Here is a 57,671-nt window from a genome sequence, read left to right as displayed (position 1 = left end):
TTAATGCTTCCATTCGGGTACAGTACCAATGAAACCCAGTACAGGGGAATGGCTGTGGATTTCCTTACCGGTGCTAAACTAGCTATTGAGAGAAATGCAAGAGGAGGGCAGAAACTGGATATCAAAATTGTGGATTCCGGAAATGAAGCATCATTCAAAAACTCAATGACGCAGATCAACCCGGATAATACCGACCTGATTATTGGCCCGTTCTTTAAATCCAATGTGATTGATGTACTCAACTTTACCAAAAATCAGAAAATTCCTGTTGTGGCACCATTTGCCAATTCACCGGAATTATATAATTACAGCAACCTGATCATCGTGGAAACCAATGACCAGACTTATGCTGATAAGATCGTAGAAGAAGTAAAATCTGTTTATTCAGATCAGAAAATATACGTAGTGGCCGATAACAAAAAAGAAATGGCAGACTACATTAAAGGCGGTTTGGAGAAAGCCGTTAAAAATCCGAATATCATCATTGTAAATTCACCGGCAGACATCCAGTTGGATCAGAATATGATGACAGGGCAGTCTGCTCCGGTTATTGCTATTCTGGCAAGTAACAGTGATACGGCAGGAGATGCGTTTGCAGCTAAAATGATCGGTCTTTCCAAAGAAGTTCAGGGCGTAAAAGCATTCAGTATGTATTACTCTCCGGTTTTCGAAAAGAAAGTTGATGAACTGAGCCAGGCAAGCCTTGTATATCTGATGGACAGAAAGATCAATACCGATGGGAATTTTGAGAAGGAAATTCTTGCCGCCTACAAAACAAAATACTGCAAAACCCCTCCTAAATATGCTGTCATAGGTTTTGATGTAGTGAATGATATGCTGACAAGAGAAAACAGAAAAGGAGAGATCTTTAAGCAGATGAATAAAGTACAGACCCAGCTGGCTACCAAATTTGAGTTTGTAAAATCTAAAGCCAACGGAGCTTATGTAAATACAGGTTATCGTGTAATAAGATTGGTACCATAAATGATTTATGTTTCTTTAACAGAATTATTTTAACATTATATTTATATTTGCATAATATTTAATTCAATACATGAAAGCACTTGTATTTCCTGGGCAGGGTTCTCAGTTTGTCGGAATGGGAAAAGAATTGTATGATTCCAGAAAAGATATCAAAGACCTGATGGAATCAGCCAATGAAATCTTAGGTTTCGATATTCTTTCCATTATGTTTAACGGAACAGATGGAGATCTTAAAAAAACAGAGGTTACCCAGCCTTCTATATTTATACATTCAGTAGCTGCCTTGAAAGCAGTAAACGGTCTTGGAGCTGAAATGGTTGCAGGACATTCCTTAGGAGAATTTTCAGCATTGGTTGCCAACGGAGTTCTCTCTTTTGACGACGGTCTTAAACTGGTTTCCGAAAGGGCTAAGGCAATGCAGGAAGCCTGTGATGCCAATCCAAGCTCTATGGCTGCTATTTTAGGCCTTGAAGATGCTAAAGTTGAAGAAATCTGTGCACAGATCAGTGGTATTGTGGTGCCTGCTAATTACAACTGTCCGGGACAGCTGGTTATTTCAGGAGAAACTCCGGCAGTAGAAGAAGCCTGTGCAAAACTGAAAGAAGCAGGAGCAAAAAGAGCACTTCTTCTTCCTGTAAACGGAGCGTTCCACTCACCTTTGATGCAGCCGGCGCAGGAAAGACTGGCAGCAGCTATCGAAAAAACTAAATTCAGAAAAGCAACTATTCCGGTTTACCAGAATATTACCACTACGGCAATTACCAATCCTGATGAGATCAAGCAGAATCTTATTGCTCAGCTTACGGGACCTGTAAAATGGACTCAGTCCGTTCAGAATATGATCAAAGACGGGGCTTCCAATTTTGTAGAAGTTGGTCCCGGAAAAACCCTTCAGGGACTGATCAAGAAAATTGATGCGTCTGTGGAAGTGGCTTCAGCAATCTAAATAAAAACAATATGGGCGAAATATTTTCACCGGGAAAGCTTATGCTTACTTCAGAATATTTCGCAATAGACGGAGCTCTTGTCTTAGCAGTACCAACACGGCTCGGACAAGAGCTTTCTTTTAAAGAAAGGCATGATGGAAATTCCCTTATTATCTGGGAAGCCTACCATCAGAATAAATTATGGCTGAAAGCAGTTATCAGCTATAAAAACTGGCAGATTCTTGAAACTAACCTGCCATCCGCCGCTGAATTTATCCTCAAAACACTGAAAAATGTTCAGCAGCTTTCGGAGACCCGGTTCAAAAACAATTCTTCCTATGATCTGAAGACCAATCTTCAGTTTCCCGCAGATTACGGATTGGGAAGCAGTTCAACCTTAATGAATAACCTCGCCGAATGGTCCGGCATCGATCCTTTTCATCTAAACAGTATCAGTCTTGGCGGAAGCGGATATGATATTGCCGTAGCCAAAGAAAGATCAGCAGTACTTTTTAAAAATAAACCTGAAATCTGGTACGAAAAAGCAGATTTTAACCCTTCATTCAAAAATGAGCTTATTTTTATCCACTTAAATCAGAAGCAGGACAGCCGGGAAGGGATTAACCTTTACAAATCAAAAATAAAGTCTCCGGAACTTATTGAAGAATTTTCGGATTTAACAAAAAAAGTTTTATTATGCAGTGAATTGGAAATGTTTTCTGAAATCATGATGCTGCATGAGCAGAAAATTTCAGATTTCATTGAAATTCCCACAGTTAAGGATAAATTTTTCACCGATTGCCCGGTTTTTGTTAAAAGTCTGGGTGCATGGGGCGGAGATTTTGTAATGAGCACCAAATTTGAAGGCTTTAAGGACTATTTTTGGGGAAAAGGTTTTACCCGTGTTTTTGAATGGTCTGAAATAATAAATTAATAATCAGCAGGTTATAATCCTGTTTTTTTATTTGTCATTCTGACTTATATCATTATATTTAAACCACCTTTAACAAATAATTAATATTAATTTTGTTGAACCCAATAAAGAAATAGAAAATATAAGTAAAATGAAACACGCTAAAATCATCCAGGATTTAGAGAAATTAGGGATTAAAGGAAATTACGAGGTGGTATATAACCCTTCTTACGAGGAATTATACCAGGCTGAAGTGTCTCCTGAAAATCAGGGCTTTGAGAAAGCTGAGCTTACGGAATCTGGTGCAGTATCAGTAAAAACAGGAATTTTCACAGGTCGTTCACCTAAAGACAGATATATTGTTCAGGATGATGTTACGAGAGATACGATTTTCTGGGACGGAAAAGTAAACCTTCCTACAACAGCGGAAATTTTTGACTCTTGTAAAGGATTAGTGCTGAACCAGCTTGCCGAAGCTAAGAAAATCTATGTTGTTGATGCTTTCTGCGGAACCAATGCAGATACAAGACTGAAAGTAAGGTTCATCGTTGAAGTAGCGTGGCAGGCCCATTTCGTTACGAATATGTTCATCCGTCCTTCCCACTACGAGCTTGAGAACTTCGGAGAACCTGATTTCACTGTTATCAACGGTTCCAAAACAACCAACCCGAACTGGGAAGCTCAGGGATTACACTCAGAAAACTTCATCATGTTCAATCTTACAGAAAAACTTCAGATCATTGGAGGTACCTGGTACGGAGGTGAAATGAAGAAAGGTATGTTTGCTATGATGAACTATTATCTTCCTTTAAAAGGAATGGCTTCTATGCACTGTTCCGCGAACGTTGGTGAAGAAGGGGATGTAGCTCTTTTCTTCGGCCTTTCAGGAACAGGTAAAACCACTTTATCTGCTGACCCTAAAAGATATCTTATCGGTGACGACGAACACGGCTGGGATCACAACGGAGTATTCAACTACGAAGGTGGTTGCTATGCTAAAGTAATCGATCTTTCCGAAGAAAAAGAACCGGATATTTTCAGAGCAATCAAAAGAGATGCGCTATTGGAAAATGTAGTCATAAACAACGGTGTTGCTGACTATAAAGACGGATCTATCACTGAAAATACAAGAGTATCTTATCCAATTTATCATATCAATAAAATTGTTCTTCCTTCAAAAGCAGGACATGCTAAAAAGATCGTTTATCTTTCCGCAGATGCGTTCGGAGTACTTCCTCCGGTTTCCATCTTGGATGATAACCAGGCACAGTACCACTTCCTTTGCGGATATACTTCCAAGTTAGCCGGAACAGAAAGAGGAATTACTGAACCTCAGCCGTCTTTCTCTCCTGCATTCGGAGAAGCATTCCTTACCCTTCACCCGACCATGTATTCTAAAACACTGATCGGAAAAATGAAAGAACACGGAGCAAAAGCTTATCTGGTAAACACTGGATGGAACGGAACAGGAAACAGAATCTCTCTGAAGGATACAAGAGCAATTATTGATGCGATCATTGATGGATCTATTGATAATGCGCCTAAAACAAGAGTTCCGGTCATGAACCTTGAAATTCCTACACAGCTTCCAAATGTTTCCGAAGGTATCCTTGATCCTAGAGAAACATACAGCAATGCTTCCGAGTGGGAAACAAAAGCAAAAGACCTTGCTGCAAGATATATCAAAAACTTTGAGCAGTACTGTGATACTGAAGAAGGAAGAAAACTGATTGCTTCAGGACCTCAATTGCAAGAACAGACTATCTAACTAATCAGATATTGTACAAATACAGAGCCTCATCACAGATGGGGCTTTTTACATTATAAGTGGGTTGGAAAACGCAAGAGACGCAAAAGACTTTAAATTATTATATTGTTTTTAAGGCGCAGGAAAATCAAAAATTTTCAGCAAGTTTATATGAAATAGGCGGTATCAATTTTATCGGAGATAAAATCATTGCACCTTATTAATGCAGCATAAAAATGTTTTTGCGACTTTGCGTACACCAACATTATGCACTTAATCTAAAAAAATCTGCATTATCTGCAGAATCAGCGGGCGAAATATTACATCCGGAATTATTTTAAACTAAGGATAGCTAACCGATATCCATCCATTCCGAATCCGGATAAAACCGCATCACAATTGGCCGCAGTTACAGATTTCTGGCGGAATTCCTCACGTTTGTATATATTGCTGATATGCACTTCGGTTTTCGGCTTCCTGATATTCTTTAAACAGTCTGCAATAGCATAAGAATAGTGTGTGTAGGCACCCGGATTGATGATTAATGCTTCAAAATCATCTCTTTGCAGCCTGTTGATAATTTCTCCTTCAGTATTAGACTGATAATAGTCCAGTTCATGAGCAGGGAACTCATTTTTAAGTTCTGTAAAGCAGGTTTCCATAGAGATATTTCCATAAATCTCCGGTTCTCTTGTGCCCAGCAGGTTCAGATTGGGTCCGTTGACAATTAAAATTTTCATTCTATAAATTTAGAAAGATTAGTTCAGCTGATGAAGCGTTTTCTTTCTTAATCTCAGTTTTTTATTCATTGAGATATTCATAATGATATTTATCATGTTTGTATAATTGATAATGATGTAATGCTTTGGTGTAGCGTATTTTAATTAAAAATTAACTTAATTTTTGAAAAATTTTCATTAAAAATTTATAAGTCTACTTGTTTTGTAGACTAATTGTTTTTAGATTTGCACTCATATTTCGATCGGCTTATAAAGAAAGATGGAGGGAACTGACCCTGTGAAATCTTAACAACCTGCCCCGGTGCAAGGTGTTACATTCAGCCTTTAAAGGAAAAATAAGCATTTGGTTAATCGTATTTATCGATGCCCTTTGCTGACTTTTCTGCAAAGGGCAAATTTTTAATATATGATAAACAAAATTGATTATGATTGCTAAAAAATTAATTAATTCTAAAGCCTGGATTCCTCCTGTTGCTGTATTTTTCCTGGGAATTGCCAGTGTAAACGCGCAGGAAACCAAACTGAAAAAAGATACGATCCGCGAAAAAGAAATTGATGAAGTCGTGGTGGTGGCTTATGGGAAGGCAAAAAGAAACAGCTATACAGGATCCGTAGCTACCATTTCCAGTGATAAAATCAACAACAGACCTGTTACCAATATTACAAAGGCACTGGAAGGACAGGTCCCGGGAATTCAGGCGGCAAGTGCTTCAGGACAACCGGGTTCCACGGCTTCCATCAGAATACGGGGAATCGGTTCCGTAAGTGCTTCCAGTGATCCGCTTTTTGTGGTAGACGGAATTCCTTTTGACGGAAACATCAATTCTATCAGTCCGAATGATATTGAATCCATCAGTGTACTTAAAGATGCTACGGCAAGTGCTTTGTATGGTTCAAGGGGTGCAAATGGAATCATCATCATTACCACCAAATCCGGTAAAAAAGGAGAAGCAAAGATCAATTTCAATATCAGCCAGGGATTTTCCGGAAGAGCGGTTAAGGATTACGAACAGGTGCGTACAGATCAGTATTTCCAGTTGTACTGGGAGGCATTGAGAAACGGGTATAAATCTGATAAAATCTCTTTACAGCAGGCTGCACAGATGGCTTCGGACAATCTGGTTTCCTCTTTGGGGATCAATCCGTACGGGCCGGGATATCCGAATCCGGTAGGAACAGACGGTAAACTTATTCCGGGAGCAAAAGCTTTGTGGAATGACGACTGGAGAGACGTGCTTCAGAGAATGGCCTCCAGGAATCAGGTTGATTTCGATGTCAGCGGGGGAAGTGATAAAAGTAATTATTTCTTTTCACTGGGGTATCTGGATGATAAAGGAATTGCCATTGAATCCGGGTTTAAGAAATACAGCACACGTTTAAAACTCAATTCGGAAGTAAAAAAATGGCTGAATGTAGGGGTGAATTTAAGCTATACCAACAGTATTCAGCAGGCTCCTACCTCTTCGGATTCCAAAGCGAGCAATGTAATCCAGGCCGCAAGATCTGTCCCTTCTTTTTATCCGTACTATGAAAGAAATCCGGACGGAAGTTACAGACTGAATGCAGCCGGAGACAGGATTTTCGATTTTGGAAAATACAGGCCGAGTAATGCGCTTCAGAACCAGAACCTCGCAGCCACACTGCCTTTGGATAAAAATGAAAACAGGGAAGATAACTTTTCAGGAAAAGGGTTCCTTGATTTCACTTTCCTGCCTGAGCTGAAATTTAAATCAAGCTTCTCCGCAGACCTGGTGAACTATAACGGACATTATTACACCAATCCGATCCTGGGACAGGGGACCGAAACCGGAGGTTCGGTGAGCCGTTCCAATTCCAGAACATTCTCCTATACCACAAGTAATATTCTGACGTATGATAAAAAATTCGGACAGCATCATATCAATATCCTGGCAGGACAGGAGTTTTATAAATATGATTACCAGACGATTTCCGGGTCCAGAAGCCAGTTTTCTCTCCCATATTACTATGAGCCGGGTGCAGCAGCTTTGTTGGGAAGTTTTACAGGAAAGAGTGATAAGCTGACGCTGTTAAGTTTCCTGGGAAAGGCTGAATACGATTTTAAAAATACCTATTTTCTTTCAGCATCAGCAAGAACAGACGGTTCATCCCGTTTTTACGGAGATAACAGATGGGGGAAATTCTGGTCGGTAGGAGCTTCATGGAAAGCTTCCAACGAAGACTTTATTAAAGATCTGAACTTCTTTAACCAGCTGACTTTACGGGCAAGTTACGGAGGCCAGGGAAATGATAAACTGGGCACACTGTATGCCTATCAGGAATTATATAAATTTTACAATAACCTCGGCGAACCGGGAACCGTATTGAATAAAACAGCAACCAATGACGTAAAATGGGAAACCAATCTTAATTTCAATGCAGGACTTGAATTTGCCATCCTCAACAACAGGATCAAAGGAAATATAGAATATTTTAAACGGAAGAGCCAGGACCTTTTATTCAATATGCCGACAGCTCCTTCACTGGGGATCAGTGATTTTCCGGCTAATATCGGAACGATACAGAATACCGGGTTTGAATTTTCACTTTTCACAACCCCCATCAAAAATGATGATTTTGAATGGAATGTAGATGTAAATCTGAGTACCCTGAAGAATAAGATCCTTAAACTTCCTAAAGGAACCGTTATCAGCGGAACAAAACGCATGCAGGAGGGTGGGTCTATCTATGATTTCTTTATCCAGGAATGGAAAGGGGTAGATCCGGCTACCGGAAAACCTTTATGGAGATATATTTATCAGGATGAAAACGGAAATACAATAGACGGAACGACTTCGGAATACGGAAAAGCAACCAAAACCCCACAGGGATCTGCATTGCCAAAATTAACGGGGGGAATTACCACCAGTATTGCTTATAAGAACTTTGATTTTTCTGCCCTGCTTTCTTTCAGCTTAGGAGGAAAAATCCTGGATACGGATTATACATCCCTGATGAGCAACGGAAGTGCCGGCGGACGGGCCTGGAGCGCCGAAATGCTGAACAGGTGGACTCCGGATAACCCTTATACGGACGTACCTTCTCTAAGCACCACAACAAATAACTGGAATTCAAGCTCGTCCAGATTCCTGTACTCCGGATCATATGCAAGACTTAAAAACGTAAATCTGGGCTATACACTTCCTTCAGATTATTTTGAAAAACTGGGACTGAAGAAATTCAGGATTTATATTCAGGCAGAAAACCTGCTGACATTCTACAAGCATAAAGGACTGGATCCTGAACAGGCATTGGACGGAACCACTTATTTCAGGTATCCGGCCATGAGAACGGTAACTTTCGGACTTCAGGCAACGCTTTAACCCTTAAAATTGAAACAATGAAAAAATTAAAATATTTATCTTTTGCCCTTATCGCTATATGGTCTCTTACCAGCTGCGAAAATGAACTGGAAACAGCTCCTACGGATCAGGCCAGTGGTGAAGAAGTTTTTAAAACCGCCGAAAGTGCAGAAACCGTAATTAACGGAACCTGGGCTAAATTCAATGACGACGGAACAACTTATGCGAACATCGGGTACTCAACGGTACTCAGAACAAGTGATGCAATGGGAAGTGATGTAGCTGTACTGACCAATAAATACGGGTTTCCTACGGCCTATGCTTTTGCTGAAATGGTGAACAGCACGGCAGGCCGCCCGCAGTTTATCTGGACAATGCTGTATTCCACGATCAACAATATGAATAATGTGATCGCCCGTATTGACGGAACGGAAGGAAGCCAGGCCAAAAAAGATCAGGTGAAAGGTCAGGCTAAAGCACTTCGTGCCTTCTGTTATCTCAATCTGGCCAGCTTTTACCAGTTCAGTTATCTCAAAGATAAATCGGCTTTAACAGCTCCGGTCTATACGGAACCTTCAACAATTAATTCTGTTCCGAAGAAAAGAGCAAGTCTTGAAGAGATCTATACTTTAATCAAAAGTGACCTGACGGAGGCAGATAACCTGCTGAAAAATTATACCAGAAATAATAAAGATAAAATCGACCGGTCGGTAGTCAATGGTCTTCTGGCAAGAACTTACCTGAATACCGGGGAATGGAGCAAAGCAGCTGAAGCGGCAAGAACGGCAAGAAACGGCTTCCCTCTGATGACTCCTGAAAAGTACAAAGAAGGATTCAATGATATCAGCAATGGAGAATGGATCTGGGGGCACGGACAAAACCAGGAACAGTCGGATGCCAGTTATGCGTTCCATTATCTGGATGTATCTTCTTCAGGAAGCTATTATTACAGCTTTATGGCGGATCCTTATTTTAAAGATCTTTTTGATGCCAATGACATAAGAACCCAGTTGTTTTCCTGGGACGGCCTTCCGGGAAGAGAAGGGCTGCTGAGATATGCCAAATTTAAATTTAAAGCCAATCTCATTGCGGATATTGTACTGATGAGAGCCGCAGAAATGTATCTGATTGAGGCGGAAGGAGAAGCCAGAGCCGGAAATATCACCAATGCAGTAGCAGCCTTGAATCAGCTGAAATCGGCAAGACATGCCAATCCTTACAGCGGATCACCGGCCCAGAATGAAGTCGTGAAAGCCATTCTCACCGAAAGAAGAAAAGAATTATTCGGGGAAGGATTCTCCCTTTCAGATATAATCCGTACCCAGGGAACGGTAGAAAGAAAAGCATTTGTGGATAACGAAGGAAAACCGGTTAAAGTCCAGATCACCACTCCGGACGGAACAGTAAAAACAGTCAACGGAAGAGGACACTCAGTCCTGAATCTCCCGGACCAGAGTTCTTTTGTCCCCAACAGCAGATATTATCTGTTCAGTATTCCGCAGAAGGAAATAGAGAACAATCCGAACCTGTAATAATTAGATTTGATTTTTTTAGCCATCGCTTAGTGCGGTGGCTTTTTTTATTAAAATTGTAATTAATCAATTTGAAGATTCTCTTGCAATAATTTCCTTACTTCCCAAATGTCTCATTATTGCGGCCAGCTTACAAAGATCATAATCTATCATATCTCTTTCTCCACTCATTACTTTCTGTAAAAATTCCCAGTCATCTGTAAGGCTGCCCATAGTGAGATCAACAGGTTTTTTATAAGGATCGTATAATTCTTCATCAGTAATATTCCAGTATAAATCCTGATCCGAAAAGACAGGCCGGCTGTTATCCATGCTGCCCAGTTTCGAAAGAAGAACTTCAAGTAATATTTTCAGATCTCCGATTTTCATAAGGTTATTGTTTTGCATTGAGTTGAGATATTTCTGTCCGGTCAATTTAAAAAAAAGAGACTTTCTTTAGAAACAGACACAGACTGTACCGTTACAAAACTATTGCTTTTACTGATAAAATACGGAACAGTTCTTGATAGATTTTTAATAAAAGCAGTTGATTATTTTTATTGACAGCTATTTTGAATACATTCAAATTTAAAAACCTCATTCATAAAAAATGTTTACCTTTGTATGATATGAACCTGTTCAGATGGATATTAGCATTCTATTTCATGGCATTATCACTCATGCCATGTGAAGATGTGCACCTGCCTTCCGGTTCAGAGAATGTGAAACTTGCCTTTAATATGGAAGAGTCTCACTCCAAAGACAAAGGGGATATTTGTTCTCCGCTCTGTACATGCAGCTGCTGTCAGATTACGGTATCTGCTTTCAAAATGTATTCCCTGCTGAAAATTCCGGATCATATCCCGGCTTATTTCTCAAAGAAAATTCTTTTTCAGAAAAACAACTTCGCTTACCAGGTGTATGACCACATCTGGCAGCCTCCCAAGATTTAATTTTTACTGATAATCAGGAAGAGATCTTCTTGAGTACATGAACTTTGCAATTTCATTGCAGAGACCTTCATGATATATTTGTGCCGGAATACCATTCCTGTACAGTTATTTATCCATAAAAATTAAAATACATTGTGTTAGATAAAATCATAAAATTCAGCATCAAAAACAAGGTCGTTGTTGGCATCATGACCCTGCTGCTGATTATCTGGGGAGTATGGAGCGCTACCAGGCTTCCCATAGATGCCGTACCTGATATTACCAACAATCAGGTGCAGATTATCACAGTATGTCCTACACTGGCAGGACAGGAAGTGGAGCAGCTGGTTACCTTTCCGATTGAGCAGAGTATTGCCAATGTTCCGGATATAGAAGAAACAAGAAGTATCTCAAGGTTCGGACTTTCCGTAATTACTGTTGTTTTCAAGGAAAATGTAGACGTTTACTTTGCCAGACAGCTGGTGAACGAACGTCTGAAGCAGGCCGCCGAAGAAATTCCCAAAGGAGTAGGAACCCCGGAACTGGCCCCCGTAAGTACAGGACTGGGAGAGGTCTATCAGTATATCCTCCACCCGAAAAAAGGAAGCGAGAAAAAATACGATGCCAGAGAACTCCGTACCATGCAGGACTGGATCGTTCGCAGACAGCTGAACGGAACTCCGGGAGTGGCAGAAGTAAACAGCTTTGGAGGAGAATTAAAACAATATGAAGTAGCCGTAAATCCGGACCGCCTGAAAGCAATGGGAGTAAGTATTACCGATATCTTTACCGCACTGGAAAAAAATAACCAGAATACAGGTGGAGCTTATATTGATAAAAAACCTAATGCCTATTTCATCCGGGGAATCGGTTTTGTAACTTCACTGGACGATATTAAAAGCATTGCCGTAAAAAATGAAACAGGAAGCGTTCCGATCTTTATCAAAGACGTTGCAGACGTACGGCTTGGTAGTGCGGTTCGTTATGGAGCATTAACCTATGACGGAAAAGTAGATGCCGTGGGTGGTGTTGTAATGATGCTGAAAGGTGCCAACAGCAACGAAGTCGTAAGTAACATCAAAGCAAAAATTCCTACCATTCAGAAATCCCTTCCCGATGATGTGGTGATAGAACCGTTTCTGGACAGAACAGACCTGGTAGGAAGAGCCATCAGCACCGTAGAAAAAAACCTGATAGAAGGAGCCCTGATCGTTATCTTCGTCCTGGTTGTCTTTCTGGGGAATTTCAGAGCCGGACTGATTGTAGCTTCAGCCATTCCGCTGTCATTGCTTTTTGCATTGGGAATGATGAATGTATTTGGGGTAAGTGCCAATTTAATGAGCCTCGGAGCCATAGATTTCGGTCTCATTGTAGACGGGGCCGTCATTATTGTGGAAGCCACGCTTCATCATCTGGGTATCCGGAAATCCGTAGGAAGGCTTACCCAGAGTGAAATGGATGAAGAAGTTTTCCTTTCCGCATCCAAGATCCGGAACAGTGCCGCATTTGGAGAGATTATTATCCTCATCGTTTACATTCCGATTCTTACCTTAGTAGGAGTTGAAGGAAAAATGTTTACGCCGATGGCTAAAACAGTCGGATTTGCCATTTTAGGAGCACTGATCCTTTCACTGACCTATATTCCGATGATGAGCGCCCTGTTCTTATCTAAAAATATATCCCATAAAGAAACCTTTTCAGATAAAATGATGAATTATCTGCAGAAGATCTATCAGCCATTACTGCATAAGGCGGTCAAAATAAAATATATCGTCGTTTCAGCGACTGTTTTCATATTCGTCATTACCGTTTTTATTTTCAAAAATATGGGGGGAGAATTTATTCCCCAGCTGAAGGAAGGAGACTATGCTTTCCACTGTATTCTTCCGCAGGGAAGTTCACTGAGCCAGAGTATAGAGACTTCTATGCAGGCTTCACGGATCATTAAACAGTTTGATGAGGTGAAAATGGTAGTCGGGAAAACCGGCTCTGCCGAAGTTCCTACCGATCCCATGCCTCCCGAAGCTACCGATATGATTATCGTTTTAAAGCCAAAGAGCGAATGGAAATCAAAAAAATCTTACGAAGAACTGGGAGATGAGATCAGTGAAAAGCTGGAAAATATTCCGGGCGTTTTCTTTGAAAAGAACCAGCCGATCCAGATGCGTTTCAACGAGCTGATGACGGGGATCAGACAGGATGTTGCCGTTAAAATTTTCGGTGAAAACCTGGATTCCCTTGCAATTTATGCAGATAAAGTAGGAAAGATTATTCAGACCGTTGAAGGAGCTACGGCCCCACAGATCGAAAGAGTAAGCGGACTTCCGCAGATCAATGTGGTATACGACAGAACGCGGATGGCCAATTACGGACTGAATATTGAGGATGTAAACAATGCCGTAAGCACAGCATTTGCGGGAAAAGCAGCAGGACAGGTTTTTGAAAATGAAAGGCGCTTTGATCTCGTAGTCCGTCTCGACAGCCTTCACAGAACCAATATTGATGATGTAAACAACCTCATGATCTCTGCCGGTTCGGGAGCACAGATCCCATTATCTCAGGTCGCTAACATCAGTTACAAACTGGGACCTGCACAGATCAGCCGTGAAGAAGGAAAAAGAAGAATTGTAATCGGTTTTAATGTAAAAGACCGGGATGTGCAGAGTGTGGTAAAAGATATTCAGGCAAAACTGGATAAAGAAGTTAAACTGCCTTCAGGATATTACTTTACCTATGGCGGTCAGTTTGAAAACCTTCAGGAAGCCAGTAAACGTCTGATGATTGCCGTTCCGGTTTCCCTGTTCCTGATCTTTATGCTGCTGTACTTTACCTTCCATTCATTCAAACAGGCAGCCCTGATCTTTACAGCCATTCCAATGAGTGCTATTGGAGGAGTTTTCGCATTGTTGTTAAGAGATATGCCGTTCAGTATCAGCGCCGGGATCGGATTTATTGCCCTTTTCGGAGTAGCCGTGCTTAACGGAATTGTCCTGATCGGAACATTCAATCAGCTGGAGAAAGAAGGCGAAACCAATGTGATGAAAAGAGTATATAAAGGTACCAGAACCAGGCTCAGACCTGTTTTGATGACCGCAACCGTTGCTTCACTGGGATTCCTGCCGATGGCGATTTCCACAGGAGCCGGAGCAGAAGTACAGAAACCTCTGGCAACCGTAGTGATTGGAGGGCTGGTAACGGCAACCTTCCTTACTTTATTCGTTTTACCAATGCTTTATATTATTTTTAATACAAAAGTTTCAAAAAGAAATTTTAAAATAAAACCTTCCGTAACGGTGATCGTGTTTGGACTTCTGATGACCGGGCAGCTTTTTAATGCACAGACCCGCCGGATCTCGGTTGAGCAGGCCGTAGAAATAGCAACAGAGAATAACCTGACTTTAAAATCAAAAGCCCTCAGTGTGCAATCTGCGGAAGCCCTGAGAGGAACGGCAAAAGAACTTCCCAAGCTGAATTTTGAAGCACAGCTGGGACAATACAACAGTCCGAAATTCGACCAGTCGTTCTCCATTTCGCAGAGCATTCCTTTTCCAACGCTTTTTAAAGCAAGAAGAGAACTGATTAATGAAAACATCAAAAGCCGTCAGATCGACAGGGAAGTTTCAGCCAATGAACTGGTGAAACAGGTCCGTACCTATTATTACCAGATAGAATACCTTCAGTACAACCAGTCAAAACTGAAAAACCTGGACAGTCTTTACCAGGACTTCATCAGGATTGCTACTGTAAGGTTCAAAGCCGGAGATATCAAGAGGATTGAAATTAACACCGCAGAAACTCAAAAAGGCGAAATTAACCTGCTGCTGAAGCAGAACGAAGTCTACCTGAACAATGCCTATAAAAATTTAAAGACCCTGCTGAATACTCCGGATGACTTTGAAGTCCCTTTCACAAACCGTTACGAGCCTTTAAAAGCGGAAAATATTCTCGATAGTACTGCTGTGGCCAATAATCCGGCACTAAAAGCCTTTTACCATGAAATGGAAATAGCCGAGAAAAATAAGAATGTTGAAAAAGCACAGGGACTTCCGGAATTCAGTCTCGGATTGACCAGCCAGTCACTGATCGGGTTTCATACCAAAAACGGACAGGAAAAATTCTATAATGCAGGAGACCGTTTCAATTCATTTTCAGTAGGAGTGGCCATTCCCCTAACCTTTGGAGCAACAAAAGCAAGGATGAAATCTCTGGAATATGAAAAACAGGCGGCAGAAACCAATGCCCGTATGCTGAAACAGCAGCTTTCGGCACAGCTGGAGAATGCATTCAGCCAGTACCGGCAGGATATTCAGCAGTATGAATATTATACCCGGCAGGCCGTTCCGAATGCGGAGAAAATCGTAAAAGCAGCCCAGCTGGGCTATAAAACAGGAGAAATATCTTATGTGGAATATCTTTTTGCCCTGCAGACAGCCACCAATATCCAGCTTAAATATTTAGAATCCATCCAGCAGGTCAATCAATCTGTTGTTACCATTAATTCAATCATTAATAAATAACATGAAAATAAAACACAATATCATATATCTTACCATCATTGCTATTCTGGTAGCCGGTTGCGGAAAAAAAGAAACGCGGGCAGAAAAGTCTGAAGCTAAAACAGAACAGAAAGAAGAAAAGCATGAAGAAGGCTCTGAAACCATCGCTACTCTCACAGAAGAGCAGATAAGATCAGTCGGAATCACCTTAGGAACCGTTGAAATGAAGGAGTTAACAGCCACCATTAAAGCCAACGGTATTTTAAGAGTTCCCAACAACAACAAAGCAACGATAACCTCCCTGTACGGTGGAGTCATCAAAACCCTGAACGTCCAGGTAGGAAGCATTGTGGCAAAAGGCCAGGTAATCGCAACCATTGCCAATCCGGAATTTATCCGGTTGCAGGAAGATTATCTGACGACCAACAGCAGGATTACCTATGCGGAACAGGAATACAGAAGGCAGAGAGAACTTTTCGATAACGATGCCGGAGCAAAAAAGAATCTTCAGAGCGCTGATGCTGAACTCAGAACACTCAGAACCAGAAAAGCGTCCCTTTTGCGGCAGTTACAGATGATGGGAATAAGTCCCGGAAAAGTAAGCAACGGAAACATGAGATCCGGTCTGGTTATTACAGCGCCGATCAGCGGAACCGTCAGCAGTATCGCAGCCCAGATTGGAAGTTACGTAGATGTTTCATCCCCGGTAGCCGAGATCATTGATAATAATTCCATTCATCTCGATCTTCAGGTCTTTGAAAGAGATCTTCCTAAAATGAAAATCGGGCAGATCGTCCATTTCAAACTGACCAATAATCCGGAAACCGAGTACGATGCAAAAATTTACAGCGTAGGTTCCTCTTTTGAAAACGAAAGTAAAACCGTTTCCGTACATGCAACGGTGACAGGTAACAAATCTGGTCTTATTGACGGAATGAACATTACCGGAATTGTAAGTCTTGACAAAAATACAACCCCCGCTGTTCCGGATGAAGCCATTGTAGAAGCAGACGGAAAGTATTATATCTTTATAAAGACAGACAAAATAGCGAAAGAGCATGCAGAGGAAGGCGCACATGACGACCACGGACACGGACATGACGAAGGAGAAACGGATCATGCCCATAAAAATGAATCAGAAGCTGGACAGCACGCTGAACAGAAAGCTAAAAATACCAATTTTGAAAAAGTAGAAGTGGTAAAAGGAACTTCAGATATGGGATATACAGCAATCACTCCGGTTACCGATATTCCTGCTGATGTACAAATAGTGGTAAAAGGTGCCTTTTTCATCAATGCAAAACTTTCCAATTCCGGAGGTCACGAACATTAGGAAATGATGCCGTTTTAAAATGATAACCAGGAAAATCCTGTTTTTTATGCCTAAATTGGAGCTGATTAAGAAAACGGACAAAAGCAGGAGCAGTAAATTGTAAAAACACCACTCAGTTATGCTTTTAAACAAAAAAATATCCGTCTGGTATTTCATCCGTGAAATAAGATCCCAGATCGTATTCATGGCCATATTTGCTGTGTCAATAGGATTGCTGGATCTGCTGCCGGGGTTTCGGAAGATCTCACTTCCCCTGAATATTCCTGCTTTGCTGGGAACAGCGGTATCTCTGCTGCTGGCATTCCGTACGTCTCAGTCCTATGAAAGATGGTGGGAGGCCAGAACCGTATGGGGAGCAATCGTGAATGATTCCCGGACTTTTATCAGGCTGATAAAACAATTCTCCCCGGAAGATGGAAAGACCGTTAAAGCATTCGCAGAAAGACAGATGATCTGGACCTATGCACTCGGCGAGTCCCTGAGAAAACTTCCTTTTTCAGATAAAGTTGAAAACTATTTGTCGGAACATCAGATAAAAGCAATGAATATTCCCAATGCACTTTTAGACGAACACTCCAGGCAGATCAGAGAAATGGCTTTGTCCGGAGAACTGACAGATTTTCAGCAGATGCAGCTGAACGATATGGTTACAAGGCTTTGCGACAGCATGGGGAAATGCGAAAGACTTAAAAATACGGTCTTCCCTAGAGCATACAGCCTTTTACTCCATACCCTGATCTATGTTTTTGCCGCAGTGCTCCCGTTCGGGCTTGATGATTCCCAGCTTGCCGTAGAGATTGTCATTACTTTTCTGATCCCTTTGGTATTTATTGCCATTGAAAAAACGTCGATTATGATGCAGGACCCTTTTGAAAACAGACCTGTGGATACTCCCGTAACCTCCCTGGCACAGACCATAGAGATCAATATCAGACAGATGATAGGAGAGCAGAATGTTCCGGGAAAAAAAGAAAATCCCTTATATTACGAAATGTAACCCCGCAAAATTTCAGAGAATATGAATGAAACCAAAACACAGATCACTTCACCTGCGGGCAGGCACAAAAAAAACCTGCTGATTGTACTGTGCCTGAGCGGAACCTATATGATTGCTGAGGTTATCGGGGGATTCATCACCCAAAGCCTTGCGCTTCTTGCTGATGCAGCTCACATGCTGACGGATGTTGTAGGATTGCTTCTCGCTTTCATCGCTATAAAAATCGGGGAAAAGAGAGCAGATGCAGGTAAAACATTCGGATATTACCGTACGGAGATATTGGCCGCGGTAATCAATGCTGTGGTGCTTTTGGGAATCTCAGTCTATGTACTGTATGAGGCTTATCAGCGTTTTCAGAATCCACCGGAAGTGCAGAGCGGCTCCATGCTGTTCGTAGCGGGTATAGGACTGGTTGTAAATATCATCGGAATGATGATCCTGAGAAAAGATTCCGAAGGGAGCCTGAATATGAAAGGAGCTTATTTTGAAGTACTTTCAGATATGCTTACTTCCATTGGTGTAATGATTGCAGGTGTTATCATGCTTACAACAGGATGGTATTATGCCGATCCGCTGATTTCTGCGGCAATCGGGCTCCTGATATTTCCAAGAACATGGCGACTGCTGAAAGAAGCTGTCAATGTATTGCTGGAAGGCACACCAAATGACGTAAATATTCATGAATTACGGAAAACCCTTGAAGAAACGGAAGGGGTGAAAAATATTCATGACCTTCATGTATGGTCGCTTACCTCAGGAGTGAATGCCATGAGCGCCCATGTTGTAAGAGATAAAGTAACCGGGCATAATAGCTTACTGAAGAGATTAACAGAGGTGACAACAGAGAATTTTAAAATCAGCCATACCACATTTCAGATAGAAGAAGAAGGATATGAAGAACAGGAAATGCATCTTTAAAATTATTAAGAAATGAGAAAAGACATAGAAACAAAACTTACAGATAAAAATACCAAGCCCACCAGCATGAGGATTCTGGTTTATGATTTTTTAAGCAGCCAGGAAACCGCACTTTCCCTTTCCGAGATTGAATATCATTTTAAAAATGCTGACAGGACTACTATTTACAGAACCTTAAAAACTTTTGAAGAAAAAGGAATCGTTCACAGCATACAGGAAAATACAACTACAAAATACAAGCTCTGCCATGATGATTGTGACGAAAAAACACACAAAGACTGGCATCTGCATTTTTATTGCAAAATATGCAAACAGACCACGTGCAGAGAAGATATTTCATTTCCTGAAAACATACAGACAAATTTCAGGATTGATGAAATAAGGCTGTTTGCCAAAGGGATCTGTGAAAACTGTCTGGAAAGTTTGCAATAGCATTGCATTAGGTTTACCATTAATTTTACATCAAAATATCAGTTATGGAAGAATGTTGCAGTACCAAACCCAAAAAAGAACAGCATACACATGACCATTCGGAAGGAGACGGGCATGATCACTCTCATGATACGGGAGATAAAACCGTTTTTCAGATGTTCCTCCCTGCGGTCATATCGTTCGTACTGTTACTGGCGGGAATAGCGCTGGATAATTATATTAAAACAGAATGGTTTACCGGATGGGTACGCCTGGTATGGTACCTGGCGGCTTATGCACCGGTTGGACTTCCTGTATTGAAAGAAGCCTGGCAAAGTATTCTTCAGGGAGACGTGTTTTCTGAGTTTTTCCTGATGGGAATTGCGACGGTAGGTGCTTTTGTGATCGGGGAATATCCCGAAGGAGTTGCCGTTATGCTTTTTTATTCAGTAGGAGAGGTTTTTCAGGGAATGGCCGTATCCAGAGCAAAAGGAAATATAAAAGCATTGCTGGATCAGCGCCCTGATGAGGTAACGGTCATGGAAAATAATCAGCCGAAGACCATTAAAGCAAAAGAAACCAAAATCGGGGATATTATCCAGCTGAAGCCCGGTGAAAAACTGGCATTAGACGGAGAATTGTTATCCGGTTCAGCTTCATTCAATACCGCAGCCCTGACAGGGGAGAGTAAACCGGATACCAAAAACAAAGGAGAAGCCGTACTGGCCGGAATGATCAATATGAACAGTATTGCTCTGGTAAAAGTAAATACGGCCTATGAAGACAGTAAACTGAGTAAGATTCTCGAGCTGGTGCAGAATGCTACGGCACAGAAAGCTCCCACCGAGCTGTTCATCAGAAAATTTGCAAAAGTATACACGCCAATCGTGGTTTTTCTGGCGATAGGAATCTGTCTGCTGCCTTATTTCTTTGTGGATGATTATCAGTTCAGAGACTGGCTGTACAGGGCGCTGATCTTCCTTGTGATCTCCTGCCCGTGCGCGCTTGTGATCTCTATTCCGTTAGGGTATTTCGGAGGAATCGGTGCCGCCAGCCGGAACGGAATCCTGTTTAAAGGAAGTAATTTCTTAGACAGCATTGCAGAAATTCAGAATGTGGTAATGGATAAAACCGGGACGATGACTGAAGGGGTATTTAAAGTACAGGAAGTCAATATTATCCCTGAATTCAGCAAAGATCAGATTCTGAAAATGGTCAATACTCTGGAAAGTAAAAGTACACATCCGGTAGCTACGGCCATTCATAATTATGCAGGAGAAATTGATAATTCACTTCCATTGGAAAATGTTGAAGAAATAGCAGGTCATGGCCTAAAAGCAACCATAGAAGGAAAAGAACTGCTGGTAGGAAACTTTAAGCTGATGGATAAATTCAGCATCCGTTACGATGTGAATCATACCAATATTGTTTACACCGTTATTGCGATTGCTTACGACAAAAAATTTGCAGGTTATATGACCATTGCCGACACTATAAAAGCTGATGCTAAAGAAACGGTGGACAATCTGCATAAAATGAACGTAAAAGCAACCATGCTGAGCGGTGATAAAAGTACGGTGGTAAAATATGTTGCTGATCAGCTGGGTATAGACAGTGCATTCGGAGATCTGCTGCCGGAAGATAAAGTAAACAAAGTAAAAGAAATCAAAGCTAAAAATCAAACGGTAGCCTTTGTAGGAGATGGTGTGAATGATGCTCCCGTAGTGGCGCTGAGTGATGTGGGAATTGCAATGGGCGGACTGGGAAGTGATGCTACCATTGAAACCGCTGATGTGGTCATTCAGGATGACAAACCCGGCAAAATACCAATGGCCATCAACATCGGAAAGCAAACGAAAAGGATCGTATGGCAGAATATTATCCTGGCCTTTGCCGTAAAAGCGGTTGTTCTGGTTTTAGGAGCCGGAGGTCTGGCGACAATGTGGGAAGCTGTTTTTGCAGATGTGGGAGTAGCACTGCTGGCCATTTTAAATGCGGTGAGAATCCAGAGAATGAAATTTTGATCAGGCAGCGGCAGTTTAAAAGTTGAATGGATGATGATTTCCGTCGATGGACGGCCCCAAACCTGTAAGGTTTAGAAGAAAATTTTCCAACATATAAAAACAGTCTCCGTTATCCTGGTAATGGAGATTGTTTTCTGTTTAGGTCGTAGGGGAATTAATTTTTTAGGCGGGTTTTCCAACGGATTAAAAAGATTTTCTTCCCGCTGATCGGGCAGATTGAGCAGATTTTTTTTAACCGGACGTTAAGAGCAGCGAAGATTTTTAGCAAGATCTTAGAATTATAATCAATTAGGGTAAGAATTAAAGTTGCCGAAGGCCAATCCATCGCTTCATCGAATCAACGGAGTTGATTCTCATCTTTGCACGCTGAAATCAAGAGAATCAAAAATAATCTTTGCGTGAAACAACAAATATGCGCAATAATTTACCCGATTTTCTTCCAACCACAACCCCAAAAATTTATAATTTTTTAAACGGGTTTTCCAACGGATTAAAAAGATTTTCTTCCCGCTGATCGGACAGATTGAGCAGATTTTTTTTGACCGGAGGTTAAAGAGCAGCGAAGATTTTTAGCAAGATCTTAGAATTATAATCAATTAGGGTAAGAATTAAAGCTGCCGAAGGCTAATCCATCGCTTCGGGGAATCAACGGAGTTGATTCTCATCTTTGCACGCTGAAATCAGCAGAATCAAAAATAATCCTTTGCGTGGAACAACAAATATGCGCAATAATTTACCCGATTTTCTTCCAACCACAACCCCAAAAATTTATAATTTTTTAGACGGGTTTTCCAACGGATTAAAAAGATTTTCTTCCCGCTGATCGGGCAGATTGAGCAGATTTTTTTTGACCGGAGGTTAAAGAGCAGCGAAGATTTTTAGCAAGATCTTAGAATTATAATCAATTAGGGTAAGAATTAAAGCTGCCGGAGGCCAATCCATCGCTTCGGGAATCAACGGAGTTGATTCTATCCTTTGCTTCCTCAAGATGAGCAGTATCAAAAATAATCCTTTGCGTGAAACAACAAATATGCGCAATAGTTTACCCGATTTTCTTCCAACCACAACCCCAAAAATTTATAATTTTTTAGACGGGTTTTCCAACGGATTAAAAAGATTTTCTTCCCGCTGATCGGGCAGATTGAGCAGATTTTTGTTGACCGGAGGTTAAAGAGCAGCGAAGATTTTTAGCAAGATCTTAGAATTATAATCAATTAGGGTAAGAATTAAAGCTGCCGGAGGCCAATCCATCGCTTCGGGGAATCAACGGAGTTGATTCTATCCTTTGCTTCCTCAAGATGAGCAGTATCAAAAATAATCCTTTACGTGAAACAACAAATATGCGCAATAATTTACCCGATTTTCTTCCAACCACAACCCCTGAAGTTTATAATTTTTTAGACGGGTTTTCCAACGGATTAAAAAGATTTTCTTCCCGCTGATCGGGCAGATTGAGCAGATTTTTTTTAACCGGACGTTAAAGAGCAGCGAAGATTTTTAGCAAGATCTTAGAATTATAATCAATTAGGGTAAGAATTAAAGCTGCCGAAGGCTAATCCATCGCTTCGGGGAATCAACGGAGTTGATTCTCATCTTTGCACGCTGAAATCAGCAGTATCAAAAATAATCCTTTGCGTGAAACAACAAATATGCGCAATAATTTACCCGATTTTCTTTAGAGGTGGCTTTACCCGCCTAAATAATAAAAATAATCTATTGGCTTTAGCCAAAACCTATATACACAACCATTTTAATCAAAATTAATCAATGACATTCATCAGGAATAAGGCATAAACTAATTTTGAATAGTATATTTGTAGTACAGAACAGAATCGTTGAGGTTTTTTATTTCCATATTCATCATTTTTGCCATTGCAGTACGTCCTGTCCTGCCATTGGTTAACTATGCTGTCAACTATGATTATATTGTAAAGAATCTCTGCGAAAACAAAAGTCTTCCCCAGTCAACCTGTAAGGGGAAGTGCTATGTGGAAAAAGAGCTGGCCAAAACAGAAAAGCAGTCCAATACCTCACAGACGGTAAAAATCGCGGGGCTGGATGCTTTTATTTACAATGATATTGTCTCTTTCAATACCGTTCAGGAAGATTTCATTTCTTCAGGCAAAAGAATTTCAGGCTCTCATCATTTCCAAACATCAGAATATTTTTCCAGAATATTTCATCCTCCGCTGGTTTAAGATTTGTTTAAACTAATTGTTTCGTTGATTTTAATTATCCCGTCTTTATTTTTGAAATAAATGGCTTGTGCTATCGGTATCAGGCTGTTTTCAGTTCAAAAAGATGTTCGGAATTTGTATTTAAAATCAAACAACTTCATTCACTCTATCATTAATTTCAATTTAAGATTAAAATGAAATCAAGAATTATTTTGACGGCCTTGCTGTCAATATCCCTGTTTTCGTGTGCTCAGGAATCTCCTAAAGTAAAACATAAAAAATCGATGGCCACTTCCGGAGAAAACCTGAAAAATGTAAAAGTAGTCAACGCTGAAGACCCTATTTGTCATATGAAAACAGCAGAGTTTTTAAAAGATACTGCTGTGTATAAAAATAAAACGTACGGTTTTTGCAATACCTACTGCAAAGATGAGTTTAAGAAAAATCCTCAGAAATATGTCCAGAAATAAAAAGACAGAAACTAAAGCTAAAACAAAAGTGATTATTCCCGTCGCTGTAATGGCTTTACTTTTTATAGGAATAGGTGTTGGAATGGGGTATTTTAAAAAGAATCTTTATACGGTAATGAAGGTGCCGGATTTTGAACTGACAGATCAGAACAGTAAAAAGATCACCAATAAAGATATGTTGGGAAAAGTTTATCTGGTGGAATTTTTCTTCAGTAAATGTCCTACCATCTGTCCTGTAATGAACCGGAATACGAGAGCCATTGAAGACGAGATCAGCAGCCCGGATTTCGGGATCATATCCATAAGTATTGATCCGGAAAACGATACACCTGAAGCTTTAAAGGAACATGCCCGGAGTGTAGGCGCAAAATCTCCCAACTGGCATTTTCTGACTGGAGACCGGGGGTATATCGGAAAACTGGCAGATCAGTTCAATATTTATGTGGGGGATAAAGAAGATGAAAGCGAAAGCCTGAATCACAGTGGAATGATTGCTCTCGTAGATCAGGAAGGAAATATCAGATGCCGGTACAATAAAGACAATATGCCGATCCTGTATTATTCAGGATTAAACTATGAAGATCCGGAAGGAAAAACCCCTAAACTGAACGGGAAATACCATCCGGACCGTGAAAAACTCATTGAGGATATTAAGAAGCTGCTGAAGTAGTGAGAATAGAAAGAATAGCAGGAAACCTTTGATTAAAAAGACCAATCAAAACTTCCCTCCTCCGGCTTCCCCTCTTAAAAAAAGAAATATTTGTTCAACCATAAAAACAAAACGTTATGAAGATTTTGAAAATAGCGGCTTTAAGCGCAGTATTCGCTGCACAGTTCGCTTTCGCACAGTTTAAGCAGACTCCTTTGCCGTACGCATACAATGCGCTGGAAGGAAATATCGATGCACAGACTATGGAGATCCATTATTCAAAACACGCCGCAGCCTATGTTGCGAATTTGAATAAAGCCATTGCGGGAACTCCGCAGGAAAAACAGACCCTGTTTCAGATCATGTCAGGAGTTTCCAAACTTCCGCCTGCCGTAAGAAACAATGCCGGAGGACACTACAATCACGAACTTTTCTGGACAGTTCTTACCCCTGAGAAAAATACCCAGCCTTCCGCTAAATTACTGAAAGCAATCAATGAAACTTTCGGAAGTATGGACGCTTTTAAAGAAAAAATGAGCAAAGCGGGAGCAGACCGTTTCGGTTCTGGATGGGCATGGCTGTCTGTGGATAAAAACGGGAAATTATTCGTTTCTTCAACCCCTAATCAGGATAACCCTTTAATGGATGTTGTTGAAGAAAAAGGAACTCCGATCCTGGGAATTGATGTTTGGGAACACGCTTATTATCTGAAGTACCAGAATAAAAGAGCGGATTACCTTACCGCGATATGGAACGTGCTGAACTGGAAGGAAGTGAGCAGAAGATACGATGAAGCCGTAAGCAAAAAATAAAACATGAATTTAATTTGCAGCATATTCCTTACCCTTTATATGGCGTTCAGACCTCTGATCCCATTGGCGGAATATGCTGTAAATTATGATTATATCTCAGAAGTATTGTGTATCAATAAAAGCAGACCGGAAGTTCACTGTAACGGAAAGTGTTACCTCAGTAAAGAACTTGCCAAAACAAACGATACCGATCCTTCTCCTTTAAACAAAACCAGGACTTCCGGACAGAAAGTTCTGGACACCTATATTCCTTCTGAGATTACAGAAATTATCATCACTGAAAAAATACCTTTTTTCAATTTCAGCTTCGTCTATGAAGATGACTATTCATTTCTGTTTCTGAAACATATATTCAGGCCACCGGTTTTTTAAGTTTTTATTTATTTTATTCGAAAGACTAACTTCAAAAGTGGCAGGAGTTTTTTATTTGAAAAACTTACTTGCTCTTATTTCATCACTTAAAATAACATAAGTGTTAAAAATATCTTTTGTCTTCTGTCAATCAAAAAACTGAATATTTCCACATATTCAGCACTGTTCTTATTTCAAAAAATTCAACTTAAAAAATCAAAATGAAAATCTGTAAATTTTTATCATTATTCTTTGCGGCCTTTACGCTGGCTGCTTTTACATCATGCCAGAACTGTGATGACGATAATTCCCTGGACTCTTCTGCAGGAAATATCCAGATAAAATTCGAAAACGGCTTTAATAACCTGGGAAATATTGTACTGGATCAAACAGTACAGACTTCAGCTGCCGGGCAGAAGTACAAGTTTTCTACACTGAAATACATCGTCAGCAATATCACTCTGATTGATGAAAACGGAAATGAATTTAAATACAATGAAAACAATCCGGACAAAGGAGCGTTCATCATCGATCAGGCAGATGCCAAAGCGGGGGTTATTTATCTGGATCTGATGGGTATTCCTGAAAACAATTATAAGAAAATAAAATTCGGACTTGGGCTCAGCCAAAAGGCTTATCTCCTGGGACAGGACGGACAGGCAGAATTCTGGAACAGGGCAAAACAGAAAGGAATGTCCTGGTCATGGGCCGCCGGCTATGTTTTTGCTAAACTGGAAGGGAAATACGGTACAGGATCAGCAGATAAAGAATTTATGAACCACACCGGAAATATGGGAAATGTAACGGCTAACAATACCCCTGATCTTTACCGGGAAATTACGTTGAACCTTCCGGTTACCGCGAGAGTGACCGGCCAGATCAAACCCTCCGTTCATATCCTGGCCGATCTTAATCAGTTTCTGAGCGGGACCAAAAACCTTATACTGAATGCGGATAACGATATGGCAATGGGATCAAACCAGCATCTGGTGGATGTTACGGATAACCTGGCAAAAATGTTTAAAGTAGACCATGTTCACAATGATTAATATACTGACAAGACTATTGCTGCTCTTGATTGGCTTTTTAAGTTTTACAGCCTGTTCAGATGAGGTGATGCAGCCATTGGAGAAAGATGAAGCCTACCCTTTACAGTTTCCGTCTTATTTCCCGGAAATGACTTTTGATAAAACTTCCAATCCGGTCACCAAAAACGGAGTGGAGCTTGGCCGTAAATTATTCTACGAAGGAAAGCTCTCCGGGAACAATACCATTTCATGCGGATTCTGCCATATTCAGGAAAATGCTTTTACCCACCACGGACATAATGTAAGTCATGGCGTAGACGACAGAACAGGAATCCGGAATGCGCCGCCTATCCAGAATATGATATTTCTGAAAAGGTATATGTGGGATGGAGTAATTCATAATCTGAATGAACAGCCTATTATTCCCATCACAGATGTGAATGAAATGGACAGTTCGATGCCGGAAGCCATTGCCAAACTGAAAGCAGATCCGAAATATAAAAAGCTTTTTGCAGCGGCCTACGGAGATGAAAATATCACAGGAGAAAGAGTACTGAAAGCCTTGTCTCAGTTTATGGCAAGCCTGATCTCCGCAGATTCAAAATATGACAGATTCAGGCAGGGAAAAGAAAAACTGACTGTGGAAGAATCTCAGGGAATGACCCTTTTTCAGCAGAAATGCGCTTCCTGCCACAGCGGAGAATTATTTACCGATGAGAGTTTCAGGAATACAGGAATGTATTATAATTCGCAGTTTAAAGATCCCGGGCGTTACCGGGTAACCCTTGATCAGAACGACTGGATGAAGTTCCGGGTGCCGGGCCTTAGAAATATAGAATATACTGCACCTTATATGCACGACGGAAGATTCTATACGCTGGAAGCGGTTCTCAATTTCTATTCCGATGGAGTGGAAGACCATCCTAACCTGGATCCGAAACTGAAACAGAACGGGCATACCGGAATTGCGATGAACATTCAGGATAAGCAGTTGATTATCGCTTTTCTGAAAACGCTTTCCGATAAAAACTTTATTTCTAATCCCCAATTTGCAGAATAATGAACAGGAAAAAAATAATGGTAATAATAGGAATGGCTTTATCTGCAGGATTTCATGCTAAAACGGTTAAAGACAGCATGGAGGTATCCGGTGATTTTAGCAGAATATCGCTTGATGACTGTGATGCCTGCGGCTGTGCGGCCGGAAATGGTTCGTCAGGTTTCGAATCATTGCTGAATCCCCAGTTTATCGGCATTAAATATTTTGCCCAGCATTATAAGGCAAAAGAAAATTTGTTTGTGAAAGATCTTACACAGGACCAGTATTTCAATACCCTTCAGCTGTGGGGAAAAATTCCTCTGACGAAAAAACTGAGTGTGTACGCCAGTCTGCCCTTTCATTTTCACGAAAAGAAAACCTGGCAGGGAGACATCCGCATCAATGGAATCGGGGATCTGAATCTGATGGGAATTTATCAGATCATTAATTCGAAAGATAATGCCCATCAGCTGAATGGTGGCCTGGGGATAAAAATTCCTCTGGGAAAATTTGATGAAAAAGGAATTTCCGGGGTTAATCCGAGTTTTCAGCTCGGAACAGGCAGCTGGGACTATCAGGCAGCTTTAAATTATAAATTCCAGAAGAATAAACTGGCAGTGCTTATCAATACGGACTATACAGTGAAAACTGAAAACAAAAAACATTATCGTTTCGGGAATCAATGGAATTATGCAGCAACAGGATTTTACCGGATCACAGGAACTGATAAAACCATATTTTCTGCCAAAGCCGGGCTTCAGGGCGAGGTGTATGATACCAACAGGCAGTACGGAGAAACATTGCCCCGTACATCAGGAAGTGCTTTGTATGGCAAGCTGGGCTTTGAAGCATCTTATAAAAAGTTCAGTCTCGGAAGTGAGATCATGCTGCCTGCTTATACTGAGCTGGCAGGAGGAGATATTGAGGCAAAATCACGTTTCAGTATTTTTCTGAATATCGGAATCTGATGAATAAATGATCCCCGATCAGAAAATACTTTTTTTAATAAACCTTACAAATGCTTTTCTCGTTTGTAAGGTTTTTCTTTTGCAGGGAACATAGCTTGTGAAATGTTTTTATCCTGCTGAGAATCATTTTGTTATTTCAGATTTTGAATATGTCAGGAATTGTTTATCTTTGCCGGAATCTGGTGAGCCGTAAAAAGCGCTTAAAAGGGAATCCGGTGAAAATCCGGGACAGACCCGCTGCTGTAAGCTCCACACCAAAGTTTCTGAAGAATATATCCACTGTTTTTTTAATGGGAAGGATTTCAGAAACGGAGTAAGTCAGAAGACCTGCCAGAAGATGAACGTTTGACGCTTTCGTGGAATAAAGCTTAGGACAACAATGATTCTGTGCAGTGAATGCTGTGCTTTGTCGTTGCTTTCTTATATCCGTTAGCGTCATCATTATTCTGAATGAGCTAATGGTGACAAAACTTACTGCTTCTCTGTTTCAAAAGGGAGCTGTCGCAATTTTTGTGACGGCCTCTCATCTTGTATTCTCACAGTCTAAGGACAGCATCCGGGAGAAAACGATTCTTCCTGTCCGGATTTATAAAAAAGATTTTAAAGAAATTCTTCCCGCACAGATTCTTTCAGGCGAACAGCTGGAAAGGCTGAACAGCCAGTCGGTAGCGGATGCCCTGAGATATTTTTCCGGTGTTCAGATCAAGGATTACGGCGGAATGGGAGGTTTGAAAACTGTTAATATCCGGAGCATGGGAAGCCAGCATGTCGGTGTTTTCTATGACGGCATTCAGCTTGGAAATGCCCAGAACGGAGTGGTGGATCTGGGGAAATTTTCCCTAGATGATATAGAATCAATCTCTTTGTACAACGGTCAGAAAAGTGAGATCTTTCAGCCTGCAAAAGATTTCGGGTCTTCAGGATCTATTTATCTTCAGCCTAAAACTCCTGTATTTAAAGGAAATCAGAAAACCAATGTAACGGTCAGGCTTAAATTTGGGTCCATCAGCCTGTTTAATCCTTCGTTCCGCCTGGAGCAGAAGATTTCAGACCGGGTGGCAGCAAGCTTCAGTTCGGAGTTTGTGCAGAGCAGAGGATTGTACAAGTATAAATACCAAAAGAAAAATGCTGACGGCTCTGTTGCCAATGATACGATTGCCAGAAGATATGATTCCTATATTCAGGCTAAACGTCTTGAAACAGGTTTTAACGGAATTATTAATAACGGGAGCTGGAATGTACGCGGTTACGGATATATTTCAGACCGGGGAATTCCCACTGCTGTCGTGAATAATGATTTCGGGCCTAAAGGACAGCAGATGCTGGATGAAAACTATTTTATTCAGGCCAGTTTCAGAAAAAAGCTGTTTCCGAAGTTTGAAACCCAGGTGAAAGCCAAATTTGCCTACGATTATTCCAGGTTCCTGGATACGGTCAATGTATCAACAACAGCCCTGCGCATTGATAATACCTATATCCAGAGAGAACTTTACTTTTCTTCGTCCAATATCTATTCGATTACCAAAGACTGGGATGTAAGTGCAGGTTTGGACTTCCAGTATAATAACCTGAATGCCAGTCTCAGGGATTTTTCATTTCCTACACGATATACCTCACTGCTGGCTTTTGCCACGACCTATCAGTGGAGAAGGTTTAAATTCCTGGGAAGTGTACTTGGAACGTTTGTCCATGAAAATGTGGAGAAAAATGCAAAATCTCCCGATAAAACAGAATGGACCCCCTCTGCATTTCTGAGCTATCAGCCCTCTGATTCAAAAGATTTTACCATAAGAGCCTTTTATAAAAGGATTTTCAGGATGCCAACTTTCAATGATCTGTATTACACCATGATCGGAAATGTGATGCTGAAACCTGAATTTACCAATCAGTATGACGTGGGTTTTACCTACCATAAACTTTATGATCATGAATTTTTTAAAGGAATTTATGTGAAAGCGGACGGATATTATAATGAAGTGGAAAATAAAATCATCGCAGTTCCTACCACCAATCTGTTCCGGTGGATGATGACGAATCTCGGAGAAGTAAGGATTGTGGGAGCAGATGTCAATGTTCAGGCTGAATTTGATATCAATAAGGTGAAACTGAAACCTCTGGTAAGCTATACCTATCAGAGAGCAGGAGATTATACCGATAAAAAAGAAGATTATTACGGAGACCAGATCTCTTATGTGCCCTGGCATGCCCTGACTTTTACCATGATGGCGGATTATAAAGACTGGAGTTTCAATTACAGTTTCATGTATACCGGAGAACGTTATGATGCACAGCTGAATAACATCCGTGCCAATTATCTTCAGCCGTGGTATACCCATGATTTATCGGTTCAGAAAAAATTCAACTGGCATGCCCATCAGATCAAAGCCGGTTTTGAGGTCAATAACGTCCTCAATCAATATTATGACGTGGTAAGGAATTATCCGATGCCCGGAAGAAATTTTAAACTCATTGTAAGCTTTACATTATGAAAAAACTAAACTTTTACCTTCTGGCTCTTGCCTTTCTCTGTCTGTTCTCATGCCGGACGGACGATTACGTTGTTCCCTCGGAAAAAGAAGAGGTAAGCACCGGAGAAGATACAGCCATCAAAGGTTTTTACCTTCTGAATGAAGGAAATATGGGAAGTAACAAATGTACCCTTGATTACTTCGATTATGCTACGGGAACCTATCACCGGAATATCTACGGAGAGATCAATCCGAATGTGGTGAAAGAACTCGGGGATGTAGGAAATGACATCATGATCTACGGAAGTAAAATGTATGTAGTGGTGAATGTTTCCAATAAAATTGAAGTGCTGGATGCCAAATCAGCGAAACGTATCAAGACCATACAGCTTCAGAACTGCCGGTATATGAAGTTTAAGGGAGGAAAGGTGTATGCCAGCAGCTATGCAGGTCCTGTTGAATTAAATCCCAATTCGCCACCCGGAAAAGTAGTGGAAATTGATACAACTTCACTGGCTATTGAAAGACAGGTGGTGGTAGGTTATCAGCCCGAAGAAATGGAGATTATCGGAGATAAGCTTTATGTAGCCAATTCCGGAGGTTATATGTTCCCGAATTATGACAGAACAGTTTCTGTGATTGATCTTAACAGTTTTACAGAGACCAAAAAAATTGATGTGGCCATTAATCTTCACCGCATCAGAAAAGATAATTACGGAGATCTCTACGTAAGTTCCAGAGGAGATTATTACAATATCCCGTCCAGTCTGTTTCTTGTGGATGCAGCTACCGGAGCTGTAAAAAAAGACTTTCATGTCGCGGTAAGCGGAATGACAATCGTGAATGACAAACTCTATTACTATGGCAATGAGTTTAATTATAATACCCACAGCTATGTTAAAACTTTCGGAATTATCGATGTGAAAACAGAGCAGGTAATCGCCAATAAGATCATTGACCAGCAGTACGCCGACGAAATCAAAGCACCGTACGGAATTGCGGTAAATCCTTATACAGAAGATATCTACCTTACCGATGCCCGGAATTATGTAACCACCGGGTACGTCTACTGTTTCGACAAAACCGGAAAATTCAAATGGAAAACCGAAGGCGGAAATATCCCTGCCCATTTTGCTTTTCTGTACAGATAATTAAATGAAAAAAAATGGAAAGAAAATATTTAAATATTATAAAAACCGCACTTTTTTCTTCTGTTCTGTTAGGAACGGCAGCCTGTAAAAGTGACAGCGAAGAGATCGCGGAGGAAGTTACTTTCCCTTCAGAAGTACTGAAAGAATCCTATACGGTTGACAGGCTTAAACTGTTGAATATCGATCCGAAAATCGAAGGAAAGCTTACTTGGAGTATCAACGATTCTATTATTTCTGAAAATATACAGCTGGATTTTGTGAGTGCATATGTCAAAACATATCCCCTGACCCTGAAAGTGGAAGCAAAAGGCGCTGTAAAAACCTACAAATCTTCCATCATTGTGATGAAGGAAGCATCGCCTTACAGCAAATATATCACTAATGTTTTTGATTACCGGCCGGCCATAGGTCAGTTCATCAATGAGATGCCCGAATACCAGAACGGAAATACGGAAACGGACATGATCAGAAAGGCAAAAGAATCCCTTATCGGCGGAAATTCCACGATGATAAGTCTTGGCGGCTATGGCGGTTACGTTACTTTCGGTTTCGATCATACCATTCCGAATCTGGAAGGGAGAGATTTTAAAATTCTTGGAAATGCCTTCTGGGGAAATAGTGCCAATGCTACAAGATCCGGATCATGTGAGCCCGGAATTATTATGGTGGCCTATGATAAAAATAAAAACGGAAAACCGGACGAAGACGAATGGTACGAAATCGCCGGCAGTGAATATTTTAAAAATACCACTCTCAAAAATTACAGCATAACTTATTTCAAACCCAATGAAAATAAACCTCCCGTTCCCGGAAGTGAGTTTTGGCAGACTGATGTGGAGTACATCAGATGGCAGGATAATAATGGGACTTCTGGATTTAAAACTAAAAATACCTTCCATGCACAGAGCTATTATCCTTTATGGCTTTCCCAGGCTTCTTACAGCTTTACAGGAACCAGACTGAAAGATAATTTTTACGACCAGAGCGGAACGGGGGCTTATTGGGTAGGAACCTCCTATGATTACGGATATGCAGATAACGCGCCGAACAATGATGAGGCTTCCAATATCGATATTTCATGGGCAGTAGACAGGAACGGCAAGTACGTTAAGCTTCCGGGAATCGATTTTATTAAAGTATATACCGGAGTAAATCAGGAAGCCGGATGGCTGGGGGAAGTTTCTACTGAAGTAGCGGGAGCTTATGATTTACATCTCAATTAACAGATCAGAATATAAATCAGTTTAAAATAGTAAATACAATGAAAAAGTTTTATCTTTTTACAATGCTGATTCTGCTGACGTTCTTTACGAATGCACAGATTACAGTACAGGGCGTTCCCCGGAATGATATTCAGGGAACCAGCCAGCTTCATACTGCGTTAACCACCAATGTGAATTTCTCTGACATCCAGTTTTGGGTGGGAACAGGTTCTAATGAAGCTGCTTTTGTTGTACAGTGGAATGACAGCAAAAATCCGGATGCACTGGTGTGGGGATACCGGTGGAACGGAAATGCAACCGGAGAAGATATGCTGAAAGCTATTGCCCAGGCAGATCACCGTTTTTTCTCACTTCTTTATCAGGGAACCCCGTTTGGAACTGCAGTCGGAGGTTTGGGCTTTGACCTGAACGGACAGAATACCAATGCTCTCTATAAAGACGGAAATACAACCTATCCGCTTTACCCTGCGAATGGTATCATTAATACAACTGCATATGATTTTGACAGCTATACAGCAGCTGATATCAATGATCACTGGCAATCCGGATGGACTACCAACGGATACTGGTCATACTGGGTGAAAGATCCCACAGATGCTGATTTTGGTTATTCAGGAGTTGGGGCTTCTTCCCGTACGCTGCAGAATGGTTCCTGGGATGTGTGGAATTTTAACCCTTCTTTTGAAACGATCCCGATCTCTTCTACCATGACTCCGGTTTCACCTTATGTAACTTCAACAGATTTTGCCAATGGATTCTTTATGGTAAATGAAGACTGGTTCGGGCATACCAACGGCTCTGTGAATTTTGTACATAACAACGGCCAGATCAGTTACCGTGTTTACAGCAATGCCAACAATAATCAGGCTTTCGGAGCGACTACCCAGTACGGAACTATTTACGGAGACAAATTCTACTTTATCTCTAAACAGGCAGCAGACGGGAATGATACTCAGTATACCCCTGGTGGAAGACTGGTGGTCGCCAATGCACAGACGATGCAGAAAATTGCCGGATTCAATGATATTGGAGGCGGAGACGGAAGATCTTTTGTAGGAGTGAATGAACACAAAGGGTATATCGGTGCTTCTAACGGGATTTATACATTTAATATCGATAATCTTCAGGTTGGAGGTTTAATTGCCGGAACCGGTGGAGGAAGCCAGTATGCAGGACAGATCGGGAATATGATCCGTACCTCGAAATATGTATTTGCTGTAAAACAGTCTGCGGGAATATTGGTGATTAATCCTGATACTGATGCTGTCGTTTCTACGATTTCAGGAGCCTATCACTCCGTTGTTCAGGCTAAAGACGGAAGTGTTTGGGCTATTCAGGATCAGAAGCTGGTGAATATTGACCAGAATTCTTTGGCCGCAACAGTTTATAATATTCCTGCCACAAAATATCTGGGGTCATGGGGGGCATGGAATGCCGGAAGCTTTACTGCAAGTACCCGACAGAATGTACTGTACTGGATCAATTCGGTAAACAGCTTTGTTTCCGGAACACAGATTGTAAAATTTGACGTGGACAGCAAAACATTCAATGAGAATTTTGCCGTTATTCCGGGACAGACCGGGCAGTTCAAACAGATTCCTTATGGAGCTGCACTGCGTGTGAATCCGGTAACTGATGAATTAATTCTTAACACTACCGAAAGTGGTTTTGGAGCCCACTACCAGAAAAACTGGATCCATACTTTTGATGCCGCAGGTACTCTTACCAATACCAAAACACTTAATGATTATTACTGGTTCCCTGCTGTGACAGTATTTCCGGATAATAATGCTCCGGTTATAAGTACTGCATTCCCTTCACAGGTTTCTGCAGGAACCGTAACAGCAATTGACCTGAAAACAGCTGTTGCCGATGAGGATAATATAAGTGCTTCAGTAGTGAAGACCGTGAAATCAAATTCTAATCCGGCTGTTGTTTCTGCAACGATCAACTCAAATGAAGAACTTATTCTTACTCCGCTTTCCAATGGAAATTCAAATGTAGTGATCAGCTTCAACTCCAATGGAAAATTGGTTGAAAAAACACTGACCGTAAACGCCACGACTGCCAGCCTTGCTACTGCAGAAGTGAAAAAAACTGAATTCAGCATCTATCCGAATCCAGTTTCCGATTTCCTGAATATCAAAACCACAGATAAGGTTCTTAATGTTTCTGTTTACGATTTCTCAGGAAAACAGGTTAATGCAACGTTCCAGAACGGGCAGATCAATGTAAGCATGCTTCCGGACGGGATGTATATTCTGAAAGCAGTTACAGATAAAGCGGTTTATCAGCAGAAACTGATTAAAAAATAATCATAACCACTCATTTTTTTCAATAGGAAGAGACTGTTTAAAAAGCCTTCCAATAATAATCCCCGAACTGTAAAGTTTCGGGGATTTTTTTGATGTCTGTTCTTAAACGGTTATTTTTAAGGTGTACCCGGACAATCATCTCCGGATGATTAAATCTTATTCTATGCCTGTTTCAATACTATTTATTCCTGTCGGAAAATGGAGAAAGCTTCTGGAGAGAATATTTATTTCATGCGGCTTTCGGTCAATAGCACACCGGATTACCGAACGATTAATTTTTTCTATACAAAGCCGGAGAAGAATAAACTAAAATGCATAAAAAGAGGTTGACCTTTCTGGAAAGCCCACTTAAGGATTTATTTTACCATAACTTTACTTGTATAAGTTTTGTTTTCTTTTGTCTGAAGTTTCAGAATGTAGATCCCTTCGGGAAGTCTTGCTTCAAAAGTATTGGTATTGAGCCTGGAGCGGAAAACTTCTTTACCTGAAATGCCGGTTAATGTGACCTCTGAGCCGGAGGTTTCAATATCTTTATCTAAAGTAAATATTCCATCTTTGTTGTAAACCAATATATTGTCTGTCCGGTTCTGATAGTTTTGATATTGGTAAGCATAATAGACTCTAAGTTCATTAACTGGTTGATAGCCATGAATAAGAAGATCAGCTGTTGTTATGTTTGATCTTCGTTTTTCTATCACGACGCGGTCACAAGGATCGATACTTGTACATGGTATCTCAATCTCGCCTCTGGTAGGGTCAGGTCCTCCAAGTTTTAGTATTCTATCAAAAATGTATTTGTAGGCAAATGACGGAGCTGTTGTATATAGACGTATATCTTTAAGGGTGTTTTCAGACAAAGGGGTTCCGTTGTTAGTGCCAATGCCAATAATAATTCTATTAGTGTTGTTGTCGGTGTTTGTATTACTGAAAATCAAAGCTTGATTAATTTCTGCAAATTTTTCATACTTGTAATCAATTTTTAAAACAGAATAATCATTCTCATTATCTCCTATTGCGTTAAGCGGATTGATCACTTCTGCACATTTTTCAGGCTTTGGTCCTTCTCCTGGGAAGAATAATGAACGGCAGGCAGGGTCTGTGACGTGCACTTCACTGATTACATAATGTCTGATAACGGTCTGTGCGAAGAATGCAGTGTTCATCAGAAGCAGGAAAAAAGCAAATAGGGTTGCTTTTATTCTTAATAATAAATAGGTTTTCATAGGTTTGAATTTTTTGGTTTTTGTGTGGATCTATTATATTGTTTATTGTATAGATATTTTTATAATGTATTTTATGAACACCTGGCCTGTGGTTAATTCTTTATTATAAATTACGGGCAAAAAAACGGCAGCCTTTAAAGACTGCCGGTTTCGTTAATTATTTATTTAATCATGATTTTTTTAGAATATGTTTTTCCTTCTTTAGTTTGAAGGGTCATAAAGTAGACACCCTCCGGCTGTCTCGCTTCAAAGGTATTGGACTTTAAGAAAGCATTGAGTACCTCTCTTCCTGAAGTATTGGTCAGGGTAACTTTTGATCCTTCAAAAGAATCATCACCGGTCAGTGTAATCTGCCCGTTTTGGCTGTGGGCCATAAAATTGATGAACGGATCTTTGTACTGATAAGCGTAATAGATTCTCAGAGCACCGTTCACACTGAGTAAACCTCCGTTTAGATTTATTTTGATCCGGTCATAAGGCTTGTTCATTGTAAGCTCAATTTCCCCTTTACTCGGGTCTGTACCTCCAAGTTTGATCGCATTGTTGTTAAGGTTCTGATAATCATTGTTGGATACATCACCATTAAATGTTTCGATGGATATTCCGCTGATAAGCTGTGCAGACAGCATCGTCAGATCCGATCCTATACCAATGACAAGTTTATTGGTGTTGGATGCAATGTTGGTGGAAGGGAAGAGTAAAACCTGTTCTGTTCTGGCTAATAATCCTACGGAAACCTGAAGGGTAGAATAGTCATCCTCATTGCTTCCTACTGCGTTTTGTGGATTTAATACTCCGCAACCCAGGCAGACTCCGACAACCTGATTAGTCTGACCGCTTGCATAGATTTTAGTGATCTGGGCGAAAGATGTGCCCGTCAGAAAAAGAGTAGAAGCCAATATTACTGTTTTCTTCATCAACTGGCTTACAAATAAATTTGCTTTCATATGTTAAAATTTAGTTTTCTGGTTTGGTTAGTACAAATGTAAACATAAAATAATTATGTTAAATAAAATATTTCATAATTGTGTGATTATTTAATATTGACAGGATATAACCGATTAATTTTGTTTTTAGTTTAAAATTTTAAAGATGAATCGTTTTAGTATACCATAAGTGCTGCAAAAAAATGAATCCGGCAGTTTTCTTAACAGCCGGATTCTGGATGATTATGTAACGGATATTTTTTGAGAGAGAAAGAGGGGCTGGGGCTAATTTATGATCAGCCAGCTGCTGTTTTTTTCTTCAGCATTTTTAATACGTAATGGTTTAAAGCTTCTGAAATCTGATGTCTCGTATTCCAGTTCATACAGATCGCTGCCGTTTACAGATCCTTTTTTTATGGCAACAAGATTAACGGTCAGCAGGTACTTGCCATTTTTCTGTTTTCTGATAAATTCAGCATCATAAGTCCTTCCGCTTACAGCATTAAAATCAAACGAGTGGTTAGCCGGTGCATATTTTTCAAGACGGGCTAAAAAATCGTTTGATCCGGGAATGGTAATTATTTCTTTCAGTTTATTTTTTTCTATCCTGAAATGCTGTGAAGTGGAAAAACTTCCACGGTCATTTCTCCAGCTGATGATTTCACCGGGAATACATTCTGTCATAATGATGGCTTCATTGGGTTCTGCTCCTGCCAGTTTTGAGAACTCTTCAAGAACGGGTTTCGGGTATTTTTTATACCTGAAATTTTTTTGAATTTCTGAAACTTTTGGATTGGCGGTAGTTTCAAAGCTTTGGGCAAAAAATGGGAAACTTACCCATAAAGAAGTAATGAGGAATATTTTTTTCATGGATCTGTCTTTTGAGAAGAATGTATAGTTTAAACCAAATTTAAATATTGTTATTAAAATTTACAAATTAAAACAGGATAACTTTAAAATATTTATCACAATGATGAGAAAATTAATTCTGTTCAAAAAACTGAAACCGGGGGAGAATATATCTTCTGTAATACGGTTGGCGGCGGGTGTTGAAAAAAAGTCTCAATAGATAATTGAGTTCAGTAAAGGCTCTGTAATTTATCGGGAAACTATAAAAACAAAAAAGGACTTTATAAAAAAGTCCTTTTGTAGCCCGTAGGGGAATCGAACCCCTCTTACCAGAATGAAAATCTGAGGTCCTAACCGATAGACGAACGGGCCCTCTATCTTCCACCGAGTGAAATCAGTGTGTTAGTTTTGTTTTTATAAGTATCAACTCTTAAAATTTGTAGCCCGTAGGGGAATCGAACCCCTCTTACCAGAATGAAAATCTGAGGTCCTAACCGATAGACGAACGGGCCTACTATATTATTACGCTAACTTATTAACGTGTTTTGTTAATTTGCTTTTCAAGTTAGCCGCTTTGTTCTTGTGGATAATGTTTTTCTTAGCCAATTTATCCAATAAAGCAATAACTTTTGGCAGTTGCTCTGTTGCAGCAGCTTTATCTTCCTCATTTCTCAAGACTTTAATTGCAGTTCTTGCAGTCTTGTGATAGTATCTGTTACGAAGTCTTTTAGTTTCGTTTTGTCTAATTCTCTTTAATGCTGATTTATGATTTGCCATATCGTTCAAATGTGAGTGCAAAACTATAAACTTTTTTTTAAACTACCAAATTTATTTTCAGAAATTTTTAATTTTCTTCTGACAGGTACTTTCTGAGTTTATCTATTGCTTGTTCTATTTTTAAATTTTCCTGTTCTTTTTCAATTTTTTTGATCGTGTTTCCCAACATGATCATAGCATTGTTCCATTCTCCAGTAGTATTGGTGAAAGTAAGGTTATCTATTGTCACTTCAAAAGCAACCCTTTCTCCGGTCCTGTAAAGTCTGAAACTTATTTTATCATCCCTGCCTGTAATCCCGTCTTCATTGATTTGTAAATCATAACTTTTTGGGTTAGAGTGGATTTTCTTAAAAAGCAATTTCGCTTCTTGTATTTTTAAATCCGGCATGATATCAAATTTGGTAGCCTATAGGGGAATCGAACCCCTGTTGCAAGAATGAAAATCTTGAGTCCTAACCACTAGACGAATAGGCCAAATTTTGAGGTTGCAAAAGTAATAATTAAGTTCTTAATTTCAAAATTATTTTTAATATTCCTTATGTTTTTTCAGACGTGTAAATTTTAAATAATTGATTACTATATTATTAATGATCCCTCTTTTATGGAGATATTGGGGCAGCTTCGATGCAGTAAAGAAGCCGGATATTTAATGAAACATAAATTTAGAATGAGTTTGGAATAAAACATGCCCGGTCCGGAAACAAAAAAGCGACTGTAATGTACAGCCGCTTTTTGTATGGTCACCCGATGTCATTATTTATACACCTTTTGTATTACCGTATTCTTGATACCCTTTGCTTCAAGCTCTTTCTGAAGTTTTACAGCATCTTCCAGCGTGTATACTTTTCCATAAGTATAGTAGAATATACCGCTGTCTTTATTTCTTTCCACATCTTTAAGGGTCTGAAGGATAAATGAATTTCCATTCAGCTTTTCGCCGGTATATACTTCTATGGTGTAGTATCCGGTAAGAAGTTTCTGGTTTGGCATAAATCCTACTGCAAAGGCATTTCTGAAGCCTGCATCTTTAGCCGTTCTCAGGTTGATGTCTTTTACGGAAGCCATATTGGTTACGCCGTAATAATATTTATACTGTCCGTTTTCTTTGAGAGGAAGGATGTAGTTCAGTCCTTTTAGCGCCGGATCTCCGTCATTGTATTTGGTAGGAGAGCTCATCAGTAATATTCTGAAGTCGTTTTTCAGTGGAGATTCAGCTGGTTTTTCGGGTTCAGGTTTTTTTACCGCAACAGGTCCTCCTGATTTTCTGTCAAGTGCTTTTTTATAATTGATCACTGCATTGTAGATGTTTTCTGCTACTTCATCTTTTCCTTTGTCAGAATTCAGATACTGGGCATCTTCATAATTATTCACGAATCCGGTTTCTATCAGAACAGAAGGCATGGCACTTCTTCTCAGAATGTGAAGATTTTCCTGTTTCACCCCTCTTGAAAAACGGCCGCTTGCCGCAAAATTATTTTCAATAAAGCTTCCGATGGTCAAACTGTTTTCCAGATATTTACTTTGCTGGATTTTAAGGGCAATTAAGGATTCCGGAGAAGAAGCATCATAAGAGGCAAATGTTTCCTTATCTTTTTCGTCAAGGTAGATTACGCTGTTTTCCTGTTTGGCTACCTCTAAATTTTCCCTGTTCTGGGCAGGCCCCTGAACAAAGGTTTCTGTTCCTTTCGCTGTGGCGGATCTGCTTGGCGAAGAGTTAACGTGTACAGAGATAAATAAATCCGCTTTATTTCTGTTGGCAATATTGGTTCTGTCCGTCAATGATGGATATTCATCAATCTTACGGGTATAGATTACTTTGAAATCCCTGTTTTTTTCCAGCATGGCTCCCAGTTTCAGAACAATGCCTAAAGTGACATCCTTCTCCATGACCACTCCCAGGTCCGGATAATTCCTGGTCGCCCCATGATCACCACCCCCGTGCCCGGCATCTAAAACGATGATAAATTTCTTTTGGGAAAAAATAAAGGTGCTGGTAAGGATAAGGAGAAATGATAAAATTATTTTAAAATTTTGTTTGCGCATCTTACAGTTTTAAAAATTATATTAATTTTGAGCCTTAATTATATAGAATAAAATTGGCCAAAACCGTCCTCAAAAATATATTACAAATTTTAATTATCCTAATTTTTAACAATTTTTTAGCACAGAAAACCCCTGAAAAATTGCCTAAAAATGCGGTTAATGATACTATTTCCAAAAAGGATACCATTGTTGTAAAGAAAGAAGCTTTAGAAGATGTTCTTCGTACAAAAGCCGATGAGCAGAGAAGGGATGTCCCTAAAAAAATGACATTTCTCATTAAAAGAGCTCAGGTGAAATACCAGGATATGCAGATCGATGCGGATTATATTTCTATTGATGATAATAAAAATGTGATCTACGCACGTGGAAAACTGGATTCATTAGGAAAGATCATTGAGCCTGTAATCACTATGCAGGGCGGAAAAAAGTATGAAACGAACGAGTTCAGCTATAATACCAAAACCAGACAGGCTATTGCTTTCAATGCCAGAACTGAAGAAAGTGAAGGGGTAATTACCGCACAGAAAACCAAAAAGTATAACGATTCCGTTTTTGCCATGAGGAATGCGGATTATACTACCGATGATTATTATATCAAGAAAAAAGATACGGCATCGGATTACTTTATGCGGGCTTCCAACATTAAGCTGATCAAATCCAAAGAAAAATCCCAGATCGTTACGGGACCTATCCAGATGTATATAGAACAGGTTCCCACACCTTTAATCCTTCCGTTTGCCGTTCTTCCGTTTTCAGCTAAAAGAGCTGCCGGAATCCTGATCCCGAGTTTCGGGGAAAGGGAAGATGTAGGGTTCTTCCTCAACGGACTTGGCTATTATCAGCCTATTGGGGAACATTTTGACCTTAAAGTGCTTGCAGATATCTATACCAAAGGAAGCTGGAACTTACGTCCGCAAATGAATTATCTGAAAAAATACAGATATTCGGGAAGCTTTACGGCAGATATCGGAACCATGATCAGAGGCATCAAAGGACTGGAGGATTATACCAAAAACAGTACATACAGAATTACCTGGAATCATTCACAGGATACGAAAGCCAATCCGTTCCTTACCTTCAGTGCTTCTGTGGATATTGTAAGTACTAAATTTTATAACAATCCGCTGAACAACAACTATATTTTCAACCAGAACGTCCTGAATACCCAGCAGAACTCAACGGTAACCCTTACCAAGAGATTCCTGAAGCTGCCTGTGACGATCACCGGAACGGCTTCGTATGCACAGAACTTTGCTACCGGGCTGTCGGACCTTCGTCTTCCTCAGATGAATGTGGCCATTAACCAGTTTTATTTGTTCAAATCCAAAACAGGGGTAAGACAGGGGCTTCTTGAAAATATTACGGTAAATACAGGTTTCAACCTGACCAATTTTGTCAATACCCAGGAAAATGAGCTTTTCACCAAAGCCATGTGGGATAAAATGCAGACAGGCCTTAAAAATAATATTGCTATTGGAACCAATACTACGCTGGCAAAGTATTTTACCTTCAGTTTAAGTGCCAATATTGATAATGCCTTAACGACAAAAACGCTGAACAAGTATTATGATCCTGTGAAAAATGTGGAAGTGGACGAAATACAGAAAAATATAGCCGGATACTCTATTTTCTCTACAACAGCAAGCCTTCAGACAATCCTGTATGGAGGGATGAAGTTTAAAAAAGGATCTGTCATACAGGCGGTAAGACACATGGTGACCCCAAGTATCGGATTCACATATTCTCCGGATTTCGGAAGCCCGAATTTCGGATATTATAAAAACTTCTATAATGCCCAGGGAGCGCTTACACCTTATTCAATCTTCGAAAAAGGAATTGTAGGAACACCACCAACTGGAATGCAGGGAGCTTTAGGGTTTAATATCGGTAACAATATTGAAATGAAAGTAAGATCTAAGCAAGATTCTACGGGAGTAAAGAAGGTGAAAATCTTCGAATCCCTGAATCTCTCCGGAAGCTATAACTTTGCAGCGAAAACGCACCCGTGGTCTGTATTTTCAATCAGTGGACAGTCCTCTTTCTTCAACAATAAGCTAAGCGTTAATACAAGTCTTGCTTTAGAGCCGTATAGAATTGCTTTTGCTCCAGGGCAGGACGTGGGGGTAAGAACTGAAGATTTCGGACATTTCAGCGTACAGGGCTTCAATGTTCAGTTATCATATCCTCTGAGCAGCGAACTGTTCGGAGAAAAGACAGATTATGCTAAAAAATACGCAGCAAAAGGGGAGGTGAGAAACGAAAATTATTATTTTGACGATGATAATTATGCTCACTTCGACCAGGCATGGACCTTGAATGTAAATGCCAATTATGCCTATTCAAAAGGAACTTCCAGATTGGGAAATAAAATTGCTTCAATAGGGCTGGACGGAAGCATTAAGCTTACCCCTTACTGGAATATCAACGGAAGTACCCACTACGACCTTGTAACCAAAGAACTGGCCTATACAAGGATTGGATTTGCAAGAGATCAGCGAAGTTTTACGATCAATTTCAACTGGGTGCCTTTCGGACAGTATAAAGTATATGACTTCTTTATCGGGATCAAAGCCAATATCTTAAGTGATGCGCTGAAGTATAAAGACAGAAGCTTTACACAGCCTAACGCACCTTTCTAAGATCGGATTGGGATTTGAAAATATAAATTTTATATTTGCATCCAAATAAATTCTAATAAAACAGATTCTAATGAAACAAATAATCAACACAGTGAATGCTCCTGCAGCTATCGGACCTTATTCTCAGGCTAATATGGCCAACGGGGTATTGTATATTTCAGGACAGATTCCTGTAGATCCTGCCACGGGTAAACTGGTAGAAGGAATTGAAAAAGAAACCCATCAGGTAATGAAAAACCTTGAAGCCATCCTTACAGAAGCAGGAATGACCTTTAAAAATGTTGTAAAGGCTACCATCTTTTTGAAAAGTATGGACGATTTTGCTGTAATGAATGATATTTATGCATCATATCTGGATGCAGACAGCTATCCTGCACGTGAAACGGTACAGGTATCATGTCTGCCAAAGAACGTTGATATTGAAATTTCTATGATTGCACATCAGGATTAATGAACTTTATAAGAAATACAATTGCGGTGCTCGTAGGTCTTGGTATAGCAGGGCTTATTATTACTCTTGGTATAAGAGCGTTTCCGCAATGGGTCACTTTCGAAGCTTTTGCTCCTTTTGAGCATTGGCAGCGTTTTCTTTACAGCATGAAGAACGATAATGCCTTTTTTGGGTTCCTTCTGTTTATTTCAGGATTGGGAACCACCATTGGAGGAGTTGCTACGGCACTTATTGTAAAATACGCCAAGGTGGCATATGCCATCCTTATCGGTTTTATTATGCTTTTTATCGCCATGCTGGATGTTATTATATTTCCGTATCATCCTACTTTTTACAAGATCTCTATTTTCCTTACGTTTTTTCCGTTTTCATGGATAGGAGGAAAGATTGTGGAAGTTATTTATGAACGGAATAAAAAGAAAAGGATCGCTGAGAAAATGAACAAAAACAAATAAAAAAACGCTGCATTTTTTGCAGCGTTTTTTGTTAATATGAAAAGACTGTTTCCGGTATTCATTAAGGCATTCTGAATCCTTTGGTATAGATTCTTCCGTAGTCGTCCACAAATTTTACCTGCACATTTCCCTGATACTTCTCCAGGATCTTTTCTATATCTTTTTGTGAATTTACCGGCTTTCCGTTGATCTCTATAATGATGTAGTTGTCTACAATCCCTATTTTCGCCATTTCTCCGCCTTCAGCCACTCCTTTGGCAACCACACCGCTGTTCAGTCCGTATTCTGTTTTGAATCTTTCCGTAAGAGGGTCAAACTCAGCACCGATCTTTTCAGTAACGCTAAGGTCTGCTTTTGTACGGGTAGACGTACCTCCTTTCTGATCTCTGAGGGTTACGGATGTAGTGGCATCTTTTCCGTTTCTGGAGTAGGTTACCTGAACTTTATCACCAGGGCGCTTGCTTCCGATGGACATGGAAAGATCCGCAAAATCACTGATGTCATAGTTGTCTATTTTGGTAATGATATCTCCTTTTTTCAGTCCGGCATCTTCAGCACCGCTGTTTTCTCCAAATCCTGTTACATACACTCCGGCACCTACCTTCAGACTTGTTTTGTTCTGTCTGTTGTAAGCCTGAACCAGCTGGTCATTGGATAAGTCTAAAGACTGGATTCCCAGGAATCCTCTCTGTACAATCCCGAATTTCTTGATATCCTCAACGATCTTTCTTGCCAGATTGGAAGGAACCGCAAATCCGTACCCCTGATAATATCCTGTTGTAGACTGGATGGCAGAGTTGATCCCGATAAGATCGCCGGCTACATTCACCAGCGCACCTCCTGAGTTACCCGGATTGATCGCTGCATCGGTCTGAATAAAGCTTTCAATAGGATTAGCTGCTTTTCCCTGGCTTCCCAGGATTCCGATTCCTCTTCCTTTTGCTGAAACGATCCCTGCCGTTACAGTAGAGTTAAGACCAAGCGGGTTTCCTACGGCAAGTACCCATTGTCCTACCTCAATATTGTCGGAATTGGCGAAATTCAGGTAAGGGAGACCTTTTTCTTCAATTTTCAATAAAGAGATATCTGTATTGGGGTCTGTTCCTACCAAAGTAGCGATATATGATTTTTTGTTGCTTAATACCACTTCCAGTTTATTGGCACCTGCTACAACGTGATTGTTCGAAATAATGTATCCGTCAGGAGAGATTATCACCCCGGAACCCATTCCTGAAGGCATATTATCCGGAGCCTGCTGCTGCCTTTGCCGCTGTTGTCCTCTTCCTCCGAAAGGATCTCCGAAGAAGAAGTCGAACAGATCCTGCTCAGAGGCTCTGCTGGTTGTTCTGCTCTGATAATTTTTGATGGTTACCACAGCCGGAACCGTTGTTTTGGATGCTTTTACAAAGTCATCACCCACAGCTCCCGTATTCATTCCTACAAATGATGCATTAGGTGCTGATGCAGTAAAAAAAGACTGGTCACCATTATTATTATGCTGACCGAAATATTGTATTGTCCCAACGGTAGTAGCTCCTGAGACAACTCCCACTACTGCAAATGGTAATAGTTTTTTTAAAGTACTCTTCATTGTATATCTTTCTTTTTTTATGTATTAATTTCTGTTTTATTGTAAGCAAATTTAATGCTAAATAAGTATGCAATTCATGCTAAGTGTTTCAATTTTAACTAAAATTTAACGGCTATTGTGTGATTTTATATATTATGTCATAATTGCAGCAGTTCCAATTAACAAAACTTAAAAAATTATTAAAAGAATATGGACGATATGTCCTGTACAAGGTACGATGTAAAAATAAAATGACAAAATGTTACCTTATAAGGCTACTTTATTCTTCTGCGGATGTTTTCCCGGAAAATGTCTATCTTTGCAAAAATATTTTTCTCACTTAAAACGTTTATAGCATGCAACTGTATAACACCTTAAGCGCAGAAGAAAGAGCAAAGCTTATTGATGAAGCCGGTAAAGATCGTCTTACCCTGTCTTTCTATGCGTATGCCAAAATTGAAGATCCCAAAAAATTTCGCGATGAACTGTTTATAGCCTGGAACGCCCTTGATGCTCTTGGCCGTATTTATGTTGCCCATGAAGGAATCAATGCTCAGATGAGTGTTCCTGCGGACCAGTTTGAGGCTTTTCGGGATACGCTCGAGGTCTACGATTTTATGAAAGGAATCCGTTTGAACGTAGCTGTGGATCAGGACAACTATTCCTTTTTAAAACTGACTGTAAAAGTCAGAAATAAAATCGTTGCGGATGGTTTGAATGATGATACTTTTGATGTTACCAATAAAGGAATCCACTTAAAAGCACAGGAATTTAATGATCTGCTTGAAGATCCGAATACCATTGTAGTTGATTTCAGAAACCATTACGAAAGTGAAGTGGGCCATTTTGAAGGAGCAATTACTCCTGATGTGGAAAATTTCAGGGAAAGCCTGCCGATTATCAACGACCAGCTGCAGGATTATAAAGAAGATAAAAACCTGTTGATGTACTGTACAGGCGGAATCCGTTGCGAAAAAGCCAGTGCTTACTTCAAACACCAGGGTTTTAAAAACGTATATCAGCTGGAAGGAGGAATCATTGAATATACCCGCCAGATCAAAGAAGAAGGAATCAAAAGCAAATTCATCGGAAAGAATTTTGTGTTTGATCACCGTCTGGGAGAAAGAATTACTGATGATATTATTTCACAGTGCCACCAGTGCGGGAAACCTTGTGATAACCATACCAACTGTGCCAATGATGCCTGTCACCTACTGTTCATCCAGTGTGACGAATGTAAAGCCGCTATGGAAAACTGCTGCTCTACGGAATGTCTGGATATCATTCATCTGCCTTTGGAAGAACAGGTGAAACTGAGAAAAGGACTGCAGGTTGGAAATAAAGTCTTCAGAAAAGGAAAATCCGATGCTCTGAAGTTTAAAAATTCAGGGGATTTATCTGCAAAACCTTTGGCCAAAGCGGAAACAAAGAATATCCGGCAGAAAATCGCTGTCAAAAAAACCTTGATCGGTAAAGCGGAACATTATTACTCAAAATCAAAGATTGCCCAGTTTTTAATTGAGAATAATGAACTTTCAGTAGGGGATAGAATCCTGATTTCAGGACCTACTACCGGAGAGCAGGAAATTACTGTTACTGAAATGTATGTACAAGGCGGTCCTTGTGAAACAGCAAAAACAGGAGATCAGATTACTTTTGAACTTCCGTTCAGAGTTCGCTTGTCTGATAAGTTGTATAAAATTTTATCCTAAAAAATACCTGTCATGTCCGGAATTATTTCTTCAGCTTCCCAATTGGTGGTTTCAGATGTTCAGAATACCATTCGTTTTTATGAGAAAATCGGGTTTACGGTTCTGAATTTTTTAGAGGAAAATGGGTGTAAAGTATATGGAATTGTTGTAAAAGATCATTTCCAGATCCATCTCATTGAATCGAAAAAAGAAAACCTTCACTTTAATGAAGACCTGAATCCTCTGGCGGCTGATCTTATCCTCTGGATTCCGGAGATTGAAGAATTTTACAGGGAAATGATACAGCTTGAAATTGAGATCTCTGAACCGATTACGAAAAGGATATACGGTAATACAGAATTTTCATTTAAAGATATAGACGGTCATAAAATATTAGTCTGCGATTAATTAATACGTCAATTATGCTGAAAGCTGAACTAAGAAAAAAATATATGCAAAAAAGAAAAGCCTTGTCTTCTGATGAGGCTTTTGTGTTATCTGAGAAAATATTCAGGAACTTTCTGGATTATTTCAATCCCCGGGAAGGGCAGAAAATACATATTTTCATTCCCATTGAGAAATTTAACGAGATTGATACCCGGATCTTTATTGAATATTTTTTTGAGCATCATATCCGCGTGTATGTGCCGAAGATTATTTCAGATCAGCTTATTGCGGTTGAAATTTCTGAGGATTCGGTTTTTGAAACCAATAACTGGGGAATTTCGGAACCTGTTAACAGTAATGATTCCGGGGAAACCGGTTTTGACTTTGTCATTACCCCATTGCTATACTGCGACCGTCACGGAAACAGAATAGGATACGGAAAAGGCTTTTATGACAGGCTTTTTCAGAATATTTCACAGGAAACAAAAAAAGTCGGGGTCAATTACTTTAACCCCGATGAATATGTGGATGATAGCTGGGAAAATGATATTCCTTTAGACTATTTGGTTACGCCTGTTGAAGTGGTGTCTTTTTTTAGCGGAGCAGAGTAAAAATCAAGGAAGTAGAATTTAAACTCTTTCTGCATTTTAGATGGAGTCAATAAAAGGATATATTGTGCATTTTTTTCAAAGGTTCCCAGAGATTTCTTTTTGTCATCGAAATATTCCACATCGAATCTGGCATAATCTAAGGTGTCTTTTTTATAGAATTCTTTATAAACATTCAGATTATTCACTTTTACCGATTTTACTTTCAGGCTGTCCAGTTCTCTGAACAGTTTTTTGAATGTTAAAGAATCCGGTTTATGAAAATAGCTTTCCATCTGTGAATAAATAGCGGTGTCTATTTCTGTATTTCTGTTCCCGGTCAGGTAAAGGGTGGAGAGATCAAGCAGTTCCTGAACTTTCTGCTGGGTGATGGAATTGATGACCTGCATGCTGTCCATCTGTACGGCAGGGTAGCTTTTGGTGTTGTTGCTGTTTCTCAGTTTTTCGAGATCACTTACAGATTCCGTTTTTTTGTTATTGCAGGCAGCGAATGCAATTATAAGTACTGCCAGAAGTAAAAAGTTATTTATTTTTTTCATCTGTGGATGCAATTTTAAATTTGATAGATATTATTTTTCCTTTTTTATCCTTAATCATTTCAATAAGATTCAGGTTTTTTAAGGAGGTGGTAGGAGTGGTTACCAGTGTGATGTATTTTTGCTTGTCCAGCCTTTCAATTCCGTAGATATTGTTATCATAGATCTGATAGATTACGGCTGTATTACTGATCAGGTTTTCCAGCTGGTTTCTTTTCTGTTTAAGGAGTTCCGGATTTCCTTTGGCATCTTTTACCGAAAAATAATAGGCTGCCATCTTATAATCATCCGGCTTCAGTTCTATGCGCTCTTCATCCGGAGCATTTTCAAGACTCCTGGTTACGGTAAGGGGTTCATACAGGGGAGAGGTAATCACCATTTTCAGATTTTTATCTTTGGTGGAATAATAAAAGCATTCATTCGGCTTTATTTTATACAGGATAGGAGACTCATTATCCTTCATCACCATAATATTAAGGGTATTGATTGCGGAAGTTCCCCTGTCTTTATCCACAAAACAATATTTATAGGTTTTTGAAAAAATTTCATCTTTAAAACCCAGAAGTCCGGTAATCGTAATTAAAACTGAAGTTACAATAGCCCATACATGTTTTTTAAAGAAATTTTTCTTAGGGACAGCGGGTGTTGTTCCAGGATTCTCTGTTAAAGTTGTGTTTTGTTTAAGTGTTTGATTATCAGTATTTGATTTTTGTAAATCGGCATTTTCATGCGGCTGATATACTGTTTTTGGAAGCTGGATTTCAGATTTTGGAAGTTCCGGAGCTTCAGCAACCGTTTTTTCCAGTTCATTGATTTCTTCCTCATCAGTTTCTTCATTATCCTGAAGAAGTTCACCGGCAAAAAGGTGCTGTTTCTTGAACTCGTACCATGAGTCGTATCCCGCATAAATACTCAGTAAATTGAGCATATCTATTCTCGGTAATTTGGTGACTGGCGAAGTTTTGAAATAGGTGTAAAATGACTTTTCACTGATGTTGCCTTTCGCTTTTTTGCGCAGGTCTTCCTGGAAATATATAATATCAATCCCCTTCCATTTAGAAATATCATCATGGGAAGGAGTGTATTCTTTTAAATATTGTGCCTGAACGTCCTTTTTAAGCTGTTCAAAGTGCAGTAGATCTAAATCTGTCAATTTTTTGTTTAATAATTAATTTGTTGATTATCAGTTATGTTTTTTTGTAAAACTATTTTACAAATGTATTACAATTATTTTTCATAAACAACTTTTCTATCTGCTATACCTTTGTCTTGTTCAAATAACAGAACAGAAGAAAATTTTATAAAACAATATTAACAAAATTAAATTTAATTTATTATGAAAAAGTCATTATTCGTAGCTGCTATCGCTGCAATCTCTCTAGTTGCTTGTAAAAAAACTGAAGCTACTGCTACTGAAGGAACTAACGATTCTGCTAACGCTCCTGTTGAAACTGCTGCTAACGTAGCTGATTCTGCTAACAAAGTAATCGATTCTGCTGCTACTGCTGGTGTTCAGGCAACTAAAGATGCTGCTGCTGCTACTACTGCTGCTGGAGCTGAGGCTGCTAAAGATGCTTCTAAAGGAGCTGCTGATGCTGCTAAAGGAGCTGCTGAAGCTGCTAAAGACGCTACAAAAGAAGCTGCTAAAGAAGCTAAGAAATAATTTTAGCTTAAGCTTAAATAATAAAAGAACCGTTTCACCCAGTGAGACGGTTTTTTTATGCTCTTTTTTTATCAATATTCTTATAGTTCGGTTTGAACAAATACTTGCAGGGAAGGATATCTTTTTGTTCGGGTTTGCCTTCTGAAATTATCCCTTCTTCTGCCTTAAGGATTCATAACAGGTTATAGCTACGGCATTGCTCAGATTCAGGGAATCGATGCTTCCGGACATAGGAATGAGGGTGTTTTTTCCTTTTCCGGTCCAGAAATCGCTTAAACCGGAATGTTCTGTACCGAATAATACGGCAGAACGCTGTGTAAAATCTCTTTTATAAAGGTCTTCAGCAGTCTCATCCATAAGAGTGGTGTAAATATTGAATGCATTTTTCCGGAGAAATTCAAAGGTTTCCTGGTTTTCGGCCTGATAAACTTCCATTCCGAAAAGACATCCTACACTGGATCTGATCACATTGGGGTTGTAAAAATCAGTTTTTCCGTCAGAAACAATCAGGGCATCAATGCCGAATGCTTCGCAGCTTCTTAAAATTGCCCCCAGGTTTCCAGGCTTCTCTACACCTTCCACAATGATAACCGTGGCATTTTCTTTAGGTACAAATGACGATAAAGGGTTTTCCTTAGCCCGGTATATACCGATAATTCCCTCGGAACTTTCTCTGTAAGCTATTTTCTCATATACTTTTTCACTTACATAATGAATTCTGGCATCAGGAAGCTGTCCTTTAAAAATATTTTCACAGATGAAAAACTCTACGGCTTCAAAACTGAAACGTAATGCTCTTTCATTTTCCTGCCGGCCCTCAACTACAAAAACTTTTGATTTTTTACGAAACCTATTGTCAGTAAGGAGTTTAGTGACATTTTTTATTTTATCGTTTTGAAAACTTTCTATCAACATTCTGCAAAATTATGCAAAATTTATGATTGAACTTCTCTGGTCCTGATAAAAGCACTTTTCCAGATCACCTCAAAAGGGATTTTATTTTTTCTTTTAAAATAAATGATAAGTACGATTACAACGACAATTGAGACTATTTTATAAAGATTTCCGTAGAGATTTCCCGAAACATTTTCCGAGACATTAAATATTTCCCAGTACATATTCATAAAGAAATGAAGGAATATAGCTGTCCATAAGTTGTAATCCGTTTCAAAATATGTCCATGCAAAGAATACTGAGCCTAGAAATGTAATGGCAAATATCTCAAACAATTCTGTAATGTTCTGACTTTGATATAAATGTACCTGAGCAAAAAGCAAGGAACCGAATAATGCGGATGATAAAAAACCAAGTCTGGTAAACCGGAATAGTATTCCGATAAGAAAAGACCGGAAAATAATCTCCTCAAAAAATGCTGAAGAAAGTGTGTTGATAAAGAGGGATTCCAGGTTTATTTTGCTTATTGCCTTAAAATGAATCAAATACCCGATGAGCATGGGAAGGGTTCCGGTAAATGCAAGCATAAATCCTCTGCTAATGGGTTTGTTTAATGAAAACAGATCTGCAATATTCCTTTTGGGAAACAATACTTTTAAGGTAACCATCAATGGAATTAATGTCACAGAATAAGCAATTACATGGGCAATAGCCTTGCTGTGAAGGACACTTTTTGTAAAAGTCTGGATCGTTTTAAAATAAAATAAATCGAAGAAATAATAGATGGTAAAGCCTGCAATAAAGATTAAGAAGAAGCTGATTTTTTTACTCATGTCTGTTAATTTTTGAGCAAAAATGTAGCTTTAAATCCAAACTTTTAAGGTAATGTGATGAATAACAAAGAATAGTGACGAATGACAAAATTATCAATGCTGCTTCTGCAATTGAGGAATAATTGATGGTATGAAACTTCTTGAAACAGGAATTTCAAAGTCAATTTCAGGAAGAATTAATTTATAGCCCTGAGCATTTCCTTTGATTTTTTTTACCCTTCCCAGATTGACGATATAAGATCGGTGGCATCTTTTAACAGAATCTGTTCCGATTTGCTGTAAAGCACCGGATAAGCTTATTCTGATCAGTATTTTTCTTAAACTGTCATTCTCTATAAAATAAAATGTACAGTAATTTTCCATAGACCGAACCAATAAAAAATCATTTTCAGCGATGATAAGTTCTGTATTCTGTGCGGATATTTTCAGGAGATTTTGTTGTTGTCCGGAAATGGGAAGATTGGGATAAATATTGTGAGCTGTATTTTCATGTATATTCTTTAAATAGATATACCGTGATAAAATGTATATGACAGAAACCGGAATTCCGATTGCCAGGGAATACAGTAGCATATAAAAATAATTACCGGGATCAAGCTTTACATGGCTTACAAATAATGCATTATAAAAATAGGAAAAAACAGATCCCAGGAATAAAATGAAAATTATTTTTAAGAGCTCGGTGCCGATATTCCAGTTGCTAAAAAGGGAAGTTATAAGGTTGACAATGAAAAAAACAGTTCCGAAAATAATGCAGTAGGGAAAAAGTATCAGGAATTTATTAGGATGCCGGAAGTTTTCCGTACCAAAAGGCTGAAAAATAATCAAAAACAGATATACCGAAATTCCGGCTCCCAGAGAAGAAACCAATATTTCTTTGAGGGATTCGGACTTTGGATAAGGATATGATGCAAAAAAAAACATATAATAAGGGATTTAGCTTTCTGATTGGTCAGTAAAACTGCTGTTGTCAATAAGACTTTGAGGCAGGTCCTTTTTATTTTTGATTCCTAAGGATTTCAGTTTTTGAGTTTGAATCACAAGGTTGTCATTTCCGGTATGAAGCTGTTTATAAGCTTCGTTGTAAACATTTTTAGCCTGGTCAAGATTTCGTCCTACTTTTTCCAGATTTTCTACAAAACCTACGAATTTATCATAAAGTCTGGCACCGCGGTCTGCGATCTCTATTGAGTTTCTGTTCTGGTATTCACGCTTCCAGAGATCAGCAATGAGTTTAAGGGAAGTGATCAGATTGCTTGGATTCAGCAAAAGGATTCTTCTTTCATACGCATAGTTCCAAAGATTCTGATCGGCCTGCATAGCTGCAATATAAGCCGGTTCACTTGGGATAAACATCATTACAAAATCTAAAGATTTTCCATAATCGTCATATGCTTTTTGACTTAATTGATTAATATGGTTCTTGATAGATCCAAGATGCCGGCTCAGTTTTATGGCATAAACGTCAGCATCGGTTTCATCTACCAATTCTGTGAAAGCTGTCAGTGATACTTTAGAATCAATAATCACGTTTCTTTCATCAGGATATTTTACAACGGCATCGGGACGCATTTTTTTCCCGGAGAATTCTGAGAATAAAGCTTTATTATCTTCATCACGCAATTCATGTTCCAGAAAATATTCTCTTCCTTTTACCAGTCCTGATTTTTCGAGGATGCTTTCCAGGATCATTTCTCCCCAGTTTCCCTGGGTTTTGCTTTCACCTTTTAAAGCACGGGTCAGTTTTTTGGCATCATCAGAGATCTGCTGGTTAAGTTCTGCAAGTTCTTTTACCTTTTCAGCCAGAGAGAAGCGTTCTTTATTTTCTTTTTCATAGGCTTCATTCACTTTGTTCTTCAAATCGGCTATTTTTTCCTGAAAAGGTTCAAGAATGTTTTTTAAATTATTCTGATTCAGCGTAGTAAACTTTTCTGTCTTTTCCTCTAAAATTTTAGTGGCCAGATTTTCAAACTGCAGCCTGGATTCCTCCTGAATCCTGATGATCTCCTCTTTCCGGGTTTGTAAAGACTGTTGCAGGCTTTCGTTCTGAGCGGCAAATTCTGCATTTTTAGCTAAAATATCCTGCTTTTCAATGGTCAGCACTTCCAGTTGGGAAGTCTGTCTGTTGTTTAACTGCTTCAGTTCCTGAAACTGGGTATTCACAGAAGTATACTCTGCCGAAAGTTTTGCAAACTCATTTTTCAGATCATTCAGCAGATCCTGGCTGAGCAGATGCTGTTCTTTTTCTTTGCCATTTTCTTCATTCAGTTCCCTGATCTTTTGAAGAGCGTTGGTAAGATCAGCATTATTTTTAATATGTAAATTATTTAATTCTTCATAGGAACTTCTTGAAACCGAGGATGATTTCAGGGCCAGATATACAATCAGGGCACCCAGCAGGCCCCCGGTAATACATCCGATAATTAGGTAGGTTATCTCCATTTTTCAAAATTATGAAAAAAGGCCGGATGTTGGAGGTGTTTACGGATATGTACGGCTTTAAAATATCTTCTGTCTTTGTTCCCGATTTCTCTTCTAACTACATAATGGCTATATTTATGGGAAATTTCTGAAGCACATGAATATTTTATTGGTTGAAGATGATCAGAGAATTAGCAATTTCCTGATAAAAGGACTTTCAGAAGCGGGATACCATATCGCACTTGCAGAATCCGGAGAAAAAGCAAGAGAGCTTCTTAATACCTATGACTTTGATATTATTCTGATGGATATTATGCTTCCCGGGCTGGATGGGATACAGCTTACACAGATGATCCGGTTTAAAGGAAATTATACCCCGATCCTGGTGCTGAGTGCGCTGAACAGTCCGGATGATAAAATTAAAATGCTGGATCTGGGAGCGGATGATTATCTGTCCAAACCTTTTCATTTTGATGAACTTATTTCAAGAGTAAAAGCCTTAACAAGAAGAAATAAACTGAGTTACCAGAAGGAAAACCAGCTTCTGGTATGCGGAAATATCATTATTGATACAGATCTCCATAAGGTAACCCAGGATGATAGGGAAATTGGATTGTCTCCAACGGAATATAAACTTTTTACCTACCTGTTGGAAAATAAGAATAAGGTCCTGAGCAGAACACAGATCCTTCATAAGGTATGGGGAATTGATTTTGATAATGCAACGAATGTAGTGGATGTCTATATTTCCTATATCCGCAATAAAATTGATGAGACCAATCAGAAAATTATTCATACCGTGAAAGGAACCGGATACTTAATTAAAGACTGAAGATGACGCTCAGAAACAGGTTTACCCTTATTTCAAGCCTTTCTTTCGGCATTGTTTCTATCGTTACATTTGTAGTGATATTCTTTGCCTATTATGACAGTACAAAAATTTTTTACTTTGAAAAGCTAAGAAATACGGCCCTTATTTCTGCAATTTATTACCTTGAAAAAGATGAACTGCCCAAAGACAGACATGCACAGATCAAAAAAGAATACAATCATCTTATTCAGAACAACAGGGTAGCTGTTTATAACAAAAATAATGAAGTTACATTTGGTCATAATCTGAATGACCATAACATCAAACTGCGGCATTTAGAAGCTGCCAGAAATAATAAAGGGGTACAGTTTATGGCCGACAAGAGCTTTTATTCCGGAATCTTCTATCCGGATAACCAGGGTGATTTTGTTGTTTTTGTAAAATATCCGGACGATTCATTCCGGTCCCAGATGATCAGGCTTTCTGTGATTATGGCTTCCGTACTGGCGCTGGGATTGCTGGCTATTTATTTTCTGAGCCGCTATCTTTCAAAAATTGTTTATAAACCCGTTTCCAATGTTGTGGAACGGATCAGTAATGTGGATTATAATAATATATCCGCAGCGATTACCTCTACCAATACCAATGATGAAATAGAAGAACTGATCAGGTCATATAATAAATTACTGGGCAGGATCTCAGAAAGTATGCTTCTGCAGCAGAATTTTATCAATTATGTTTCCCATGAATTTAAAACCCCTTTGGCCGCTATTTCCGGAAATCTTGAAGTATTCGCCCAAAAAGACAGAAGCCCCGAAGAGTACAGGAAAGTAGCGAAAGAATCTCTGGATAATGTGTACGAGATTGAAAATATTCTTAATAACCTTTTGCTGATGTCCGGAATGGCAAAGCTGGAATCTTCTCATCAACAGGTAAGAATAGATGAACTGATCTGGAAGATCTATGAAAAGCTGGAAGCCAGAGCAAAGGA

At 39.6% G+C, this 57,671-nt stretch carries 49 protein-coding genes, 3 tRNA genes, 1 pseudogene and 2 riboswitches (2 of these 55 cut by a window edge); of the genes and pseudogenes, 35 read left to right on the top strand and 18 right to left on the bottom strand.

What is annotated here, in order from left to right:
* The 4 genes from AC106S_RS21590 to pckA all read left to right on the top strand — a co-directional run.
* Positions 1-984, top strand: the 3' portion of a protein-coding gene (locus tag AC106S_RS21590) for a LysM peptidoglycan-binding domain-containing protein (protein WP_482441866.1). The gene continues 945 nt to the left of window position 1, outside the view; the window shows 984 of its 1,929 coding nt (coding positions 946-1,929); the start codon falls outside the window, past its left edge; it ends in the stop codon at positions 982-984.
* A gap of 70 nt (positions 985-1,054) precedes the next feature.
* Positions 1,055-1,930: an ACP S-malonyltransferase gene (gene fabD / locus AC106S_RS21585; protein ID WP_482441864.1), complete on the top strand. Its 876-nt coding sequence runs from the start codon at positions 1,055-1,057 to the stop codon at positions 1,928-1,930.
* An 11-nt stretch (positions 1,931-1,941) separates the two neighbouring features.
* Entirely contained in the window at positions 1,942-2,844 is a 903-nt protein-coding gene (locus AC106S_RS21580) for a GYDIA family GHMP kinase (RefSeq protein WP_482441862.1), read from the top strand.
* 130 nt (positions 2,845-2,974) lie between these two features.
* Positions 2,975-4,591 (top strand): phosphoenolpyruvate carboxykinase (ATP), encoded by a 1,617-nt coding sequence (gene pckA / locus AC106S_RS21575; RefSeq protein ID WP_482441860.1) that lies wholly within the window; start codon positions 2,975-2,977, stop codon positions 4,589-4,591.
* Positions 4,592-4,902: 311 nt separating this feature from the next.
* Here pckA and AC106S_RS21570 read toward each other — a convergent pair whose 3' ends face one another.
* Positions 4,903-5,310 carry a type II 3-dehydroquinate dehydratase gene (locus AC106S_RS21570; RefSeq protein WP_482441858.1) on the bottom strand — a complete coding sequence of 136 codons (408 nt, stop codon included), beginning with the start codon at positions 5,308-5,310 and terminating at the stop codon, positions 4,903-4,905.
* A 244-nt stretch (positions 5,311-5,554) separates the two neighbouring features.
* Positions 5,555-5,652, top strand: a riboswitch (SAM riboswitch).
* Between the two features lie 83 nt (positions 5,653-5,735).
* Here AC106S_RS21570 and AC106S_RS21565 point away from each other — a divergent pair.
* Both AC106S_RS21565 and AC106S_RS21560 read left to right on the top strand, forming a co-directional pair.
* Positions 5,736-8,651, top strand: a complete 2,916-nt coding sequence (locus tag AC106S_RS21565; RefSeq protein ID WP_482441856.1) for a SusC/RagA family TonB-linked outer membrane protein — start codon at positions 5,736-5,738, stop codon at positions 8,649-8,651.
* A gap of 17 nt (positions 8,652-8,668) precedes the next feature.
* Positions 8,669-10,162 (top strand): RagB/SusD family nutrient uptake outer membrane protein, encoded by a 1,494-nt coding sequence (locus AC106S_RS21560; RefSeq protein ID WP_482441854.1) that lies wholly within the window; start codon positions 8,669-8,671, stop codon positions 10,160-10,162.
* A 66-nt stretch (positions 10,163-10,228) separates the two neighbouring features.
* Here AC106S_RS21560 and AC106S_RS21555 read toward each other — a convergent pair whose 3' ends face one another.
* On the bottom strand, positions 10,229-10,531 hold the full coding sequence (locus tag AC106S_RS21555; RefSeq protein ID WP_482441852.1) for a hypothetical protein: 303 nt from the start codon (positions 10,529-10,531) through the stop codon (positions 10,229-10,231).
* A gap of 239 nt (positions 10,532-10,770) precedes the next feature.
* Between AC106S_RS21555 and AC106S_RS21550 the strand changes: the two genes are divergently transcribed.
* From AC106S_RS21550 to AC106S_RS21455, 20 genes and pseudogenes are all read left to right on the top strand, one after another.
* Entirely contained in the window at positions 10,771-11,094 is a 324-nt protein-coding gene (locus tag AC106S_RS21550) for a DUF6660 family protein (protein ID WP_482441850.1), read from the top strand.
* Between the two features lie 134 nt (positions 11,095-11,228).
* Positions 11,229-15,590 carry a CusA/CzcA family heavy metal efflux RND transporter gene (locus AC106S_RS21545; protein ID WP_482441848.1) on the top strand — a complete coding sequence of 1,454 codons (4,362 nt, stop codon included), beginning with the start codon at positions 11,229-11,231 and terminating at the stop codon, positions 15,588-15,590.
* A gap of 1 nt (position 15,591) precedes the next feature.
* On the top strand, positions 15,592-16,902 hold the full coding sequence (locus tag AC106S_RS21540) for an efflux RND transporter periplasmic adaptor subunit (protein ID WP_482441847.1): 1,311 nt from the start codon (positions 15,592-15,594) through the stop codon (positions 16,900-16,902).
* A 118-nt stretch (positions 16,903-17,020) separates the two neighbouring features.
* Complete coding sequence (locus AC106S_RS21535; protein WP_482441845.1) at positions 17,021-17,899, top strand: bestrophin family protein; 879 nt, start codon at positions 17,021-17,023, stop codon at positions 17,897-17,899.
* A 21-nt stretch (positions 17,900-17,920) separates the two neighbouring features.
* Complete coding sequence (locus AC106S_RS21530) at positions 17,921-18,817, top strand: cation diffusion facilitator family transporter (protein ID WP_482441844.1); 897 nt, start codon at positions 17,921-17,923, stop codon at positions 18,815-18,817.
* Positions 18,818-18,829: 12 nt separating this feature from the next.
* Entirely contained in the window at positions 18,830-19,249 is a 420-nt protein-coding gene (locus AC106S_RS21525) for a Fur family transcriptional regulator (protein WP_482441843.1), read from the top strand.
* 44 nt (positions 19,250-19,293) lie between these two features.
* On the top strand, positions 19,294-21,252 hold the full coding sequence (locus AC106S_RS21520; RefSeq protein ID WP_482441841.1) for a heavy metal translocating P-type ATPase: 1,959 nt from the start codon (positions 19,294-19,296) through the stop codon (positions 21,250-21,252).
* Positions 21,253-23,087: 1,835 nt separating this feature from the next.
* Entirely contained in the window at positions 23,088-23,450 is a 363-nt protein-coding gene (locus AC106S_RS21515; protein ID WP_482441840.1) for a hypothetical protein, read from the top strand.
* A gap of 173 nt (positions 23,451-23,623) precedes the next feature.
* Positions 23,624-23,899, top strand: coding sequence for a YHS domain-containing protein (locus tag AC106S_RS21510; RefSeq protein WP_482441839.1), 276 nt, complete (start codon positions 23,624-23,626; stop codon positions 23,897-23,899).
* Positions 23,886-24,569: an SCO family protein gene (locus tag AC106S_RS21505; RefSeq protein ID WP_482441838.1), complete on the top strand. Its 684-nt coding sequence runs from the start codon at positions 23,886-23,888 to the stop codon at positions 24,567-24,569. Before AC106S_RS21510 ends, AC106S_RS21505 begins: the two co-directional genes overlap by 14 nt.
* Positions 24,570-24,685: 116 nt before the next feature.
* Complete coding sequence (locus AC106S_RS21500) at positions 24,686-25,360, top strand: superoxide dismutase (protein WP_482441837.1); 675 nt, start codon at positions 24,686-24,688, stop codon at positions 25,358-25,360.
* A 3-nt stretch (positions 25,361-25,363) separates the two neighbouring features.
* Positions 25,364-25,732 (top strand): hypothetical protein, encoded by a 369-nt coding sequence (locus AC106S_RS21495; RefSeq protein WP_482441835.1) that lies wholly within the window; start codon positions 25,364-25,366, stop codon positions 25,730-25,732.
* A gap of 200 nt (positions 25,733-25,932) precedes the next feature.
* Positions 25,933-26,760, top strand: coding sequence for an MbnP family protein (locus tag AC106S_RS21490; RefSeq protein WP_482441834.1), 828 nt, complete (start codon positions 25,933-25,935; stop codon positions 26,758-26,760).
* Positions 26,744-27,799, top strand: a complete 1,056-nt coding sequence (locus AC106S_RS21485) for a cytochrome-c peroxidase (protein WP_482441833.1) — start codon at positions 26,744-26,746, stop codon at positions 27,797-27,799. Before AC106S_RS21490 ends, AC106S_RS21485 begins: the two co-directional genes overlap by 17 nt.
* 17 nt (positions 27,800-27,816) lie before the next feature.
* On the top strand, positions 27,817-28,746 hold the full coding sequence (locus AC106S_RS21480) for a transporter (protein ID WP_482441832.1): 930 nt from the start codon (positions 27,817-27,819) through the stop codon (positions 28,744-28,746).
* A 163-nt stretch (positions 28,747-28,909) separates the two neighbouring features.
* Positions 28,910-29,095, top strand: a riboswitch (cobalamin riboswitch).
* Between the two features lie 109 nt (positions 29,096-29,204).
* Positions 29,205-31,235: a TonB-dependent receptor gene (locus tag AC106S_RS21475; RefSeq protein ID WP_482441831.1), complete on the top strand. Its 2,031-nt coding sequence runs from the start codon at positions 29,205-29,207 to the stop codon at positions 31,233-31,235.
* The gene (locus tag AC106S_RS21470) at positions 31,232-32,365 is read left to right on the top strand and encodes a YncE family protein (protein WP_482441829.1); all 1,134 of its coding nucleotides are present in this window, start codon (positions 31,232-31,234) and stop codon (positions 32,363-32,365) included. Before AC106S_RS21475 ends, AC106S_RS21470 begins: the two co-directional genes overlap by 4 nt.
* Positions 32,366-32,379: 14 nt before the next feature.
* Positions 32,380-33,588 (top strand): cell surface protein, encoded by a 1,209-nt coding sequence (locus tag AC106S_RS21465; RefSeq protein WP_482441827.1) that lies wholly within the window; start codon positions 32,380-32,382, stop codon positions 33,586-33,588.
* Between the two features lie 38 nt (positions 33,589-33,626).
* The gene (locus tag AC106S_RS21460; RefSeq protein ID WP_482441826.1) at positions 33,627-35,903 is read left to right on the top strand and encodes a DUF5074 domain-containing protein; all 2,277 of its coding nucleotides are present in this window, start codon (positions 33,627-33,629) and stop codon (positions 35,901-35,903) included.
* 153 nt (positions 35,904-36,056) lie between these two features.
* Positions 36,057-36,221: pseudogene (locus tag AC106S_RS21455) on the top strand (transposase); the annotation flags it as partial.
* 38 nt (positions 36,222-36,259) lie between these two features.
* On the opposite strand, the gene AC106S_RS21450 reads toward AC106S_RS21455, so the two are convergent.
* The 9 genes from AC106S_RS21450 to AC106S_RS21410 form a co-directional block, all read right to left on the bottom strand.
* Positions 36,260-37,126 (bottom strand): T9SS type A sorting domain-containing protein, encoded by an 867-nt coding sequence (locus AC106S_RS21450; protein ID WP_482441824.1) that lies wholly within the window; start codon positions 37,124-37,126, stop codon positions 36,260-36,262.
* A gap of 161 nt (positions 37,127-37,287) precedes the next feature.
* The gene (locus AC106S_RS21445) at positions 37,288-38,073 is read right to left on the bottom strand and encodes a T9SS type A sorting domain-containing protein (RefSeq protein ID WP_482441822.1); all 786 of its coding nucleotides are present in this window, start codon (positions 38,071-38,073) and stop codon (positions 37,288-37,290) included.
* Positions 38,074-38,337: 264 nt separating this feature from the next.
* Positions 38,338-38,922 (bottom strand): hypothetical protein, encoded by a 585-nt coding sequence (locus tag AC106S_RS21440; RefSeq protein WP_482441821.1) that lies wholly within the window; start codon positions 38,920-38,922, stop codon positions 38,338-38,340.
* Between the two features lie 279 nt (positions 38,923-39,201).
* Positions 39,202-39,273, bottom strand: a tRNA-Glu gene (locus AC106S_RS21435).
* Between the two features lie 68 nt (positions 39,274-39,341).
* A tRNA-Glu gene (locus tag AC106S_RS21430) sits at positions 39,342-39,413 on the bottom strand.
* A 10-nt stretch (positions 39,414-39,423) separates the two neighbouring features.
* Positions 39,424-39,678 carry a 30S ribosomal protein S20 gene (gene rpsT, locus AC106S_RS21425; RefSeq protein ID WP_482441820.1) on the bottom strand — a complete coding sequence of 85 codons (255 nt, stop codon included), beginning with the start codon at positions 39,676-39,678 and terminating at the stop codon, positions 39,424-39,426.
* Positions 39,679-39,745: 67 nt separating this feature from the next.
* Positions 39,746-40,066 carry a hypothetical protein gene (locus AC106S_RS21420; RefSeq protein ID WP_062700761.1) on the bottom strand — a complete coding sequence of 107 codons (321 nt, stop codon included), beginning with the start codon at positions 40,064-40,066 and terminating at the stop codon, positions 39,746-39,748.
* Between the two features lie 11 nt (positions 40,067-40,077).
* Positions 40,078-40,152 (bottom strand) — tRNA-Glu (locus AC106S_RS21415).
* A gap of 279 nt (positions 40,153-40,431) precedes the next feature.
* On the bottom strand, positions 40,432-41,721 hold the full coding sequence (locus tag AC106S_RS21410) for an N-acetylmuramoyl-L-alanine amidase family protein (protein ID WP_482441818.1): 1,290 nt from the start codon (positions 41,719-41,721) through the stop codon (positions 40,432-40,434).
* A gap of 53 nt (positions 41,722-41,774) precedes the next feature.
* Between AC106S_RS21410 and AC106S_RS21405 the strand changes: the two genes are divergently transcribed.
* The 3 genes from AC106S_RS21405 to AC106S_RS21395 all read left to right on the top strand — a co-directional run bounded on the left by AC106S_RS21405 (position 41,775) and on the right by AC106S_RS21395 (position 45,266).
* Positions 41,775-44,360: a putative LPS assembly protein LptD gene (locus AC106S_RS21405; RefSeq protein WP_482441816.1), complete on the top strand. Its 2,586-nt coding sequence runs from the start codon at positions 41,775-41,777 to the stop codon at positions 44,358-44,360.
* A gap of 70 nt (positions 44,361-44,430) precedes the next feature.
* Positions 44,431-44,811 carry a RidA family protein gene (locus AC106S_RS21400; protein ID WP_062700765.1) on the top strand — a complete coding sequence of 127 codons (381 nt, stop codon included), beginning with the start codon at positions 44,431-44,433 and terminating at the stop codon, positions 44,809-44,811.
* A complete protein-coding gene (locus tag AC106S_RS21395; protein ID WP_482441815.1) occupies positions 44,811-45,266 on the top strand; it encodes a hypothetical protein in 456 nt (151 codons plus the stop codon). The genes AC106S_RS21400 and AC106S_RS21395 overlap by 1 nt, the downstream gene beginning before the upstream one ends.
* A 61-nt stretch (positions 45,267-45,327) precedes the next feature.
* On the opposite strand, the gene AC106S_RS21390 is transcribed toward AC106S_RS21395, so the two are convergent.
* Positions 45,328-46,857 carry a trypsin-like peptidase domain-containing protein gene (locus AC106S_RS21390; protein WP_482441814.1) on the bottom strand — a complete coding sequence of 510 codons (1,530 nt, stop codon included), beginning with the start codon at positions 46,855-46,857 and terminating at the stop codon, positions 45,328-45,330.
* A 335-nt stretch (positions 46,858-47,192) separates the two neighbouring features.
* Between AC106S_RS21390 and trhO the strand changes: the two genes are divergently transcribed.
* From trhO to AC106S_RS21375, 3 genes are read left to right on the top strand one after another with little or no spacing between them, the layout of a single operon-like run.
* Positions 47,193-48,548 (top strand): oxygen-dependent tRNA uridine(34) hydroxylase TrhO, encoded by a 1,356-nt coding sequence (gene trhO, locus AC106S_RS21385; protein WP_482441812.1) that lies wholly within the window; start codon positions 47,193-47,195, stop codon positions 48,546-48,548.
* 12 nt (positions 48,549-48,560) lie between these two features.
* Positions 48,561-48,935, top strand: coding sequence for a VOC family protein (locus AC106S_RS21380; protein ID WP_482441810.1), 375 nt, complete (start codon positions 48,561-48,563; stop codon positions 48,933-48,935).
* Positions 48,936-48,949: 14 nt separating this feature from the next.
* Entirely contained in the window at positions 48,950-49,525 is a 576-nt protein-coding gene (locus AC106S_RS21375) for a 5-formyltetrahydrofolate cyclo-ligase (protein ID WP_482441809.1), read from the top strand.
* Here AC106S_RS21375 and AC106S_RS21370 read toward each other — a convergent pair.
* Together AC106S_RS21370 and AC106S_RS21365 are read right to left on the bottom strand one after the other, a co-directional pair.
* Positions 49,474-50,061 carry a hypothetical protein gene (locus tag AC106S_RS21370; RefSeq protein WP_482441807.1) on the bottom strand — a complete coding sequence of 196 codons (588 nt, stop codon included), beginning with the start codon at positions 50,059-50,061 and terminating at the stop codon, positions 49,474-49,476. The genes AC106S_RS21375 and AC106S_RS21370 overlap by 52 nt on opposite strands.
* Entirely contained in the window at positions 50,045-51,211 is a 1,167-nt protein-coding gene (locus AC106S_RS21365; RefSeq protein WP_482441806.1) for a hypothetical protein, read from the bottom strand. The genes AC106S_RS21370 and AC106S_RS21365 overlap by 17 nt, the downstream gene beginning before the upstream one ends.
* A gap of 183 nt (positions 51,212-51,394) precedes the next feature.
* On the opposite strand from AC106S_RS21365, the gene AC106S_RS21360 reads away from it, so the two are divergent.
* The gene (locus tag AC106S_RS21360; protein ID WP_482441805.1) at positions 51,395-51,721 is read left to right on the top strand and encodes a hypothetical protein; all 327 of its coding nucleotides are present in this window, start codon (positions 51,395-51,397) and stop codon (positions 51,719-51,721) included.
* Positions 51,722-51,868: 147 nt separating this feature from the next.
* Here AC106S_RS21360 and AC106S_RS21355 read toward each other — a convergent pair whose 3' ends face one another.
* The 4 genes from AC106S_RS21355 to AC106S_RS21340 all read right to left on the bottom strand — a co-directional run bounded on the left by AC106S_RS21355 (position 51,869) and on the right by AC106S_RS21340 (position 55,890).
* Positions 51,869-52,636, bottom strand: coding sequence for a TrmH family RNA methyltransferase (locus tag AC106S_RS21355; RefSeq protein WP_482441803.1), 768 nt, complete (start codon positions 52,634-52,636; stop codon positions 51,869-51,871).
* Between the two features lie 20 nt (positions 52,637-52,656).
* Positions 52,657-53,448, bottom strand: a complete 792-nt coding sequence (locus AC106S_RS21350; RefSeq protein ID WP_482441802.1) for a CPBP family intramembrane glutamic endopeptidase — start codon at positions 53,446-53,448, stop codon at positions 52,657-52,659.
* A gap of 93 nt (positions 53,449-53,541) precedes the next feature.
* On the bottom strand, positions 53,542-54,372 hold the full coding sequence (locus AC106S_RS21345) for a LytTR family transcriptional regulator DNA-binding domain-containing protein (protein WP_482441801.1): 831 nt from the start codon (positions 54,370-54,372) through the stop codon (positions 53,542-53,544).
* Between the two features lie 12 nt (positions 54,373-54,384).
* Positions 54,385-55,890 carry a DNA recombination protein RmuC gene (locus AC106S_RS21340; protein WP_482441799.1) on the bottom strand — a complete coding sequence of 502 codons (1,506 nt, stop codon included), beginning with the start codon at positions 55,888-55,890 and terminating at the stop codon, positions 54,385-54,387.
* A gap of 136 nt (positions 55,891-56,026) precedes the next feature.
* Between AC106S_RS21340 and AC106S_RS21335 the strand changes: the two genes are divergently transcribed.
* Both AC106S_RS21335 and AC106S_RS21330 read left to right on the top strand, forming a co-directional pair.
* Positions 56,027-56,701: a response regulator transcription factor gene (locus AC106S_RS21335; RefSeq protein ID WP_482441797.1), complete on the top strand. Its 675-nt coding sequence runs from the start codon at positions 56,027-56,029 to the stop codon at positions 56,699-56,701.
* Between the two features lie 2 nt (positions 56,702-56,703).
* Positions 56,704-57,671 carry the 5' portion of a sensor histidine kinase gene (locus AC106S_RS21330; RefSeq protein WP_482441795.1) on the top strand. 403 nt of this gene lie beyond the right edge of the window, so the window shows 968 of its 1,371 coding nt (coding positions 1-968); its start codon is at positions 56,704-56,706; its stop codon lies beyond the right edge, outside the window.

Source organism: Chryseobacterium sp. FR054 (assembly GCF_056844565.1).
Note: the sequence above shows the minus strand (reverse complement) of the source record. Positions and strands in the feature narration are given on the sequence as shown.

What these genes read in the sequence shown, in the direction of transcription:
- AC106S_RS21370 (WP_482441807.1), bottom strand. Translation starts at nt 50,061, where the DNA reads ATGAAAAAAATAAATAACTTTTTACTTCTGGCAGTACTTATAATTGCA.
- AC106S_RS21440 (WP_482441821.1), bottom strand. Translation starts at nt 38,922, where the DNA reads ATGAAAAAAATATTCCTCATTACTTCTTTATGGGTAAGTTTCCCATTT.
- AC106S_RS21580 (WP_482441862.1), top strand. Translation starts at nt 1,942, where the DNA reads ATGGGCGAAATATTTTCACCGGGAAAGCTTATGCTTACTTCAGAATAT.
- AC106S_RS21495 (WP_482441835.1), top strand. Translation starts at nt 25,364, where the DNA reads ATGAATTTAATTTGCAGCATATTCCTTACCCTTTATATGGCGTTCAGA.
- AC106S_RS21535 (WP_482441845.1), top strand. Translation starts at nt 17,021, where the DNA reads ATGCTTTTAAACAAAAAAATATCCGTCTGGTATTTCATCCGTGAAATA.
- AC106S_RS21380 (WP_482441810.1), top strand. Translation starts at nt 48,561, where the DNA reads ATGTCCGGAATTATTTCTTCAGCTTCCCAATTGGTGGTTTCAGATGTT.
- pckA (WP_482441860.1), top strand. Translation starts at nt 2,975, where the DNA reads ATGAAACACGCTAAAATCATCCAGGATTTAGAGAAATTAGGGATTAAA.
- AC106S_RS21345 (WP_482441801.1), bottom strand. Translation starts at nt 54,372, where the DNA reads ATGTTTTTTTTTGCATCATATCCTTATCCAAAGTCCGAATCCCTCAAA.
- AC106S_RS21400 (WP_062700765.1), top strand. Translation starts at nt 44,431, where the DNA reads ATGAAACAAATAATCAACACAGTGAATGCTCCTGCAGCTATCGGACCT.
- AC106S_RS21390 (WP_482441814.1), bottom strand. Translation starts at nt 46,857, where the DNA reads ATGAAGAGTACTTTAAAAAAACTATTACCATTTGCAGTAGTGGGAGTT.
- AC106S_RS21520 (WP_482441841.1), top strand. Translation starts at nt 19,294, where the DNA reads ATGGAAGAATGTTGCAGTACCAAACCCAAAAAAGAACAGCATACACAT.
- AC106S_RS21490 (WP_482441834.1), top strand. Translation starts at nt 25,933, where the DNA reads ATGAAAATCTGTAAATTTTTATCATTATTCTTTGCGGCCTTTACGCTG.
- AC106S_RS21480 (WP_482441832.1), top strand. Translation starts at nt 27,817, where the DNA reads ATGGTAATAATAGGAATGGCTTTATCTGCAGGATTTCATGCTAAAACG.
- rpsT (WP_482441820.1), bottom strand. Translation starts at nt 39,678, where the DNA reads ATGGCAAATCATAAATCAGCATTAAAGAGAATTAGACAAAACGAAACT.
- AC106S_RS21375 (WP_482441809.1), top strand. Translation starts at nt 48,950, where the DNA reads ATGCTGAAAGCTGAACTAAGAAAAAAATATATGCAAAAAAGAAAAGCC.
- AC106S_RS21475 (WP_482441831.1), top strand. Translation starts at nt 29,205, where the DNA reads ATGGTGACAAAACTTACTGCTTCTCTGTTTCAAAAGGGAGCTGTCGCA.
- AC106S_RS21505 (WP_482441838.1), top strand. Translation starts at nt 23,886, where the DNA reads ATGTCCAGAAATAAAAAGACAGAAACTAAAGCTAAAACAAAAGTGATT.
- AC106S_RS21500 (WP_482441837.1), top strand. Translation starts at nt 24,686, where the DNA reads ATGAAGATTTTGAAAATAGCGGCTTTAAGCGCAGTATTCGCTGCACAG.
- AC106S_RS21340 (WP_482441799.1), bottom strand. Translation starts at nt 55,890, where the DNA reads ATGGAGATAACCTACCTAATTATCGGATGTATTACCGGGGGCCTGCTG.
- AC106S_RS21565 (WP_482441856.1), top strand. Translation starts at nt 5,736, where the DNA reads ATGATTGCTAAAAAATTAATTAATTCTAAAGCCTGGATTCCTCCTGTT.
- AC106S_RS21450 (WP_482441824.1), bottom strand. Translation starts at nt 37,126, where the DNA reads ATGAAAACCTATTTATTATTAAGAATAAAAGCAACCCTATTTGCTTTT.
- AC106S_RS21355 (WP_482441803.1), bottom strand. Translation starts at nt 52,636, where the DNA reads ATGTTGATAGAAAGTTTTCAAAACGATAAAATAAAAAATGTCACTAAA.
- AC106S_RS21555 (WP_482441852.1), bottom strand. Translation starts at nt 10,531, where the DNA reads ATGAAAATCGGAGATCTGAAAATATTACTTGAAGTTCTTCTTTCGAAA.
- AC106S_RS21335 (WP_482441797.1), top strand. Translation starts at nt 56,027, where the DNA reads ATGAATATTTTATTGGTTGAAGATGATCAGAGAATTAGCAATTTCCTG.
- AC106S_RS21560 (WP_482441854.1), top strand. Translation starts at nt 8,669, where the DNA reads ATGAAAAAATTAAAATATTTATCTTTTGCCCTTATCGCTATATGGTCT.
- AC106S_RS21525 (WP_482441843.1), top strand. Translation starts at nt 18,830, where the DNA reads ATGAGAAAAGACATAGAAACAAAACTTACAGATAAAAATACCAAGCCC.
- AC106S_RS21570 (WP_482441858.1), bottom strand. Translation starts at nt 5,310, where the DNA reads ATGAAAATTTTAATTGTCAACGGACCCAATCTGAACCTGCTGGGCACA.
- AC106S_RS21420 (WP_062700761.1), bottom strand. Translation starts at nt 40,066, where the DNA reads ATGCCGGATTTAAAAATACAAGAAGCGAAATTGCTTTTTAAGAAAATC.
- fabD (WP_482441864.1), top strand. Translation starts at nt 1,055, where the DNA reads ATGAAAGCACTTGTATTTCCTGGGCAGGGTTCTCAGTTTGTCGGAATG.
- AC106S_RS21460 (WP_482441826.1), top strand. Translation starts at nt 33,627, where the DNA reads ATGAAAAAGTTTTATCTTTTTACAATGCTGATTCTGCTGACGTTCTTT.
- AC106S_RS21470 (WP_482441829.1), top strand. Translation starts at nt 31,232, where the DNA reads ATGAAAAAACTAAACTTTTACCTTCTGGCTCTTGCCTTTCTCTGTCTG.
- AC106S_RS21550 (WP_482441850.1), top strand. Translation starts at nt 10,771, where the DNA reads ATGAACCTGTTCAGATGGATATTAGCATTCTATTTCATGGCATTATCA.
- AC106S_RS21540 (WP_482441847.1), top strand. Translation starts at nt 15,592, where the DNA reads ATGAAAATAAAACACAATATCATATATCTTACCATCATTGCTATTCTG.
- AC106S_RS21445 (WP_482441822.1), bottom strand. Translation starts at nt 38,073, where the DNA reads ATGAAAGCAAATTTATTTGTAAGCCAGTTGATGAAGAAAACAGTAATA.
- AC106S_RS21465 (WP_482441827.1), top strand. Translation starts at nt 32,380, where the DNA reads ATGGAAAGAAAATATTTAAATATTATAAAAACCGCACTTTTTTCTTCT.
- AC106S_RS21510 (WP_482441839.1), top strand. Translation starts at nt 23,624, where the DNA reads ATGAAATCAAGAATTATTTTGACGGCCTTGCTGTCAATATCCCTGTTT.
- AC106S_RS21530 (WP_482441844.1), top strand. Translation starts at nt 17,921, where the DNA reads ATGAATGAAACCAAAACACAGATCACTTCACCTGCGGGCAGGCACAAA.
- AC106S_RS21395 (WP_482441815.1), top strand. Translation starts at nt 44,811, where the DNA reads ATGAACTTTATAAGAAATACAATTGCGGTGCTCGTAGGTCTTGGTATA.
- AC106S_RS21350 (WP_482441802.1), bottom strand. Translation starts at nt 53,448, where the DNA reads ATGAGTAAAAAAATCAGCTTCTTCTTAATCTTTATTGCAGGCTTTACC.
- AC106S_RS21410 (WP_482441818.1), bottom strand. Translation starts at nt 41,721, where the DNA reads ATGCGCAAACAAAATTTTAAAATAATTTTATCATTTCTCCTTATCCTT.
- AC106S_RS21360 (WP_482441805.1), top strand. Translation starts at nt 51,395, where the DNA reads ATGAAAAAGTCATTATTCGTAGCTGCTATCGCTGCAATCTCTCTAGTT.
- AC106S_RS21485 (WP_482441833.1), top strand. Translation starts at nt 26,744, where the DNA reads ATGTTCACAATGATTAATATACTGACAAGACTATTGCTGCTCTTGATT.
- trhO (WP_482441812.1), top strand. Translation starts at nt 47,193, where the DNA reads ATGCAACTGTATAACACCTTAAGCGCAGAAGAAAGAGCAAAGCTTATT.